General features: G+C 62.3%; 56 protein-coding genes, 2 pseudogenes and 1 riboswitch (2 of these 59 cut by a window edge). Of the genes and pseudogenes, 40 read left to right on the top strand and 18 right to left on the bottom strand.

Translation table 11 applies throughout. From position 1 onward, the window contains the following. Positions 1-352 (bottom strand): annotated as a pseudogene (locus E6B08_RS12175) (substrate binding domain-containing protein) (its annotated part extends 299 nt beyond the left edge of the window); the annotation flags it as partial. Here E6B08_RS12175 and E6B08_RS12170 point away from each other — a divergent pair. After that, complete coding sequence (locus tag E6B08_RS12170) at positions 339-1,361, top strand: alpha/beta hydrolase (protein WP_136914228.1); 1,023 nt, start codon at positions 339-341, stop codon at positions 1,359-1,361. The pseudogene E6B08_RS12175 and the gene E6B08_RS12170 sit on opposite strands and share 14 nt — an antisense overlap. 59 nt (positions 1,362-1,420) lie before the next feature. After that, positions 1,421-2,143: a pirin family protein gene (locus E6B08_RS12165; protein ID WP_136914227.1), complete on the top strand. Its 723-nt coding sequence runs from the start codon at positions 1,421-1,423 to the stop codon at positions 2,141-2,143. Between the two features lie 88 nt (positions 2,144-2,231). Here the strand turns inward: E6B08_RS12165 and E6B08_RS12160 are convergent, their stop codons facing one another. Continuing rightward, positions 2,232-2,525, bottom strand: a complete 294-nt coding sequence (locus tag E6B08_RS12160; protein WP_136914226.1) for a DUF1330 domain-containing protein — start codon at positions 2,523-2,525, stop codon at positions 2,232-2,234. 78 nt (positions 2,526-2,603) lie between these two features. Between E6B08_RS12160 and ribBA the strand changes: the two genes are divergently transcribed. The 8 genes from ribBA (at position 2,604) to E6B08_RS12120 (ending at position 12,159) form a co-directional block, all read left to right on the top strand. After that, positions 2,604-3,725 carry a bifunctional 3,4-dihydroxy-2-butanone-4-phosphate synthase/GTP cyclohydrolase II gene (gene ribBA, locus E6B08_RS12155; RefSeq protein ID WP_136914225.1) on the top strand — a complete coding sequence of 374 codons (1,122 nt, stop codon included), beginning with the start codon at positions 2,604-2,606 and terminating at the stop codon, positions 3,723-3,725. A gap of 358 nt (positions 3,726-4,083) precedes the next feature. After that, the gene (locus E6B08_RS12150) at positions 4,084-5,109 is read left to right on the top strand and encodes a polyamine ABC transporter substrate-binding protein (protein WP_136914224.1); all 1,026 of its coding nucleotides are present in this window, start codon (positions 4,084-4,086) and stop codon (positions 5,107-5,109) included. Next, entirely contained in the window at positions 5,106-6,023 is a 918-nt protein-coding gene (locus tag E6B08_RS12145; RefSeq protein ID WP_136914223.1) for an ABC transporter permease, read from the top strand. Before E6B08_RS12150 ends, E6B08_RS12145 begins: the two co-directional genes overlap by 4 nt. Positions 6,024-6,029: 6 nt before the next feature. Beyond that, positions 6,030-6,839: an ABC transporter permease gene (locus E6B08_RS12140; RefSeq protein WP_136914222.1), complete on the top strand. Its 810-nt coding sequence runs from the start codon at positions 6,030-6,032 to the stop codon at positions 6,837-6,839. A 19-nt stretch (positions 6,840-6,858) separates the two neighbouring features. Continuing rightward, positions 6,859-8,007, top strand: a complete 1,149-nt coding sequence (locus E6B08_RS12135; RefSeq protein ID WP_136914221.1) for an ABC transporter ATP-binding protein — start codon at positions 6,859-6,861, stop codon at positions 8,005-8,007. 105 nt (positions 8,008-8,112) lie between these two features. Beyond that, on the top strand, positions 8,113-9,420 hold the full coding sequence (locus E6B08_RS12130) for a substrate-binding domain-containing protein (RefSeq protein ID WP_136914220.1): 1,308 nt from the start codon (positions 8,113-8,115) through the stop codon (positions 9,418-9,420). A gap of 149 nt (positions 9,421-9,569) precedes the next feature. Beyond that, positions 9,570-10,577: a TerC family protein gene (locus tag E6B08_RS12125; protein WP_136914219.1), complete on the top strand. Its 1,008-nt coding sequence runs from the start codon at positions 9,570-9,572 to the stop codon at positions 10,575-10,577. A 229-nt stretch (positions 10,578-10,806) separates the two neighbouring features. After that, a complete protein-coding gene (locus tag E6B08_RS12120) occupies positions 10,807-12,159 on the top strand; it encodes an SPFH domain-containing protein (protein ID WP_136914218.1) in 1,353 nt (450 codons plus the stop codon). 55 nt (positions 12,160-12,214) lie between these two features. Here the strand turns inward: E6B08_RS12120 and E6B08_RS12115 are convergent. Next, positions 12,215-12,346: pseudogene (locus E6B08_RS12115) on the bottom strand (acyl-CoA dehydrogenase); the annotation flags it as partial. Positions 12,347-13,256: 910 nt separating this feature from the next. Between E6B08_RS12115 and E6B08_RS12105 the strand changes: the two are divergent. The 4 genes from E6B08_RS12105 to E6B08_RS12085 all read left to right on the top strand — a co-directional run bounded on the left by E6B08_RS12105 (position 13,257) and on the right by E6B08_RS12085 (position 17,569). Further along, the gene (locus E6B08_RS12105) at positions 13,257-14,123 is read left to right on the top strand and encodes an McbB family protein (protein WP_136914216.1); all 867 of its coding nucleotides are present in this window, start codon (positions 13,257-13,259) and stop codon (positions 14,121-14,123) included. Beyond that, on the top strand, positions 14,120-14,911 hold the full coding sequence (locus E6B08_RS12100; protein ID WP_136914215.1) for a SagB/ThcOx family dehydrogenase: 792 nt from the start codon (positions 14,120-14,122) through the stop codon (positions 14,909-14,911). The genes E6B08_RS12105 and E6B08_RS12100 overlap by 4 nt, the downstream gene beginning before the upstream one ends. Before the next feature lie 3 nt (positions 14,912-14,914). Beyond that, positions 14,915-16,114: a YcaO-like family protein gene (locus E6B08_RS12095; protein WP_136914214.1), complete on the top strand. Its 1,200-nt coding sequence runs from the start codon at positions 14,915-14,917 to the stop codon at positions 16,112-16,114. Positions 16,115-16,867: 753 nt separating this feature from the next. Next, a complete protein-coding gene (locus tag E6B08_RS12085) occupies positions 16,868-17,569 on the top strand; it encodes an ATP-binding cassette domain-containing protein (RefSeq protein WP_136914213.1) in 702 nt (233 codons plus the stop codon). Positions 17,570-17,616: 47 nt separating this feature from the next. Here the strand turns inward: E6B08_RS12085 and E6B08_RS12080 are convergent, their stop codons facing one another. Beyond that, the gene (locus tag E6B08_RS12080) at positions 17,617-18,849 is read right to left on the bottom strand and encodes an acyl-CoA dehydrogenase (RefSeq protein ID WP_136914212.1); all 1,233 of its coding nucleotides are present in this window, start codon (positions 18,847-18,849) and stop codon (positions 17,617-17,619) included. Between the two features lie 138 nt (positions 18,850-18,987). On the opposite strand from E6B08_RS12080, the gene E6B08_RS12075 reads away from it, so the two are divergent. Beyond that, a complete protein-coding gene (locus tag E6B08_RS12075) occupies positions 18,988-19,917 on the top strand; it encodes a LysR family transcriptional regulator (protein ID WP_136914211.1) in 930 nt (309 codons plus the stop codon). Positions 19,918-20,093: 176 nt separating this feature from the next. Further along, a complete protein-coding gene (locus E6B08_RS12070; protein WP_136914210.1) occupies positions 20,094-21,248 on the top strand; it encodes a cysteine desulfurase family protein in 1,155 nt (384 codons plus the stop codon). Between the two features lie 6 nt (positions 21,249-21,254). Here E6B08_RS12070 and nfsB read toward each other — a convergent pair whose 3' ends face one another. After that, positions 21,255-21,908, bottom strand: a complete 654-nt coding sequence (gene nfsB, locus E6B08_RS12065) for an oxygen-insensitive NAD(P)H nitroreductase (protein WP_136914209.1) — start codon at positions 21,906-21,908, stop codon at positions 21,255-21,257. A gap of 105 nt (positions 21,909-22,013) precedes the next feature. Here nfsB and E6B08_RS12060 point away from each other — a divergent pair, with 105 nt between their 5' ends. From E6B08_RS12060 to E6B08_RS12050, 3 genes are read left to right on the top strand one after another with little or no spacing between them, the layout of a single operon-like run. Beyond that, positions 22,014-22,913, top strand: coding sequence for a LysR family transcriptional regulator (locus tag E6B08_RS12060; protein WP_136914208.1), 900 nt, complete (start codon positions 22,014-22,016; stop codon positions 22,911-22,913). 58 nt (positions 22,914-22,971) lie between these two features. After that, positions 22,972-23,802: an AraC family transcriptional regulator gene (locus E6B08_RS12055; RefSeq protein ID WP_136914207.1), complete on the top strand. Its 831-nt coding sequence runs from the start codon at positions 22,972-22,974 to the stop codon at positions 23,800-23,802. 50 nt (positions 23,803-23,852) lie between these two features. Further along, positions 23,853-24,437, top strand: coding sequence for a LysE family translocator (locus tag E6B08_RS12050; RefSeq protein WP_136914206.1), 585 nt, complete (start codon positions 23,853-23,855; stop codon positions 24,435-24,437). A gap of 73 nt (positions 24,438-24,510) precedes the next feature. Here E6B08_RS12050 and E6B08_RS12045 read toward each other — a convergent pair whose 3' ends face one another. Together E6B08_RS12045 and calA are read right to left on the bottom strand one after the other, a co-directional pair. Then, a complete protein-coding gene (locus E6B08_RS12045; RefSeq protein WP_136914205.1) occupies positions 24,511-25,710 on the bottom strand; it encodes a sugar transporter in 1,200 nt (399 codons plus the stop codon). Positions 25,711-25,979: 269 nt separating this feature from the next. Beyond that, entirely contained in the window at positions 25,980-27,032 is a 1,053-nt protein-coding gene (gene calA, locus E6B08_RS12040; RefSeq protein WP_136914204.1) for a vanillin reductase, read from the bottom strand. A 181-nt stretch (positions 27,033-27,213) separates the two neighbouring features. Between calA and E6B08_RS12035 the strand changes: the two genes are divergently transcribed. Beyond that, positions 27,214-28,119, top strand: coding sequence for an AraC family transcriptional regulator (locus tag E6B08_RS12035; protein WP_136914203.1), 906 nt, complete (start codon positions 27,214-27,216; stop codon positions 28,117-28,119). 4 nt (positions 28,120-28,123) lie between these two features. Here E6B08_RS12035 and thpR read toward each other — a convergent pair whose 3' ends face one another. After that, positions 28,124-28,666: an RNA 2',3'-cyclic phosphodiesterase gene (gene thpR, locus E6B08_RS12030; RefSeq protein WP_136914202.1), complete on the bottom strand. Its 543-nt coding sequence runs from the start codon at positions 28,664-28,666 to the stop codon at positions 28,124-28,126. 157 nt (positions 28,667-28,823) lie between these two features. Between thpR and lpxO the strand changes: the two genes are divergently transcribed. The 3 genes from lpxO (at position 28,824) to E6B08_RS12015 (ending at position 30,794) form a co-directional block, all read left to right on the top strand. Next, on the top strand, positions 28,824-29,723 hold the full coding sequence (lpxO, locus tag E6B08_RS12025) for a lipid A hydroxylase LpxO (RefSeq protein WP_136914201.1): 900 nt from the start codon (positions 28,824-28,826) through the stop codon (positions 29,721-29,723). A 78-nt stretch (positions 29,724-29,801) separates the two neighbouring features. Next, the gene (locus tag E6B08_RS12020) at positions 29,802-30,146 is read left to right on the top strand and encodes a carboxymuconolactone decarboxylase family protein (RefSeq protein WP_136914200.1); all 345 of its coding nucleotides are present in this window, start codon (positions 29,802-29,804) and stop codon (positions 30,144-30,146) included. A gap of 78 nt (positions 30,147-30,224) precedes the next feature. Beyond that, entirely contained in the window at positions 30,225-30,794 is a 570-nt protein-coding gene (locus tag E6B08_RS12015; RefSeq protein WP_136914199.1) for a GNAT family N-acetyltransferase, read from the top strand. Positions 30,795-30,855: 61 nt separating this feature from the next. Here E6B08_RS12015 and E6B08_RS12010 read toward each other — a convergent pair whose 3' ends face one another. Continuing rightward, positions 30,856-31,602 (bottom strand): outer membrane beta-barrel protein, encoded by a 747-nt coding sequence (locus E6B08_RS12010; RefSeq protein ID WP_136914198.1) that lies wholly within the window; start codon positions 31,600-31,602, stop codon positions 30,856-30,858. Positions 31,603-31,821: 219 nt separating this feature from the next. Here E6B08_RS12010 and E6B08_RS12005 point away from each other — a divergent pair, with 219 nt between their 5' ends. The 6 genes from E6B08_RS12005 to E6B08_RS11980 all read left to right on the top strand — a co-directional run bounded on the left by E6B08_RS12005 (position 31,822) and on the right by E6B08_RS11980 (position 37,922). Beyond that, positions 31,822-32,988 carry a DUF1624 domain-containing protein gene (locus E6B08_RS12005; protein WP_136914197.1) on the top strand — a complete coding sequence of 389 codons (1,167 nt, stop codon included), beginning with the start codon at positions 31,822-31,824 and terminating at the stop codon, positions 32,986-32,988. A gap of 28 nt (positions 32,989-33,016) precedes the next feature. Further along, positions 33,017-33,215: riboswitch (cobalamin riboswitch) on the top strand. 112 nt (positions 33,216-33,327) lie between these two features. Then, positions 33,328-34,338: an ABC transporter substrate-binding protein gene (locus E6B08_RS12000; protein ID WP_136914196.1), complete on the top strand. Its 1,011-nt coding sequence runs from the start codon at positions 33,328-33,330 to the stop codon at positions 34,336-34,338. Then, positions 34,338-35,354, top strand: coding sequence for a FecCD family ABC transporter permease (locus E6B08_RS11995; RefSeq protein WP_136914195.1), 1,017 nt, complete (start codon positions 34,338-34,340; stop codon positions 35,352-35,354). The genes E6B08_RS12000 and E6B08_RS11995 overlap by 1 nt, the downstream gene beginning before the upstream one ends. Further along, entirely contained in the window at positions 35,351-36,139 is a 789-nt protein-coding gene (locus E6B08_RS11990) for an ABC transporter ATP-binding protein (protein ID WP_136914194.1), read from the top strand. Before E6B08_RS11995 ends, E6B08_RS11990 begins: the two co-directional genes overlap by 4 nt. A gap of 17 nt (positions 36,140-36,156) precedes the next feature. After that, positions 36,157-36,588, top strand: a complete 432-nt coding sequence (locus E6B08_RS11985) for a pseudoazurin (RefSeq protein WP_136914193.1) — start codon at positions 36,157-36,159, stop codon at positions 36,586-36,588. After that, on the top strand, positions 36,585-37,922 hold the full coding sequence (locus tag E6B08_RS11980) for an OprD family porin (protein WP_136914192.1): 1,338 nt from the start codon (positions 36,585-36,587) through the stop codon (positions 37,920-37,922). Before E6B08_RS11985 ends, E6B08_RS11980 begins: the two co-directional genes overlap by 4 nt. Here E6B08_RS11980 and E6B08_RS11975 read toward each other — a convergent pair. Then, complete coding sequence (locus tag E6B08_RS11975) at positions 37,905-38,264, bottom strand: hypothetical protein (RefSeq protein ID WP_192938655.1); 360 nt, start codon at positions 38,262-38,264, stop codon at positions 37,905-37,907. The two genes, E6B08_RS11980 and E6B08_RS11975, sit on opposite strands and share 18 nt — an antisense overlap. Positions 38,265-38,367: 103 nt before the next feature. After that, on the bottom strand, positions 38,368-38,865 hold the full coding sequence (locus tag E6B08_RS11970) for a GNAT family N-acetyltransferase (RefSeq protein ID WP_136914191.1): 498 nt from the start codon (positions 38,863-38,865) through the stop codon (positions 38,368-38,370). Positions 38,866-38,965: 100 nt separating this feature from the next. Between E6B08_RS11970 and E6B08_RS11965 the strand changes: the two genes are divergently transcribed. From E6B08_RS11965 to E6B08_RS11935, 7 genes are all read left to right on the top strand, one after another. Next, positions 38,966-39,445 carry a hypothetical protein gene (locus E6B08_RS11965; protein WP_136914190.1) on the top strand — a complete coding sequence of 160 codons (480 nt, stop codon included), beginning with the start codon at positions 38,966-38,968 and terminating at the stop codon, positions 39,443-39,445. Between the two features lie 91 nt (positions 39,446-39,536). Further along, a complete protein-coding gene (gene uvsE, locus E6B08_RS11960; RefSeq protein ID WP_136914189.1) occupies positions 39,537-40,553 on the top strand; it encodes a UV DNA damage repair endonuclease UvsE in 1,017 nt (338 codons plus the stop codon). Between the two features lie 85 nt (positions 40,554-40,638). Continuing rightward, positions 40,639-41,025, top strand: coding sequence for a hypothetical protein (locus E6B08_RS11955; protein WP_136914188.1), 387 nt, complete (start codon positions 40,639-40,641; stop codon positions 41,023-41,025). A gap of 172 nt (positions 41,026-41,197) precedes the next feature. Next, a complete protein-coding gene (locus E6B08_RS11950) occupies positions 41,198-41,974 on the top strand; it encodes a ParA family protein (RefSeq protein WP_136914187.1) in 777 nt (258 codons plus the stop codon). A gap of 137 nt (positions 41,975-42,111) precedes the next feature. Then, positions 42,112-42,849 carry a hypothetical protein gene (locus E6B08_RS11945; RefSeq protein WP_136914186.1) on the top strand — a complete coding sequence of 246 codons (738 nt, stop codon included), beginning with the start codon at positions 42,112-42,114 and terminating at the stop codon, positions 42,847-42,849. Between the two features lie 118 nt (positions 42,850-42,967). Next, on the top strand, positions 42,968-43,417 hold the full coding sequence (gene aroQ / locus E6B08_RS11940) for a type II 3-dehydroquinate dehydratase (RefSeq protein ID WP_136914185.1): 450 nt from the start codon (positions 42,968-42,970) through the stop codon (positions 43,415-43,417). Then, positions 43,414-44,262: a shikimate dehydrogenase gene (locus E6B08_RS11935; RefSeq protein ID WP_136914184.1), complete on the top strand. Its 849-nt coding sequence runs from the start codon at positions 43,414-43,416 to the stop codon at positions 44,260-44,262. The genes aroQ and E6B08_RS11935 overlap by 4 nt, the downstream gene beginning before the upstream one ends. 48 nt (positions 44,263-44,310) lie before the next feature. Here the strand turns inward: E6B08_RS11935 and E6B08_RS11930 are convergent, their stop codons facing one another. Both E6B08_RS11930 and E6B08_RS11925 read right to left on the bottom strand, forming a co-directional pair. Further along, the gene (locus E6B08_RS11930) at positions 44,311-44,847 is read right to left on the bottom strand and encodes a thioredoxin family protein (RefSeq protein ID WP_136914183.1); all 537 of its coding nucleotides are present in this window, start codon (positions 44,845-44,847) and stop codon (positions 44,311-44,313) included. Next, a complete protein-coding gene (locus tag E6B08_RS11925) occupies positions 44,837-45,112 on the bottom strand; it encodes a DUF2790 domain-containing protein (RefSeq protein ID WP_136914182.1) in 276 nt (91 codons plus the stop codon). Before E6B08_RS11925 ends, E6B08_RS11930 begins: the two co-directional genes overlap by 11 nt. Positions 45,113-45,331: 219 nt before the next feature. Here E6B08_RS11925 and E6B08_RS11920 point away from each other — a divergent pair, with 219 nt between their 5' ends. The 4 genes from E6B08_RS11920 (at position 45,332) to E6B08_RS11905 (ending at position 48,610) form a co-directional block, all read left to right on the top strand. Further along, entirely contained in the window at positions 45,332-46,072 is a 741-nt protein-coding gene (locus E6B08_RS11920) for a response regulator (protein ID WP_136914181.1), read from the top strand. Next, positions 46,069-47,355 carry a sensor histidine kinase gene (locus E6B08_RS11915; protein WP_136914180.1) on the top strand — a complete coding sequence of 429 codons (1,287 nt, stop codon included), beginning with the start codon at positions 46,069-46,071 and terminating at the stop codon, positions 47,353-47,355. The genes E6B08_RS11920 and E6B08_RS11915 overlap by 4 nt, the downstream gene beginning before the upstream one ends. Positions 47,356-47,482: 127 nt before the next feature. Then, positions 47,483-48,100 (top strand): ferric reductase-like transmembrane domain-containing protein, encoded by a 618-nt coding sequence (locus tag E6B08_RS11910; RefSeq protein WP_136914179.1) that lies wholly within the window; start codon positions 47,483-47,485, stop codon positions 48,098-48,100. 15 nt (positions 48,101-48,115) lie between these two features. Next, entirely contained in the window at positions 48,116-48,610 is a 495-nt protein-coding gene (locus tag E6B08_RS11905) for a DoxX family protein (protein WP_136914178.1), read from the top strand. Between the two features lie 105 nt (positions 48,611-48,715). On the opposite strand, the gene E6B08_RS11900 is transcribed toward E6B08_RS11905, so the two are convergent. From E6B08_RS11900 to E6B08_RS11880, 5 genes are all read right to left on the bottom strand, one after another. Then, complete coding sequence (locus tag E6B08_RS11900; protein ID WP_136914177.1) at positions 48,716-49,423, bottom strand: DNA-binding domain-containing protein; 708 nt, start codon at positions 49,421-49,423, stop codon at positions 48,716-48,718. Next, on the bottom strand, positions 49,416-50,249 hold the full coding sequence (locus E6B08_RS11895; RefSeq protein ID WP_136914176.1) for a DUF692 domain-containing protein: 834 nt from the start codon (positions 50,247-50,249) through the stop codon (positions 49,416-49,418). The genes E6B08_RS11900 and E6B08_RS11895 overlap by 8 nt, the downstream gene beginning before the upstream one ends. Before the next feature lie 73 nt (positions 50,250-50,322). Then, a complete protein-coding gene (locus tag E6B08_RS11890; RefSeq protein WP_136914175.1) occupies positions 50,323-50,763 on the bottom strand; it encodes an EF-hand domain-containing protein in 441 nt (146 codons plus the stop codon). Positions 50,764-50,939: 176 nt separating this feature from the next. Continuing rightward, on the bottom strand, positions 50,940-51,494 hold the full coding sequence (locus tag E6B08_RS11885; RefSeq protein WP_136914174.1) for a DUF4174 domain-containing protein: 555 nt from the start codon (positions 51,492-51,494) through the stop codon (positions 50,940-50,942). Positions 51,495-51,709: 215 nt separating this feature from the next. Continuing rightward, positions 51,710-54,758, bottom strand: partial view of an NEL-type E3 ubiquitin ligase domain-containing protein gene (locus E6B08_RS11880; RefSeq protein WP_192938654.1) — the 3' portion only. 1,526 nt of this gene lie beyond the right edge of the window; the window shows 3,049 of its 4,575 coding nt (coding positions 1,527-4,575); the start codon falls outside the window, past its right edge; it ends in the stop codon at positions 51,710-51,712.

Below are 54,758 nucleotides of genomic sequence, written 5' to 3'. Positions count from 1 at the left end.
GTGAATGCCCATAAGGCAGGCAATCGTGCTCGATCAGCTGCTCTGGGCAGCTCGGCATACCCCGCGCCTCGAGATAAGCAGGGCTTGCGCAATACACCCGCTCGACATTGGCGATGCGCCGGGCGATCAGGCTGGAGTCCTCCAGCGCTCCAATACGCAGCGCCAGGTCATAGCCCTCGCCGATCAGGTCCACGGCACGGTCGCTGAGGTCGACCTCCACATCCACCTGCGGGTGCAGCCGCAGGAACTCGGTCAGCAGGCAGCTCAGGTGCGCCATGGCGAACGACAGCGGTGCGCTCAGGCGCAAGGTGCCTCGCAAGGCCTGGGCCTGGCCGCTGATGTCATGCTCGATCCACAAAGCCCTCACCGCCAGCGTGCTCGCATTGTCCATCTCCAACGCCTTCGCCGCTGGCAGCCCTGGTGTCGAGCAGCACACCCAGGCCTTCCTCGAAGCCCTGGAGCAAGGCGGCGGCAAGCCACTGGAACAACTCAGCCCGAAAGACGCCCGCGCCGTACTGACCGGTGCCCAGGCCTCGGTGAAGGTCGACCTGTCCGGCATCGAGGTGAAGGAACGCGTCATCCAGGTCAATGGCGAGTCGATCAAGCTGCAGGTCGTACGCCCGGCCAAGGTCAAAGGCGATCTGCCGGTGTTCATGTTCTTCCACGGCGGCGGCTGGGTACTGGGCGACTTCCCGACCCACCAACGGCTGATCCGCGACCTGGTGGTCGGTTCCGGCGCGGTGGCGGTCTACGTGGACTACACGCCTTCGCCCGAAGCCCACTATCCCACCGCGATCGACCAGGCCTACGCCGCGACCCGCTGGGTGGCCGAGCACGGCAAGGAGATCGGCGTGGACGGCAAGCGCCTGGCCGTGGCCGGTAACAGCGTCGGCGGCAACATGGCAGCGGTGGTCGCGCTCAAGGCCAAGGAGGCCGGTACCCCTGCCCTGCGCTTCCAGCTGCTGCTGTGGCCGGTGACCGATGCCAGCTTCGAGACCGGCTCGTACAAGCAGTTCGCCGAAGGCCACTTCCTCACCACCGGGATGATGAAGTGGTTCTGGGACAGCTACACCACCGATGCCAACGCCCGGGCACAGATCTACGCCTCGCCGCTGCGGGCGAGCAGCGAACAGCTCAAGGGCCTGCCGCCGGCGCTGGTGCAAACGGCCGAGTTCGATGTGCTGCGCGATGAAGGCGAGGCCTATGCACGCAAGCTCGATGCAGCCGGCGTAACGGTGACCTCGGTGCGCTACAACGGGATGATTCACGACTATGGCTTGTTGAACCCGTTGAGCCAGGTGCCGGCAGTGAAGGCCGCGATGCGTCAGGCGGCTGCGGAGTTGAAGGTGCACCTGCAGTAACCATCGCCCATTCGAAAGACCCGCTTATGCGGGTCTTCACCTCATCGAGGAGACTCAACATGCTCACCGTTCGTAACGCACAAGACCGTGGCATGGCCTTCCATGGTTGGTTGAAATCGTTCCACACCTTCTCCTTCGGCCATTACCGCAACCCACAGGAACAGGGCTTCTCCGATCTGCTGGTGATCAACGATGACCGTGTCATCGCCGGCAAAGGATTTGGCGAACACCCACACCGGGATATGGAGATTTTTTCCTACGTGCTCGAAGGCGCGCTGGAACACAAAGACACGCTGGGCACCGGTTCGGTGATCCGCCCAGGCGACGTCCAACTGATGAGCGCAGGCCACGGCGTGGCGCACAGCGAGTTCAACCACAGCCAGACGCAGCCGGTGCACTTCTTGCAAATCTGGATCGTGCCAAACGTCCGCGGGGCGACTCCGCGTTACCAGCAGCAGCACTTCAGCAACGATGAAAAGCGCGGCAAATTGCGCCTGATCATTTCGCCGGACGGCAGCGACGGGTCACTGCAGGTAAGGCAGAACGCGCGCGTCTACGCCGGGCTTTTCGATGGGGCTGAACAGGCCACCCTGCGCCTGCCGGACAACCGCCATGCCTATGTGCATGTGGCGCGGGGCAGCATCGAGCTCAATGGGCAGGTGCTGAATGAAGGCGATGGGGTGCGGATGCGTGAGGAGCAGGTGCTGGAGCTTGCCAACGGCGTGGATGCCGAGGTGCTGGTGTTCGACCTGCGGCCCCATGAACTGCCTGGGATGCCGTGATTGTGGTGTGGCTCCTGATAGCTCGATCGCCAGCAAGCCGGCTCCCCTGATACTTGCAGGAGCCGGCTTGCCGGCGATCAGCGACACCTCAAGGCTTGCATCCCTCGACGATGATCACCTCAGCCTTCGCCACACCCTGGCGATGGCTGCACGCCTCCTGATACAACGCCGAGCGATAGCAATCCAGCGCCTGCTCATACGAATCGAATTCGATCACCACACTACGCTGCGGCGTTGGCCGCCCTTCCATCGCCTCGCTACGCCCGCCCCGCGCCAGGAAACGACCTCCGAATGCCTGGAAGGCCGCAGGCGCTCGTTGGGTGTACTGCAAGTACTGCTCGGGGTCGGTGACGTCGACGTGGGCGATCCAATAGGCTTTCATCCGCTGCTCTCCTGGGATTGGCATATTTGTGTATGATGGTATACCACAAAAACCACTTCACCACAGTGAGCGTGCAACCTGGCATTCAACAGCATCGAAGAACTTCTCGAGGACTACCGGCAAGGCAAGATGGTGCTGCTGGTGGACGACGAGGACCGGGAAAACGAAGGCGACCTGTTGATCGCCGCCGAGCGCTGTGACGCCCAGGCCATCAACTTCATGGCCCGCGAGGCGCGTGGCCTGATCTGCCTGACCCTGACCGACGAGCACTGTCAGCGACTGGGACTGGAGCAGATGGTGCCGGCCAATGGCAGCGCGTTCAGCACCGCCTTCACCGTGTCGATCGAAGCGGCCAGCGGCGTCACCACCGGTATTTCCGCAGCCGACCGGGCGCGTACCGTGGCCGCTGCGATGGCGCCCGACGCTCGTCCGGAAGACCTGGTGCAGCCTGGCCATATCTTCCCCCTGCGCGCCCGTGAAGGCGGCGTGCTGACCCGTGCCGGGCATACCGAGGCCGGTTGCGACCTGGCGCGCCTGGCCGGTTTCAGCCCGGCCTCGGTGATCGTCGAGGTGCTCAACGACGACGGCACCATGGCCCGTCGCCCGGACCTGGAAGTCTTCGCCGCCCAGCATGGCATCAAGATCGGCACCATCGCCGACCTGATCCACTATCGCCTGAGCAACGAGCAGACCATCAAGCGTATCGGCGAGCGCGAGCTGCCGACCGTGCACGGCACTTTCCGTCTGGTCACCTACGAGGACCGCATCGAAGGCGGCGTGCACATGGCCATGGTCATGGGCGACATCCGCCGCGAGCAGCCGACCCTGGTGCGCGTGCACGTGATCGACCCACTGCGCGACCTGGTCGGCGCCGAGTATGCCGGCCCGGCCAACTGGACGTTGTGGGCGGCCTTGCAGAAAGTGGCCGAGGAAGGCACTGGCGTGGTGGTTATCCTGGCCAACCACGAGTCGTCCCAGGCGCTGCTGGAGCGGGTGCCGCAACTGACCCAGCCAGTACGCCCCTACCAGCGCGGGCAATCGAAGGTGTATTCGGAAGTGGGCACTGGGGCGCAGATACTCCAGGACCTGGGCGTGGGCAAGCTGCGCCATCTCGGCCCACCGCTGAAATACGCAGGCCTGGCCGGGTATGAACTGCAGGTGGTGCAGAGCATTCCGTTCGAGCCGAATCTCCTGGGTTGAGGTAGCGGAACCTGTGGGAGCGGCCTTGTGTCGCGAAAGGGCCGCAGCGCGGCCCCAGCCAGCTATGCATTACTACCGAAATTGTCGGGGCCGCTTTGCGGCCCTTTCGCGACACAAGGCCGCTCCCACAGGGTTAGATCGACCCAACCTGTCGCAGAGTGATGGCCGGTCGCCTCCTGCCTCTTGCGAAAAGTTTGGAATACCATAATATGATATCCCGTAAACCTTAAAACTGCAGGCCGGCACCTACAATCACAAACGGCCAAAAACACTTTGTAAAAGCTGCTCCCCGAACACAGTTGGCGGGCGCAAGACAAATAGCCCCGCCTCGAATAACAAAAGCAACGAGGGCGTAACCATGCTGTTGAGCAAACGTGTAACCGCAGTGCTGTCCGCCAGCCTGCTGACCCTGGCATGTCAGGCCGCCCAGGCCGCCGACAGCCTCAACTTCGTCAGCTGGGGCGGTACCACCCAGGACGCCCAGAAAGAAGCATGGGCCGCTCCCTTTACCCAATCGACCAACATCAAAGTCGTCCAGGACGGCCCTACCGACTACGGCAAACTCAAAGCCATGGTCGAGAGCGGCAACGTGCAGTGGGACGTGGTCGACGTCGAAGCTGACTTCGCCCTGCGCGCCGCCAGCGAAGGCCTGCTCGAGCCCCTCGATTTCAACACCATTCAGCGCGACAAGATCGATCCGCGCTTCGTCTCCGACCACGGCGTCGGCTCGTTCTTCTTCTCCTTCGTGCTCGGCTACAACGAAGGCAAGCTCGGTGCCAACAAGCCCGGCGACTGGACCGCGCTGTTCGACACCAAGACCTACCCCGGCAAACGCGCCCTGTACAAATGGCCCAGCCCCGGCGTGCTTGAACTCGCCCTGCTGGCCGATGGCGTAGCCCCCGACAAGCTCTATCCACTGGACCTCGACCGCGCCTTCAAGAAGCTCGACACCATCAAGAAAGACATCGTCTGGTGGGGCGGCGGCGCCCAGTCGCAGCAACTGCTGGCCTCCGGTGAGGCCTCGCTCGGCCAGTTCTGGAACGGCCGCGTCTATGCCCTGCAAAAAGACGGTGCACCGGTGGGCGTGAGCTGGAAGCAGAACCTGGTCATGGCCGACTTCCTGGTCATCCCCAAAGGCGCCAAGAACAAGGACGCGGCCATGAAATTCCTGGCCAACGCCAGTGCCGCAGAAGGCCAGGCCCAGTTCGCCAACCTTACCGCCTACGCCCCGGTCAACGTCGACAGCGTGGCCAAGCTGGACAAGGACCTGGCACCGAACCTGCCGACCGCCTACGCCCAGGACCAGGTGACGCTGGACTTCGCCTACTGGGCCAAGAACGGCCAGGCCATCGCCGCGCGCTGGAATGAGTGGTTGGTCAAATGAAAGTCGCCCTCAACGCCCTGCATAACGCCCAAGGTGCCCCCACGGGCACCGGCGCCCCAGGAGCGGCCAGCCGCCGCGTAGGCCTGAGCCAGCGCTGGAAAGGCAGCCGCAACCTGCTGCCGGCGCTGCTGTTCCTCGGCCTGTTCTTCTTCGCGCCATTGATCGGTCTGTTGTTGCGCGGCGTGCTGGAGCCGGTGCCGGGGCTAGGCAACTACGAGCAGCTGTTCGCCAACTCGGCGTATGCGCGGGTGTTGTTCAACACCTTCTCGGTGGCCGGCCTGGTAACGCTGATCAGCGTGTTGCTGGGCTTCCCGCTGGCCTGGGCGATCACCCTGGTGCCCAAGGGCTGGGGCCGCTGGTTGCTGAACATCGTGCTGCTGTCGATGTGGACCAGCCTGCTCGCGCGTACCTATTCCTGGCTGGTGCTGTTGCAGGGTTCGGGCGTGATCAACAAGGCGTTGATGGCACTGGGCATCATCGATACCCCGCTGGAACTGGTGCACAACCTGACCGGCGTGGTCATCGGCATGAGCTACATCATGATCCCGTTCATCGTCCTGCCGCTGCAGGCGACCATGCACGCCATCGACCCGATGGTGCTGCAGGCCGGCTCCATCTGTGGCGCCAGTCCCTGGACCAATTTCTGGAAGGTGTTCCTGCCACTGTGCCGCTCGGGGCTGTTCTCCGGGGCATTGATGGTCTTCGTCATGTCGCTCGGTTACTACGTCACCCCGGCCTTGCTGGGCGGAGCGCAGAACATGATGCTGCCTGAATTCATCATCCAGCAGGTGCAGTCGTTCCTCAACTGGGGCCTGGCCAGCGCTGCCGCAGCACTGCTGGTGGTGATCACCCTGGTGCTCTTCTACCTGTACCTGAAGCTGCAACCGGAATCCCCGGTCGGCAACGCGAGGTAAATCGCCATGCTCCTGTCCCCCAATGCCATGGGCCGCCCGCTGCGCACGGGCTTGTACCTGACCACTGGCGTCATCGCGGCCTTCCTGCTGCTGCCGGTGGTGTTCATCGTTCTGCTGTCGTTCGGCTCCTCGCAGTGGCTGGTGTTCCCGCCACCGGGCTGGACCTTCAAATGGTACGGCCAGTTCTTTTCCAACCCCGAGTGGATGGAGGCCGCCCTGGCCAGCCTCAAGGTCGCCGTGCTGACCACCATCGCGTCCGTGCTGCTGGGCCTGCCCACCGCCTTCGCCCTGGTGCGTGGTCGCTTCCCTGGCCGCGAGATGCTCTATGGCCTGTTCACCATGCCGATGATCGTGCCGCTGGTGATCATCGCCGTGGCGGTATACGCGCTGTTCCTCAAGCTGGGCTATACCGGCACGCTGTTCGCCTTCGTGGTCAGCCATGTCATCGTCGCCCTGCCCTTCACCATCATTTCGATCATCAACTCGCTGAAGCTGTTCGACCAGTCGATCGAGGATGCCGCGGTCATCTGCGGAGCCTCGCGCTTGCAGGCGATCCGCAAGGTGACCTTCCCGGCGATTCGCCCGGGCATGATCGCCGGCGGCCTGTTCGCCTTCCTCGTCTCGTGGGACGAGGTGGTGCTCAGCGTGATGATGGCGAGCCCCGACCTGCAGACCTTGCCGGTCAAGATGTGGACCACCCTGCGCCAGGACCTGAGCCCGGTGATCGCCGTCGCCTCGACGCTGCTGATCGGCCTGTCGCTGTTGGTCATGTTCATTGCCGCCGCCCTGCGCCGGCGCACCGAAGTCAACGCCTGAGTGCCCGGAGACAACAACGATGAGTGCTGTGATCAAAGACAACGCGCACAACAAGACCCTGGTCAGCCTGCGTGGCCTGAACAAGCACTACGGCGACTTCACCGCCGTGGACAATCTCGACCTGGAAATTCAGGACGGCGAGTTCCTCACTTTCCTGGGCTCCAGCGGCTCGGGCAAGTCCACCACCCTGTCGATGCTGGCCGGTTTCGAGACGCCGAGCAGCGGCGAGATCCTGGTCGAAGGCCGCTCGCTGGTGCAGGTGCCACCGCACAAGCGTGATATCGGCATGGTGTTCCAGCGTTATTCGCTGTTCCCGCACCTGAGCGTGCGCGACAACATCGCCTTTCCTCTGGCCATCCGTAAGCTTGGCGCCGCCGAGACCAACAAGCGCGTCGATGCCATGCTCAAGCTGGTACAACTGGAGAAGTTCGCCCACCGCAAACCTTCGCAGATGTCGGGCGGCCAACAGCAACGCGTGGCGATCGCCAGGGCGCTGGTGTACGAACCACGCATCCTGCTGATGGACGAACCGCTCGGTGCGCTGGACAAGAAACTGCGCGAAGACCTCCAGGACGAACTGCGCCAGTTGCACCGCCGGCTGGGAATCACCATCGTCTACGTGACCCACGACCAGGAAGAGGCGATGCGCCTGTCCCAGCGCATCGCGATTTTCAGCCACGGCAAGATCGTCGGCCTGGGCAGCGGCTACGACCTCTACCAGAACCCGCCGAATGCCTTCGTCGCCTCGTTCCTGGGCAACTCCAACTTCCTGCGAATCAAGGCCAACGGTCATGGCGCCGGGAGTTTCGAAGGTCAGCCGGTGGCCATTCGCCTGACACCGGGCCTTTCGCCAGAGCAGGATGCATTGATCATGGTACGGCCGGAAAAAGCCCTCGCCCTGAGTGCCGAGCAAGCCGCGCGCGAGCCACTGCCGGCGGGCTGGAACGAAGTCAGCGCCAAGGTCGCGGAGGTGCTGTTCCTCGGTGAAAGCCAGACCTGCCATGTTGTCACGGCCGGCGGCACCGAACTGACGGTCAAGGCGCTGTCCGCTGCCGGCATGCCGATGCAGCCGGGGGATACCGTGAAGGTCCGCTGGGCCGTGGCCGATGCCTGTATCTACACCGAATGGGCGGAAAGTGACCTGAGCAAATCGGCGGGTGCGCATTGAGCCGCAGCGGTGCAGTCACATTCTCGTCCAAAAGGTAGCTGTCACATTTCGGTCACGCCATCGTCGTAATCTGCCGGGCAACGCTATGTCACAAGGTTGCCCGGCATGCCTCGCGTGCTTTTCCTGCTGATTGCCCTGTTGCCCGGCCTGGCCGTGGCCGAACCCACGCAACTGCGTGTGCAGGGCTCCAATACCATCGGCGCGGCCCTGCTCCCCGCCCTCGCCAAGGGTCTGCTGCGGGCGCAGCACGCCCAAGGCATCGCCCAGCAGCCTGGCGCGCAAGCCAACGAGACCATGGTCACGGCGCAAGATGCCAAGGGCCAGACACTACGTATCGACATCGCCGCCCATGGCTCGAGCACAGGCTTCACCGCGCTCGGCCGCGGCGCGGCCGACCTCGCCGCAGCCTCGCGGCCAATCAACGACGCCGAGCTGCAGCAACTGCGTGCACTCGGTGACCTGCGCGCAGCCACGTCCGAGCAGATCATCGGCCTGGATGGCGTGGCGGTGATCGTGCACCCGGACAACCCGCTACCGCAGCTGACCACTGCCCAGCTGGCGCTGATTTTTTCAGGGCAAATAGACCGCTGGGAGCAACTGGGCGCCTCCAGCGGGCCCATCCACCTGTATGCCCGCGACGACCGCTCCGGCACCTTCGAAACCTTCAAGGCCCTGGTGCTGGAGCCGCAGCATGCCGAGCTCGCGTCCCAGGCGCAGCGCTTCGAGTCCAGCGACGAGCTGGCCACGCGGGTCGGCGCCGATCGCCAGGCCATTGGCTTCAGTAGCCTGGCTTCGGTGCACGGGGCCAAGGTGCTGGCTGTGGCCGAGGGCGATGCCCCGGCGATGCTCCCAGCGCGCAGCCTGGTCGCCAGCGAAGACTACCCCTTGTCACGGCGGCTGTACTTCTACCTGCCGGCCAATGCCAAGCCCCAGGCCAGGGCCTTGGTGGAATTCGCCCAGAGCCCGGCCGGGCAGGCGATCGTCGCCGAGCAGGGCTTCGTCTCGCAGCAGATCAACGCCCAACCGGTACCGGCCCAGGCCGACATGCCGCCACGCTATCGCAGCCTGGCACAACAGGCGCAACGCTTGAGCGTCAACTTCCGCTTCCAGGAAGGCAGCGCCAGCCTCGACAACAAGGCCCTGCGCGACGTGCAGCGAGTAGTCGATTACCTGCGCCAGGCCGGCAAGTTGCAGAGCAAGGCGGTGTTGGTCGGCTTTGGCGACCCCAAGGAAACGCCTGGGCGCGCCGCCCTGCTGTCGCGCCTGCGGGCGCTGGCGGTGCGCCGCGAGCTGGCCCGCGACGGCGTCGAGGTGCTGGAGGTGGCGGGCATGGGGGACGAATTGCCAGTAGCCGGTAACGATCTGGAGCAAGGCCGGCTGCGTAATCGCCGGGTGGAAGTATGGGTGTACTGAAAGCAAAAACTTGTAACACCCCTCCATTCGGCGTCATCGGCAAAAGGGTCTAGGCTCAATGTCATGTGATACCGGGCCCCTCTGACGGCTGCCAAGCCGTGATGTCGGATCACTGTTGCCATGCAACGTCGACCATCAAGGAGGGGCTCATGACGGCTCTACAGACATTCCTCACCACCCCATTTCTCGGTACCAGCACCTGGCTTTGGCTGGTATTCATGGCCATCGTCATCGGGCTGCTGGTGCTCGACCTCGGCGTGCTGCACCGCGAAGACCGTGAAATCGAAATGCGCGAAAGCCTGCTCTTGTACACGGGCTATTTCAGCGTGGGCGTACTCTTTGGCGCCTGGGTCTGGCATGAACTGGGCGCGCAGTCGGCACTGGAGTTCTACACCGGTTTCCTGGTGGAGCAATCGCTGTCGATGGACAACGTGTTCGTCATGGCGATGATCTTCGGCTACTTCTCCATCCCCCGTCGCTACCAGCACAGGGTGCTGTTCTGGGGCATCCTCGGCGTCGTGCTGCTGCGCGCGATCATGATCGGGGTGGGCGCTGCGCTGGTGCAGCACTTTACCTGGGTACTGTACATCTTCGGGGCCTTCCTGCTGTTCACCGGGGTGAAGATGGCCCTGTCCAAGGAAGACAGCCACCCGGACCTGGCCAACAACCCGGTGATCCGCTTCGTCCGCCGGCACATGCGCGTGACCGACGACATCCACGGTTCGCATTTCTTCGTGCGCCTGACACCACCCGGCGAGAGCAAGGCGATCCGCTACGCAACGCCCTTGTTCCTGGCCCTGGTACTGATCGAGCTCGCCGACCTGGTATTCGCCGTCGACAGCGTACCGGCGATCTTCGCCATAACCCAGGACCCGTTCATCGTCTACACCTCGAACATCTTCGCCATCCTCGGCCTGCGCTCGTTGTACTTCGCCCTCTCGGCACTGATGCACCGGTTCGTCTACCTCAAGTACGCGCTGGCGATGGTGCTGATCTTCATCGGTTGCAAGATCTTCTACCACGGCATGATCGGCAAGGTGCCTGCGCTGCTATCGCTGGGTGTGACGTTCGGGTTGCTGTTGGGTGGGGTGGTGGTTTCGTTGGTCAAGACGCGAGGAGAAAAAGCGGCGGCAACGAAAGCCACGAACGAGCTGTAAGAATGACCGCAAACACACCTTGTCGGTGCGGCTTCAGCCGCGAACACCGACGCAGCCGGTGGTTTTTCGTAGCGCTACCGGGGCCGGCGATGATCGCATTCATAACCTTTGAGATAACGAAACGTCTGTATTTGCTTGATATCACCGTCCTACATCGTCAGCTGATCAATCCGATTGCAGATGCGTTCTCCAGATAGCGAGCATAGGTACCCCACACAAGGAGTGCCCTATGCAAGAACTATCCAAGCCGGATTTCAGCAAACTGCGCGTCAGCAGGAAGCTGGTGATGATGATCGCTCTACCACTCGTAATCGGCGGAGGCTCTGCCTTGCTGTTCGATGAGGTCTTCTTCTACAACGAAGCGGGGCAAATGGCCCACGTACGGACAATTTTCGGGGAAGAGAAGGTGGTAGAGGATGTAGGTTACGCCACCAAATGGTTCGGTCGCAGCACTGCCTGGCGACGGACAATAGGCGTTCAATCATCACTGCAGACGGATGACCAGCAAGGCGCACCAGGATTACTACACTCCGCCGTGCTGGACAACCTACCGATCGTATTTCTCGGCAATGTGGATGCAAAGGCTGAATTCAGCACACAGTTTCGTCTACCGTCAAACGAAGCGTTCCTGAAAATTGCGCAGGAATACCGAACGCCGGAAAACTTCTTGCAACGAGCATTGCTCCCTGCCGTGAAGGAAACCCTGCAAGCAACCGCCTCGCTGATGAGCGCCGATGATTACTATTCGGGCAACCGTAGTCACTTTGGGGCGGAATTCGAAAATCAATTGCGCAACGGGCTTTACCTGACCAGTCGCAAAGAAATTCGCATCAGCCGAGACCACCTGCCGTCCCAAACCGCCATCCTACAGTCCGGCACCAACCAAGGTAGCTTCGGTGACAATACCGCAACCCGCTTCGTGATCGAGAAGCGGCTAGACAAAAATGGCCAGGAGCTGCGCAAACCGCAGCAATTCCGCCTGTTCGGTGTGGAAGTCGTTGATGCTCGCGTTACCCATATCAACCCTAATCCGCAGTTTCAGGAGCGTATGGTACGCGTGCAACAAGCCCAGGCGGAACTGGCGGTGGCTCGTCAAAATCGGTTAAAGGAAGAAGAGGAGAAAGAACTCGTTTCCGCTCGCGGCGCAAAAGATGTCGAAGCTAAACGACAGGAAAGCCTACGCCAGCAGATTGAGCGTACCACCGAGGCTGAAACGGAGAAGCAGCTTACCTTGATCAACGCGGAGCGGGAAAATCGCCGAGCCGAGATCGATAAGCAAACCGCCGAGTTACTGCGCGATACCGCGCGAGTCAACGCCGAAGCCACCAAGATCTCCGCCGATGCCGAAGCGTATGCTCGTGAAGCGCAACTCAAGGCCGATGGCGCGCTGCAGACCAAGCTAGAGGCGCTCGTCGAGATAAACCGGGCATGGGCCGATGCCGCTGCCCGGGCGCCTGTGCCGAACGTGATGATGGGCAGTGCCGACACGGGCGTTGGACGCCAGGACGAAATGAGCAAACTGATGAGCGTGTTGGCCACCAAGGCAGCCCAGGATTTGGTGGTGGACCTGAAAACACAATGACTCCGCCGCGACCTCTTCGCCGGTTAGCTCACGAAGAGGTCGAGACGGCTTGCGCTTATCTGCCGCTGCGCAACATCTCCACCGGCACATACTTGCCGATCTCAAACTTGCCAATCGCCGCCCGGTGCACCTCGTCCGGTCCATCGGCCAGCCGCAGGGTGCGCTGCATCGCATACGCTAGCGGGAAGTAGGCTCGGCGCCCCGACGAAGTTCGCAATGCACCGTGCAGGCGGCGCTCGCTTTCAACGGCACTGCGACTTTCACATGGAAGCTTCGCTCAGGCGTTGCTCTACCTCTGTACCGACGCCGTCTCCACGACGGGCACGGATATTGTCCGGCTTCTGTCGCTGACACTTTCTTAATGCGCCACTTTCCAAAGAACCCCTGGCACCGCTAACTCCCCCCGACCCATCCCAATGCGCAAACCGCATGCCGTTCCTTGACGTGGTCCATCTCAACGCTACGGAATCGCTTTGATAGCGATAGGCGGCACCTTAGTTATCCGCGCCACTCCCTCTGCTTTACATTTAGAAACATTGTTTATCTTTAACCGAAAAGTCTTACAAAATCTAACCACTCCATAAAATGAAAAATCTTCCTACAGACAGCTAGGACAATTCCCTCAAAACAACCAGGTCAATCCAACTAATACGCACGCGCCAAAAACATTTCTTAGGCCTCTTCTGACAGCGCCACGAAATATATAAACACCCGAACCTTACCCAAACTAACTTAGCCATAAAAAGCAGTGTTGACCGAGGACAGATCTCCACCTAAACCTGTACTACCTCTCTGCACCGGAGAGGAATTACATAATTGGAGAGCTACTATGGACAAGCAGTTTGGTGTCAGCATCTTGGAACTTCCAATAGACAACACCACTGTACTCGAAGCGGGATTCTTTGGGGGATCCGGAGGCCAAGGCGGCTGCGGCGGAAGTGGTGGTTGCGGTGGCGGTGGAGGCTGCAGTGGGGGAAGTGGGGGAAGTGGTGGTAGCGGCGGAAATGCCGTAGAGAACAATGAGCAACCCCACTGTTAAGTTGTAACAGAGTGCCGTCAGCACCTAGACGGCACTCACTTGAACGCAGGCAATCATCATGAAAACACTTAAGATTTACAATTACGAAATACTTAATTTTGAATCGGACCCCATCCTATACACAAGCGCGGGACTCACTAAAATTACAAATAAACAAATGAGCAACGTCCTCAAACGCATCAAAGGAAGTAGCCCAGAGCATCTGCAACAGGATGAGCTAGAACAAATACTTAAAAACGAAAAACTGGAACCCAATACCGCGATCGACTTCCTTAAATCAATATGCGTCATTGGCGAGGAGATACAAAGACCGCATTTTAACGACACAACCATTTATACCGACCTTAATATTCCCGAATCGCACAGAGAATTTTTAACAAATAAATATGATGGCAAACTGAAAATCAGCCCAGTGCTGCCGAGAGAACCCATTGCTACAGCTCACCCGACGCTAACGATTTTTGCCTATATGAAAATCAGCCCGGAAGCACTTAGGGAGGCTTATACAAAAATCTTGGATAATAACCCCGAGAATGGCGCAAGCATTGGGTTTGTTAGCGGAAATGACTTCCATCTTACTGAAGTACATATTCCTGCCATTGGTAACCCTTGCGCATACTGCACGCTGGACCGTATCGCTTACTACGAAACGATTCGGGGCAGCAACCATCACTGGAGCAAAGTCTGGTCATTCTGCCGATCAGCAAAACTCGACCTGCCGAAAGCCGATATTGATGAACTACAATGCCTATTGATTCTGGGGGCAATAATCTCTTTCACCAATAAGCTCACAAAGCCTGCCAAGCGCCTGTCAACTCAGGATCAAGTACTGGCGTCTAGAACCCTTAATCTAGCCAATGGTGCACTCACTGAAGACAGCAGTGTTCACTGGCCATTTTGCAAGTGTCTCGGAGCGAAAATATGAGTATTATTCATGACCAATATCTCTATTTCACGCCCCACGATGTCATTGATGAAACCTTAGCTTTTCACGCCAAGGGAAACTATACCATCCATCGGGCGACTCAGCATTGCAGTACGCTGCACAACATCCCAACAGAGGCACTCGAAAGCCTGACAGGCCAAGAACTAAAACTAGATATATTCAGCAACCCACACGACCAAGCCGCCGCCAGACTTGAGCAACTTCAACTCAACCATCATTTAAACAGAAACAACTCGTGCACCTCCTTCACGCACAGACCATTGCACTTCAGCACCGTCCAGGAATTGCTATCTCCGCTTCTTAGAAAAGAAGACTCCAACTATAGAAGAGGCTATCCCAGCGGAGGGGCCATCTACCCGATAGAAGTCTTTTGCATAAACATAGAAAAGAAGGTTAAAAACTGGCCCGCGTCATCCGACGCACTCCATCTACTCCCCGGATCTCGAAAACTCGAGGCCCACAGCCCAAATATCAACACCCATAAACTATCGCAGTCAATCACTCCAGAAAATGAAAACATCGGAAGTCCAACGTTAGCGCTCGTGTACTGCCTATACCTACCGAAAGCAGTTTTCAAATATCGCTACAGAGGGTACCGCCTCGCCTTGTTAGAAGCCGGCTCAATGTACATGCTCATGGACTTACGATGCAAAGAACTAAACCTAAACAGCAGGATCTGGTCGGGCTTCACGGATCACCAGTTGATAAAAAATCTGGACCTAAACCCGACACTCTTTCTACCCGCATGCGTCCAACTGATAGGGTGAATCATGAATACATACAATGAAATACATACACCTGCATTCAGTGATTTCGAGTTTCTGCGACCCAGCGCAGTATCCTATCTCCCTCATAGCATGGAGTGCGGAAGTCGGTGGGAAACTTATGGTTCCAGTAGTGGTTGGACATCTGACCTAACGAGGTCGGCAGGAGGTGAGTACTTTGAGAGGAAACACTTCTATCTGGACGTCCCGGTGCACGCAACGGGCACTTTGAGCAGCACATTAAATTCCGAAGAAACCACTGCTTTTGTCAACGCACTAGTACAAACCTCCAGCCACCTCCCCTCTGAAGAAATTCATTCGCACGCATTCGACCTCACTAATGCATATAGAATTAGTGACTTTACCCCTTGCAAAATACCAACAGCCTGCGTCTCAATCTCCCCATGCCGAAACCCAATCGATAACCAGATCTACCCTATGCGGGACACTTGCGGATGTAGCGCTCACACTCATTTAGAAAGCGCGATCCTCGGCGCACTTAAGGAAGCCTTGGAGCGACAATTTTTACTTCGCTTTTGGCTCACTAGCAAACACGCAACAATCACTGAATATAACAGTGCCTGCCAAATACTATCAAAAAGCAAAGCCCTGCCATTACTCCAGAAACTTCATGACTCAGGCAAATTGTGCATGATAGATATTTCAGACTCCAGATTCCCTGGCACCTGCCTCTTAGTTTGCTATGGCAATCCATACGACTCAGCTGCCAAAGTAAAGTATTGCGCAGGCATGGCATACACGAGCAATTTTTGCATGGCTTTGGAAAAATCCATAATCGAACTCTGGCAGACTTTTCGCTTCATGCTTTCACTGGGTGCCACCTATCCCAATCAAATAAAAGACCCCTACCTAAAGCACTTTATTGAGTGCAATCACTACAAGACCTATGAAACCATCACAACCAACCTCCTCCCCCCTAGCACTGCATCAATCCGCTCAGAAAACGAACAACTGACTGCACGAACACTTATTGATGACATACGAGCAACCAAGCTTGATGGTTTTCTGTACCTCACCTCCATGCCGACAAAACAGTCCACTCTCTATTTTTGCAAGTACGTCTCCCCAAACACATTTCTCCATATGAATAATTCTTTCGCCTTAAATACCGACAACCTCTACTCCGGACATTTTTCTAGAGAAATCATCCCTAGCCGGCTAGCTACAATGGTGCCATTCCCATGAACTCAAGTATCTTCAAACCACCTCACGCGCTGACCAAAGCATTCATCATTAGCAAGATTTTACTAACAGAACATTTCAGAGATCCAATAGCCATTTTATGGGCGGGGGTAGCCCCCTGCATCATGTTTACCGTTCTCATCCAGAGCAATTGGATGCAAGCCCCCAAACGTTGAACTACGCTTCATCCTCCGCATGGTTTTACTCGTATATCGCAGCAAACTCAGCCCTCTATGGCTTCAGTTTCTACCTCATCGGCAGAAGAGAAAGCGGATTTGTACGGTCCTTCATTTACAAACCCATGGCAATCAAGATTTTCCTTCACGCTCATACTGTTTGTTACTCACTAATAAGCCTATCCTACTCTACGCTGTTCTACCTCGTCACCAAGCCATTCTACGGCGCTTATTCAGCGTTGGAGTTCCTGCAAGTTACAGCGTCCTTTTACACATGTTATTTGTTGTTTTCGTGTGCCGGCCTAGTCATTGTAGCAATGCCCTTGAAGTTCAACACTGCGAACACACTCTTTTCCCTACTTTCATTCTGGATGCTTCTGTCTGGCTATATGGGATCACTGCAAAACTCAAGCCCTATTAAATATTTGTCTACCATCAACCCGATTTATTTGACCACAATGATTTTCAGTGGGGACATCCCCCTGACCTTCAGCTTCCCAATTGCAGTAGCCGGGGCATCCACAGGGCTATTTTTGACGTGGAAATATTTCAGAATCCAGCCCATCTGGAGCAGATACTAATGAGCCTACTACAATTGCGCGACGTCACATTCTCCTATGATCGGACCCCGCTAATGAACGAGGTAAACCTACATTTGGCCAAGGGCGAAATCGTAGGAGTTCTTGGTATAAACGGCGCAGGAAAAACCACACTATTCGATCTTATCTGCGGAACCAAGAAAGTTTGCCATGGTGCAATCAACAACGCAGCGCGCTGCCCAACCTATCTGACACAGATTTTAACCCCGCCCCCCCTATTACGCATGAACGAGGCCGCCGAACTCATTCTGCAATTAAACGCCCACACCGCCCTTGACCCACTGGACTTCCCAGCACGACTTTCAACGTGGTCTCCGGACCTTGCAAAAAGATACACCCAACTATCAACCAAAAAAGCATCCACTTGCAGCTATGGTGAAATCCGAAGCTTCTTCACCTTGACGCTTCTATTGATGGATAGCGACTTAGTGCTTCTTGACGAACCCACCGCAGGCGTAGATCCCGAGCTCCGCCATTACATATGGCTAGGCATAAAACACGCGTGCAGGGAGGGCGCAAGCGTGTTGGTGTCCTCGCATTACACCCAAGAAATCGCCAGCAACTGCAATCGCTTTTACATGCTTGCAAAAACACGACTGGAGGAGTTCAAAAGCACAGAAGCATTTTTAGCTCGACATCAAGCTGCTTCGCTTGATGAAGCCTTTGTCCATGCTTCGACCTAGGCCCCAACGAGCAATTAACTTTGGCAATCCTCTGATTACCGTTGAACTCAACCTCTGCCGCCGCGCAACATCTCCACCGGCACATACTTGCCGATCTCAAATTTGCCAATCGCCGCCCGGTGCACCTCGTCCGGTCCATCGGCCAGGCGCAGGGTGCGCTGCATCGCATACATGTAGGCCAGCGGGAAATCCCCGCTCACCCCTGCTCCACCATGCAGCTGGATAGCCCGATCGATCACCTTCAATGCCACGTTCGGCGCCACCACCTTGATCTGCGCGATCTCGCTGCGTGCCACCTTGTTGCCGACGGTATCCATCATGTACGCGGCCTTCAACGTCAACAGCCGGGCCATGTCGATCTCCATGCGCGAGTCGGCGATCTTGTCGACGTTGCCGCCCAGTCGTGCCAGTGGCCGGCCAAACGCGGTACGTGCCACCGCCCTTTTGCACATCAACTCCAACGCCCGCTCGGCCATGCCGATCGACCGCATGCAATGGTGGATACGCCCTGGCCCGAGGCGCCCCTGGGCGATCTCGAATCCACGGCCTTCGCCGAGAATCACGTTCTCGTAGGGCACGCGCACGTTCTCGAACAGCACCTCGGCATGCCCATGGGGCGCGTCGTCGTAGCCGAATACCGGCAACGGCCGGACAATCTTCACGCCCGGCGCATCGGTCGGCACCAGCACCATGGAGTGCTGCTGATGACGAGGTGCCTGCGGGTCGGACAGGCCCATGAAGATCATGACCTTGCAGCGCGGATCGCACGCGCCGGAGGTCCACCACTTGCGCCCGTTGATCACCCACTCGTCGCCATCGCGCAGCGCGGTGGCAGCCATGTTGGTGGCATCGGACGAGGCCACATCCGGCTCGGTCATGGCGAATGCCGAGCGAATCTCGCCGCGCAGCAATGGCTCCAGCCACTGGCGCTTTTGCGCCTCGCTGCCGTAGCGCACCAGCACCTCCATGTTGCCAGTATCCGGCGCCGAGCAGTTGAAAGGCTCCGGCCCCAGCAACGAACGGCCCATGATCTCTGCCAGTGGTGCGTATTCCAGATTGCTCAGGCCGGCGCCGTACTCCGAGTCAGGCAGGAACAGGTTCCACAGGCCTTCAGCCTGCGCCTTGGCCTTGAGCGTCTCCATGATCGCGGTGGGCTGCCAGCGGTCACCCTCGGCGACCTGGCGTTCGAACACCGGCTCGGCGGGGTACACATGGGCATCCATGAACGCACTGACACGCTCGCGCAATGCCTGGACCTTGGGCGAATAGGCGAAATCCATCGGGGCTACCTTCACGATTCGAGAGACATGGGCAGAGCCTAGAGCACCGGCCAGTCATCCACCTAGTCTATTTTCCACGTGTATAAACATTCATAACCGATATATGATCGACCGATAATTCCAATAAGAGCGGCGCCCATGAACCTCAGCAAGGTCGACCTGAACCTTTTCATCGTCTTCGACGCGATTTACACAGAAGCCAACCTGACCCGCGCCGGGCAGATCGTCGGCATTACCCAGCCGGCGGTGTCCAACGCCCTCTCACGGCTGCGGGAAACCTTCAACGACCCGTTGTTCGTGCGCACGGCCCAGGGCATGGTGCCCACACCCATGGCGCAGAACATCATCGGCCCGGTGCGTAACGCCCTGGCGCTGTTGCGCACCTCGGTGCAGGAAAGCCGCATCTTCAACCCGCAGCAGGCCAGCAAGACCTTCCGCATCAGCATGACCGACCTCACCGAGGCGGTGGTGCTGCCGCCGTTGTTCCAGCGCCTGCGCCGCCTGGCTCCTGCAGTGATGATCGAGAGCTTCCTGTGCAAACGCCGGGAAACCACCAAGGAACTCGCCGCCGGACGCCTGGACTTCGCCGTGGACGCGCCGCTCAACACCGATCCGCAGGTACGCCACGTCAAGCTGATGCAGGATCGATTCGTCTGCGCCTTGCGCCAGGGCCATCCGCTGGCCGATTCCCGGCTGACGCTGGAGCATTACCTAGGCATGACCCACATCCACATCTCCAGCCGCCGCAACGGGCTGGGCTATGTGGACCTGGCCTTGGGCAAGATGGGTGTGCAACGCAAGATCGCCCTGCGTTCGCAACACTACCTGATGGCTTCCCAGGTGCTGCAGCAGACCGACATGGTGATGACCGTGCCGGAACGCTTCGCCCGTCGCCACCAATTGCGCTACCAGCCGCTACCGGTGGAGGTCGCCCCCCTGGAAACCCACCTGTACTGGCATGAAAGCACCGATCAGGACCCGGCCAATCGCTGGATGCGCGAGCAGATCATCGAATTGTGTGAACGGGTCGTAATGGAGGAAGAGCAAAAGGTCCCCCAACTCGCCTGATCGTACCGTTTGCAGCATGGGATTCGAAAAAAAATTCTCCGAACAAGGCCGTGGAGGAGAATTCTTTCTCACCTGAACTGGGTTCCTAGGGTAATTGGAAAAAAGCATCTCCAAGGCAGCGTTACGCTATCTGCATCGATCGCCGATTCCACGACGACACTGCACGGAACAGCCCCATGCCAAGCGCCCCGCTCTATTTCGATTACGCCGCCACAACCCCGGTCGACGACCGGGTCATCGAGACCATGCTCGCCTGCCTCGGACGCCACGCCAACTTCGGCAATCCGGCCTCCAGCGGTCACGCCTACGGCCAGGCCGCGCGGGAACTCGTGGAGCAGGCTCGGCGGCAGGTGGCCGAATGTGTCGGCGCCGCGGCGAACGCGCTGATCTGGACGTCCGGGGCGACCGAATCGAACAACCTTGCGCTCAAGGGCATCGCTCAAGGCATCGGTGAGCCGGGGCACCTGATCACCAGCCAACTGGAGCACAAGGCGGTGCTCGATACCGTGGCCGAACTGGAGCGCCAGGGCTGGAAAGTGACCCGTCTGGCCCCCGACGCAGCGGGCCTGATACAACCGCACATGGTCCAAGCGGCGCTGCGCGCCGATACCCGCCTGGTGTCGCTGATGGCCGTCAACAACGAGTTGGGCACCGTGACCGACTTCACCGCCATCGGTGAGCGGGTGCGCGCCCATGGCGGCCTGTTCCACGTCGATGCCGCCCAGGCTGTCGGTAAATTGCCGATCGATCTCGGCGTGGCCGCAGTGGACCTGATGTCGTTCTCGGCGCACAAGGTCTACGGCCCCAAGGGCATCGGCGCGTTGTACGTGGGCCCGCGTGCGCATGCGCTGATGCGCGCGCAGATCCACGGCGGCGGCCATGAACAGGGGCTGCGCTCTGGCACCCTGGCCACTCATCAGATCGTCGGCATGGGCACTGCCTTCGCGCTGGCCGGGCAGCCGGGTGACAGCGACTACCAGCACACCGAACGGCTTGCCCGCCGGCTGCGCGAGGGGCTGCTGGCCCTGCCCGGCGTGACGCTCAATGGCTGCCCGGCGCAACGCATTGCACACACCTTGAACCTGTGCATCGAGGCCCAGGGCTTCAACAGTGCGGCACTGGCGAGCGAGCTGGCCCTGTCGACCACCTCGGCCTGCAATTCCGCGGCCAATGCTGCTTCCCACGTGCTGTTGGCGCTGGGCCTGGATGAAGCACGCGCACGCCGTAGCGTGCGCGTGAGCATCGGGCGATTCACTACCGAGACCGAAGTCGACCAAGCGATCGAGGTCTTCCGTCGGGTGCTGGCGGCAGCATCGACTGCCCTCTGGTAGTGGTGGTCAGAGGAAGGTGAACACCGTCGAAGCTGGCAGACGCGACTTGCTCAGCCCGGCGTTGAAGTCCGACTCGCTGCGGTAGCCCAGGCTCAGCAACACCACGCTGGTGTAGCCCTGCTCGCGCAGGCCCAGTTCGGCGTCGAGGACCTTGCTGTCGAAACCTTCGATCGGCGTGGCGTCCAGATCATGGGCGGCGGCGCCGAGCAATGCGGTGCCCAGGGCCAGGTAGGTTTGTTTTTCCATCCAGTGCTGCAGGTCCTTGAGATCGAAGCGATGCAGGTCGGCGTAGCCACGGCGGGTCAGGTCCTGGCCGGCGCGGGCCTGCTCATCGCGGAAGCGCCCGTCGCGCTGCTCCTGGTCGAGTACTGCATCGAGGTGCGCTTCGGTCATGTCGGTGCGGGTGCAGAAGGCGATGACGTGCGAGGCATCGAGGATTTTCGGCGTGTTGTAGGCGAAGCGCCCCTCGGTTGCCTTGGCCAGGCGGGCCTTGCCTTCGGCGCTGTCGGCGACGATGAAGTGCCAGGGCTGCGAATTGACCGAGGACGGGCTGTGGCGCAACTGCTCGAGCAGGGCATCGATGGTCGCCTGGGGGATCTTGCGGGCGGCATCGTAGGCCTTGGTGGTGTAGCGGCGCTTGGCCAGGAAGACGGTATCCATGCTGCAACTCCAATTAAGCGGGACGGGATTCGTAGCACATCTTATCTTTCCTTCTGCGAAGAAAAACCAGCAGAATGCAGCAACACTTTCACCTTTGGAGTGAAAATGCTCCGTCTGGATGACCTCGAACTGTTCGTGCGCAGCAGCGCATTGGGCAGTTTCACCGCTGCCGCCCGTGAGGCCGACCTGCTGCCCGGCCAGGTCGCGGCTGCGATCAAGCGTCTGGAGCGCGACCTCGACGTGCGCCTGTTCGCCCGCACCACGCGCAGCCTGCGCCTGACTGCCGAAGGCGAGTTGTATTTGCCCACCGCCCTGAACGTGCTGGAAAACCTGCGCCAAGGCCGTGACAACCTGCATGGCGCCCATAGCGGCTTGCGCGGCGTGCTGCAGGTGTCGGCCCCATCGGACCTGGGGCGCAATATCCTGCTGCCCTGGCTGAGTGATTTCCGCCGCGACCACCCCGATCTGAGCCTGCGTCTGTTTCTCTCCGACCAGATCGCCGACCTGTTCCGCGATCCGGTAGATGTCGCCATTCGCTATGGCATCAACCAGGAAGCCAACTACATCGCCCTGCCCCTGGCCCCCTGGAATCGCCGCGTGCTGGTGGCTTCGCCCGGCTACCTGGCCCGCCATGGCCGGCCACAGAGCGTCGATGACCTGCAACAGCATGCCTGCCTGCTCTACCTGCAGTTGGGGCGCATCTATGACAAGTGGCGTCTGGGAAACCGCATGGTCCAGGTCACCGGCCCGTTGTTCAGCGACGACGCCGACGTGGTAAGGCGTTGGGCGCTGCTCGGTGAAGGCATTGCCTACAAATCGTGGCTGGATGTCAGCGCCGACGTGGCGAGCGGTGAGCTGGAAGTGCTGTTGCCCGAGCACCCCGGCGAACTCACCCCGGTGACCTTGGCCTGCCCGCACCGCAAGCAGTTGTCGCCTGCCGTGTCGCGCCTGCACCTGTGGCTGCGCGAGCGCTTTGCGGCGCTGGAGCCTGCACAATTGTTCTAAACCACGGCTGGGCTTGTGCGTTAAGGTGAACAGCCCTTACCCAGCCGCAGCCCCCCTCATGACCAACTGGATCGACCTCAAGCAGGACGCCGACACCGGCATCGAGTCGGTCCGCGCGCATTTCATCGGCCATGCCTATGACCCGCACTGGCATGACAGCTTTCTGGTCGGTATCACCGAACAGGGCGTGCAGCAATTCAACTGCCGGCGGGTGCGCCACAACAGCACGCCGGGCCAGGTGTTCCTGCTCGAGCCTGGCGATATCCACGACGGCCATGCGCCAACCGCAGACGGTTTCACCTACTCCACGCTGTATCTGCAGCCCAACTGGCTCGAAGCCGAACTGCGCTCGGTGTTCGAACAGGCCCCCAGCGGCAACCTGCCCAGCTTCGCCGATACCCTGTGCCGCGACGCCCAACTGGCCAGTGCCACGGCCCTGGCCTTTCGCGCCGTGCATGACCAGGAACTGCGCATCGTGCGGCAAACCGCGATGGACCAGTTGCTTGGCTGCCTGACCCGCCACCTGCACTGGCGCAAGCGCCTGAACCCCGACCCGCGACTGCCCCTGACCGCGCAGCGCGCGCGCGACTACCTGCACGCGAACCTGGAACGCGACATCAGCCTGGAAGAAGTCGCTTTGGCCTGCGGTGTCGACCGATTCCGCCTGACCCGCGCGTTCAAGGCCGCCTTCGGCCTGGCTCCACACGCCTATCTGATTCAGCTTCGACTGGCGCGAGCTCGGCGCCTGCTGGCCCAGGGCCAGACACCTGCCGAAGTCGCCGTCGCCCTGGGTTTTGCCGACCAAAGCCACCTCGGACGCTGGTTCCGCCGGGCTTATCGCCTGACCCCGGCCGATTACCGCAGGCGCTGCTCAAACCTTCCAGACTAGGCGCCGACCGGCGGCGAACATGGCACTCTGATCAACCGGAGTCGTTCGCCATGTCGCAATCGTTAATGCCCTTCATCCTCTTCGCGCTCGTCGCCAGCATCAGCCCGGGGCCAACCAACCTGCTGATCCTCGCCCATGGCGCCCGCCAAGGCCTGCGCGCAAGCCTGGCGCCGATACTGGCGGCCTGTGGCGCGGCGGCGGCGATCGTGCTGGCTGTCGGGCTGGGGCTTGGTGAGGTGCTGGTGCGCCATCCACTGGCGCAGCAACTGATGAGTTGGGCCGGTGTGCTGTGGTTGAGCTGGCTGGCCCTGGGCATGCTGCGAGGTGCAGGCGAGCCGCTGGATAACCCGGGCGCGGGGCACTTCGGGGTGGTCAGCGCGGCATCGCTGCAACTGGTCAACCCCAAGGTCTGGCTGATGGCGGTGGCCGTGATCGGCGTGTTCGCCGGACCGTCGTTACCGGTATGGCACTTGGCGTTGGTGTTCTTGCTGATCGCGCTGCCGTGCATGGCGGTGTGGGCGGCATTGGGTGTGGGCAGTACGCGTTGGTTGCAGGCTCCGGGGCGGTTGTTGTGGTTCAACCGCGCCCTGGCGGGGTTGTTGCTGGTGTCGGCGTGGGCGTCGATGGTGAGGTGATTGCGCGGTGATGCGCAGCGGCTCCATCGCCGGCAAGCCGGCTCCTACAAGCGCGTAGGAGCCGGCCTGTCAATCAGCCCTGCACGGCCTCACGAAAGCGCCGGCTGCTGGCTACCGCGATAGCCAAGCCGACTACCGCGACAACGCCACCCACCAGGCCGATATGGGCAACGCCCAGCTGGCTGCTGACGATACTGCCCAGCAACGCGCCACCGCCAATCCCGATGTTGTAGATACCCGAGAACAGGGCCATGGCCACGTCCGTGGCGTCGGAGGCCAGCTTGAGGGTCTTGGACTGCAGCGACAGGCTGAAACTGAGAATTGCCACCCCCCAGAACATGCTCAGCCCGGCGAACACATAGAAGTTGCCCGACAACGGCAACAGCAACAGCAGGCAAGCCGCCAGCATACCGATCGACCCCACCAGGAAACCCTGGGGGAATCGCTCGCTGTAGCGGCTGAACAGCACCGAGCCAACCACGCCAGCACCGCCGAACAGCAACAGCAGCAATGTGGTGCGCTCGCCACCGATCTGCGCCACGTGCAGGGCAAATGGCTCGATGTAGCTGTAGGCGGTGAACTGGGCGGTGATCACCAGCGTCACCAGCAGATAGGTGATCACCAGCGCACGGCGCTTGAACAGAATCGGCAGGCTGCGCAACGAACCGGAATTCTGGCTTGGCAACAGCGGCAGCGACTTCATCAGGCAAAGCATGGTGGCCAGGGCCACACCGGCGATGCTGAGGAAGGTCACGCGCCAGCCAAGCGCCTCACCCACCACGCGCCCCAGGGGAATGCCCAGCACCATCGCCAGGGTGGTACCGGTGGCCAGCAGCCCGAGCGCCTTGGCCTGCTGGCCAGGGGGTGCCACACGCACCGCCAGCGAGGCGGTGATCGACCAGAACACCGCGTGGGACAAGGCTATGCCGATGCGGCTGACCAACAGCATGGCAAAGCTCTGCGACAGCCACGACAGCAGATGGCTGACGATGAACACCAGAAACACCAGCAGCAGCAGGCGGCGGCGTTCGATATTGCGGGTCAGCAGCATCATCGGCAGCGAGGCCAGGGCCACGACCCAGGCGTAGATGGTCAGCATCAGGCCGACCTGGGCGGTGCTCATGTCGAAGCTGCGGCCGATATCGCTGAGCAGCGCCACCGGCACGAACTCGGTGGTGTTGAAGATGAAGGCAGCCAGGGCCAGCGCGATCACGCTCAACCAGCTACCGCTGCCCACGGTCGGGGGCATGTTGAGGGGGGTGGGTCCATTCATTGAGGAAACTCGCTGTTGCGCGGACAAGGCGATAGAGCGCACGACCCACGCCGAGGTTCGACGGGGTTGATGCGTGATGGGTTATTGGAGGAATGCCCGGCATGGTACGCGCCGCGGCGAGGTGCCACAACCGTTGCCGGCGTTGGCGCGCGAGGATTTTGTAAGATCGACTGTCGTAACTCGCCGCCCTGGTGGAAGCGGGCTTGCCCGCGCCCACAGGGTCGACGTTTTCACTGCGACACACTACTGCCCTCGAAAGGGCGGAGGACTCAGCCCTTGAGCGTGGCCATGTCGATCACGAAGCGGTACTTCACATCACCGGCGATCATGCGCTCGTACGCCTGGTTGATGTTGCGGATATCCAGCATTTCGATATCACAACGGATATCGTGCTCGGCGCAGAAATCCAGCACTTCCTGAGTCTCGGCGATACCGCCAATCAACGAGCCGGCCAGTACCCTGCGCTTGAGCACCAGGTTCGCCGCATGCACCGCCGGGTCGATCGGTTCGATCAGGCCGACCAGAATGTGCACGCCGTCGAACTTGAGGGTTTCGAGGTACGGATTGAGGTCGTGCTGAACCGGAATGGTGTCGAGCAGGAAGTCGAAGCGACCGGCTGCGGCCTGCATCTGCTCGGGGTCGGTGGACACGATCACGTGGTCGGCGCCCTGGCGGCGGGCTTCCTCGGCCTTGGCCTGGGAACGGGTGAACAGCGTCACTTCGGCGCCCAGCGCCTTGGCCAGCTTGATGCCCATGTGGCCCAGGCCACCCATGCCAAGGATGCCCACCTTGTGGCCGGGGCCCACGCCGTGGTGCTTGAGCGGCGAGTACGTGGTGATGCCGGCGCAGAGGATCGGCGCGGCGCTTGGCAGGTCCATGCCGGCCGGGATGCGCACCACGAAGTGTTCGTTGACCACGATGCTGCTGGAATAGCCGCCCATGGTGTTGCTGCCATCGACCCGGTCGGGGGTCGCGTAGGTCATGGTAGGGCCTTCCAGGCAGTACTGCTCGAGGTCCTTGGCACAGGCCTCGCAATGGCGGCAGGAGTCGACCATGCAGCCGATGCCGACCAGGTCGCCGACCTTGTGCGCCGACACCTTGTCGCCGACGGCGGTGACCCGCCCGATGATCTCGTGGCCAGGCATCAGCGGGTACACGGCAATGCCCCATTCATTGCGCGCCTGATGGATGTCGGAGTGGCAGACGCCGCAATACAGGATCTCGATGGCGACGTCGTCCGGGCGCGGGCTGCGGCGCTCGAAGGTCATGGGGGCGAGCGGGCTGGTCGAAGTTTGGGCGGCGTAGCCGATGGCGGTGTACATGCAGGACCTCGCAATGAGTGAAACGATTCAGTCCGACACATTTTGCGCGCCCAAACCCCGCAGCGCCTACCGCTGATTCTCCGGCATGCATGCCTGATCCTCCGAAGTTGCCCGCTCACCCCTGGCGCCTGACCTCCGATCTGCGATGATTGTAGTGTCTGATCCTCCGCCCTGGTCCATCATGCAACTGACTCGTCACGTCGATGCCAATGCCCCGCTCTGCGGGCTCATCCGCAACCTGGCCACACGCCCTGGGTTCGTGCCCACCCACCTGCCGCAGGTCCAGGTACTTAGCTGGGGCCACTACGTGGCCAGCAGCCCGCAGATCTACGAACCCAGTCTGATGATCCTGGCCCAAGGCAGCAAGCTGGCGCGCCTGGGCCCGCGCACGCTGGAATACGGCGCCGGGCATTATCTGGTGCAGGCACTGTCGGTGCCCTTCATGTGCGAGACCTTCGCCACCGAAGAGGTGCCCCTGCTCGGCGTGGCGGTCGACATCGACCGCGCCGTGCTGGGCGAACTGGTGCAGAACATGGCCCTCCCCCCCGACCCGGCGGTGCAGGCGCAAACGCCGCAATCGATGACCTCCGCGGCGCTGGATGCGCCCATGCGCGAGAGCGTCGAGCGTCTGTTGCAGTGCCTGCAGGACCCGCTGGACGCCAAGGTGCTGGGCCCGGCGCGCGTACGCGAGGTGCTGTATACCGCCTTGCGAGGGCCGCAAGCCGGGGTGTTGCGGGCATTGGTGGAACAACAGGGGCACTTTGCCCGAATCGGCGCCGCCCTCGCCCATCTGCGCGAGCATTACACCGCCCCCCTCAGCGTCGAGGACCTGGCGGCCCGCGCCAACATGAGCGTGTCGACCTTCCACGAGCATTTCAAACGCTGCACCGACCTTGCACCGATGCAGTACCTGAAACGCCTGCGCCTGCTCAAGGCGCAGCAGATGCTGATCGGCGAAGGTCTGGGCGTGGCGCAGACCGCGCACCGGGTCGGCTACCAGAGCACCTCGCAGTTCAGCCGCGAATACAAGCGCCAATTCGCCCGCAGCCCGGGCGACGAACTGCCTTACCAGAGCCTGCCGGTCTAGCCGCTCAGGCCAACGGCCACTCGGCCAATGGCCAGTAACGCCCTTTGCGTGATTCGTACAAGGTGAAGTGGCGGGCGGCGATGAAGAACTCCGGCGCCACCGATGCCTCCGGCGCCTGGCCACGGTAGCCCCGCGACAGCGTCAGGTGCGGTCGGTAATCGCGGCTTTGTTGGCCAATGCCCAGCGGCAGCAGTGCCTGCTCCAGGGCATACACCAACTGACGCAGCGGCGCCGCCGTGGACTGCGGCTCGAGCACCAGTGCGCCAGGGCGCGGCCATACGCTCAGGCGATCGAGCCGCAGGCGCAACGGCGCATCGGGGCGCGCCAGGGCATCGACCGCCGCTTGAATCGCCGGTACTTGCACGGCATCCACATCGCCCAGAAAAAGCAGGGTCAGGTGAAAGTTCTCGCGCGGCACCGGTTTGCCGCTGCGCAGGCCCAGCGCGCCGCGCCACTGACCGATGGCACGGCGCTGCGCGTCGGTGACCGGCAAGGCGAAGAACAACCGTTTGAAGGGGCTGCCAGTGGGGCGTGTATCCTCGGCCATGTCCACTCCTTGTAGGTGAATCGTTTGCGTCTGATCTGGCACGTTACACCTAAGTCGACAGGAGCAGGGCCAACAATCAGTACAAACCCGCCCCATGATTGTTTATGCTGGCGGGCTCAAGCCATGTCAGATGGCCATTCTCGACAAGTAAACGTCCATGAAAATTGCACTCGTACTTCTTTTCGTCGCTTCGATCGCCTATGTCCACCTGCGCGGTCGGGTACGTCACAAGCTGACGCGCCAGCTCGGCGACCACTCCAGTTTCCTCGCCCCGATCAACAGCTTCCTCTATCTGTTCTCCCGGCATCCGGCCAAGCCGTACCTGCCGGTCGAGGCTTTCCCCGAGCTGCAACCGCTCAAGGACCACTGGCAGGAGATCCGTGAAGAAGCCCAGCAATTGCTGCACGTGGGCGAAATCAAGAAGTCCGACAACTATGACGACGTGGGCTTCAATTCGTTCTTCAAGACCGGCTGGAAGCGCTTCTACCTGAAATGGTACGGCGAGAGCCACCCTTCGGCGATGAACCTGTGCCCACGCACCACCGAGCTGCTGCAAGGCATTGGCACGGTCAAGGCGGCGATGTTTGCCACCCTGCCCCCGGGTGCCAAACTGGTCCGCCACCGCGACCCCTACGCCGGCTCCTACCGCTATCACCTGGGCCTGGACACGCCTAACGACGACGGTTGCTACATCGATGTGGACGGCGAGAAGTATTCCTGGCGTGACGGTGAGGCGGTGATCTTCGACGAGACGTATATCCACTACGCCGCCAACACCACCGAGCACAACCGTATCATCCTGTTCTGCGACGTCGAGCGCCCGCTCAAGTACCACTGGGCCACCGCCTTCAACCGCTGGTTCAGCCGCAACGTGATGGCCGCGGCAGCCGCACCCAACGATGCCAACGACAAGACTGGCGGCATCAACCGCCTGTTCACCCGCATCTACAAGATCCGCGAACGCGGCAAGGCCCTGAAAAAGCGCAACCGCACCCGCTACTACCTGGAAAAGTGGGCCGTGGTCGCCGCACTGGTCCTGGTCTTCATCTACATCTGAGTGCTGCCCGGGCGGCTGCGCCGCCCGCTATCGTCTAGCCTGAAAGCTCACCCTCCCCAACCTCGTAAGGTGAAGACAATGAGCATGATGGACTGGGACGCCTACCGTAAGCAGTTGATGGCCGGCATCGGCGATCTCAAGCAGTTGTCCCCCGATACCGTCGCCGGCTACATGACCGCCAGCGGCGCCGGCGCCAAGACCAACAACCTGGACGCCAAGACCCGCGAACTGATCTCCCTGGCCGTGGCAGTGACCACCCGCTGCGACGGCTGCATCGCCGTGCATTCGCAGCAGGCCGTCAGGCACGGCGCCACCCGTGAAGAAATCGCCGAAGCCCTCGGCGTGGCCGTGGCGATGAACGCTGGCGCCGCGCTTGTGTATTCGGCGCGCGCCCTAGACGCGGTGGGCAAGGCCGACGGTTGAGCCTGATTGGCGTCGCCGCCCTTGCGCGGCGGCGCCAGCCCACCCAGACTTGGCGGCCCAGCCATTGCAGGTAACGCCATGACCCTTCTGCGCCCCATGACCCCAGACGACTTCGAGCGGTTCTGGCCGACCTTCCAGGCCGTGATTCAGGCCCGTGAAACCTACGCGCTCGCCCCGGACATGAGCATCGAACAGGCTCGCCGGCTGTGGCTCGAACTGCCGCTGCACAGCTGGGTGGCCGAACAGGACGGCGAACTGCTGGGCGCCTATTACCTCAAGGCCAACGCCGCAGGCCCCGGTGGGCATGTCGGCAACTGCGGCTACGTGGTCTGCGAAGCCGCCCGTGGGCGCGGCGTGGCACGGCTGATGTGCGAGCACTCGCAAAAGCAGGCGCGCCAGGAGGGCTTCCTGGCCTTGCAGTTCAATTCGGTGGTGGCCAGCAACGAAGTGGCCGTGGCGCTGTGGCACAAGCTCGGCTTCGAGACGGTCGGGCGCTTGCCCAAGGCGTTTCGCCATGCCCGGCTGGGACTGGTGGATTGCCTGGTGATGTACAAGTGGCTGGCCGATGAGCCCGTGGTGGAAAAGCCGCCGCTGCTGATCGGACGCAAGAACATCGAGGCGCGGGTGTCGCGCCGCCGCGGGCGCTGATCGCAGCACCGGCCTCTTCGCGGGTCTACCCTCGGAGGCCGGCGCTGTCAGTCAATCAACCTCAGAACGCCAAGCCGACCTTGAAGCCGAACTCGTCACGCTTGAGCTTGGTGTTGTCGGCGGCCTCCGAGTCTTCATCGAGCTTGTACTCGGTCCGGGTGTAGTACACCCCGGCCTGCACCGGCATGCCGCCCTGCTGGTTCATCAGCAAGGTGACCTCGGCGTATGGGTTGGTGCGGTCCTTCATGTCCACGCTGTCGCTGCCAAAATCATCCACCTTGAGCCGGGCACGGCCATCGATGCTGCGGCGCGCACCGACTTCCACGCGCAGGGTCGAGGCATCGAACTGGTGGTTGTAACCCAATGCGGCCTTGGCGAATGGCGACTTGTAGGTAAGCTTGGTGTCCAGGTCGTTGATCTCAGGCTCGAAGCGCGACCAGCTATAGCCACCCCCGACGATCACATCGACGAAGTTGCGCGCATCCAGCGCCGCACGCCAGCCGAGGTCGAGGTCGGCCTGGGCCTCCTTGAGCTTGTTGTCGTTCTTCTTGCCGTACTTGGCTTCGGCACCGACCTGGTAGATGAAGCCGGATTCGGCGGTCAGCTTGTTACCAAAGGTCGCGAATACCCCCCCTTCGCCCATGTGATCCTTCTCGGACTCGCTCCCCCCTTCGAACTTGAACTTGTCGTATGCGCCGAGCAGGCCGACGCTGAACAGCGGGTCGGTGCTGGGGGCGGCGGTGGCCAGCAGGGGGCTGCCGAGCAGGGCGAACAGGCAGGTGTGGCGCAGCAGGTTACGAGCGGACATTACGTGCAGTCTCCTTGACAGAAATACGAATGACGAACGAGCGCTTCGAGACAGCCGCCGAAGCGAAAGTTCGAAAAAAACTCACTAACAACGCAGAACGATGTGATTTGACTCACATTTTTAGACGTGCAAACGGTACAAATTGCGCTACCACATCGCCTAAAAATAGTTATAAGATAACGTTTCATTTGAAATTCATTCCTGCCTGCGACCCCATCCATGACAAGCGCCTCAGCCACGCCTACCTTGCTCACCCAACGCCTGCAGAGCATCGATGCCCTGCGCGGCCTGGTCATCCTGTTCATGCTGCTGGACCACGTCCGCGAAACCTTTTTCCTGCATCGCCAGGTCAGCGATCCGATGACCATCGACGTCACCGAGCCTTCGCTGTTCTTCAGTCGCACCCTGGCGCACTTGTGCGCGCCGGTATTCGTCCTGCTCACCGGGCTGTCGGCGTGGCTGTATGGCGAGAAACACCAGGGACGCAGCGATGTCTCGGCCTTCCTGTTCAAGCGCGGGCTGTTCCTGGTGGTGCTGGAGTTCACCTTGGTCAACTTCGCCTGGACGTTCCAGCTACCGCCCAGCGTGATCTACCTGCAGGTGATCTGGGCCATCGGCATCAGCATGATCGCCCTGTCGCTGCTGGTGTGGCTGCCGCGCCCCGTGCTTGTGGCAATCGGCGCCCTGATCGTGGCCGGCCACAATTTGCTCGATGGCCTGCACTTCGGCCCTGAGTCGGCCCTGCACGTGCCATGGGCGATCCTGCATGACCGTGGCTGGCTCGAGGTATCCGAAGCGATGCGCCTGCGCACGTCCTACCCCGTACTGCCCTGGATCGGCGTGATCGCCCTGGGCTATGGCCTGGGCCCCTGGTTCGCCCGTGGCAGCGCGGCCGACCAGCGCCAGCACCGGCTGCTGGTCGCCGGCCTGGTGGCCCTGCTCGGCTTCCTCGTGCTGCGCCTGCTGAACGGTTACGGCGAGGCGCCCTGGAGCGTCCAGCCCGACTTCACCCTGACCGCGATGAGCTTCTTGAACATCACCAAGTACCCGCCATCACTGTTGTTCCTGGCCCTGACACTGAGCTGCGGGCTGTTGCTGCTGCGCGCCTTCGAACGTGCAGGCGCCACGCGCTGGATCGGCATGCTGGCGGTATTCGGTGCGGCGCCGATGTTCTTCTACCTGCTGCACCTGTACGTGTTGAAGCTGCTGTATCTGGCCTGCGTGGCCCTGTTCGGGCTGAACCATGGCGAGTACTTCGGCTTCGATGGCATCGCCTCGGTATGGCTGGTCGCGGTGCTGCTGGCGACGGCGCTGTACCTGCCGATACGCGCTTTCGCGCGGCTCAAGGCACGCCGCCGCGATATCCGCTGGCTCAAGTACTTCTGAAAATGCGTTTCACCTGGCGGCCGGATGGTCTACCATGCGGCCCGCCGGTTTCCACCACGGAATTAATAGGGAATCCCCGGCTCGCCCAGGCGAGCCAAACGGAACTGCCCCCGCAACTGTAGGTGCCGAGCCCGCTCCATCGATGCCACTGGATCTGCGATCCGGGAAGGCTGGAGCCGGGCCATGACGCACCAGTCAGGAGACCTGCCGGCCTACATTCACCAACCGGCGGGGTGTCCGGGATGGCCATCTGTACCGGTGCCGTTCGCCTTCGCGCGGGCGCTGGCGATGCCTGTCCGTGGGTTCCTCCGAGAACTGTCCGATAGGAGATCGACCAGCATGCTGCCCCGTTTCGCCACCCTGCTCGCCGGCCTGAGCCTGACCGGCCTGGCCCAGGCGGCCGCCACCCACTATCCGCTGAGCGTGCAGAACTGCACCACTACGCAGGTCTTCACCCAGGCCCCCGAACGCGTGGTCACCATCGGCCAGGCCGGCACCGAAATGCTGTATGCGCTGGGCCTGGGCGACAAGCTTGTCGGCACCTCGCTGTGGTTCAACAACGTGTTGCCCGAGTACCAGGCACTGAACGACAAGGTCGAGCGCCTGGCCGACAACGACCCGAGCTTCGAGGCTGTGGTCGGCAAGCGCCCGCAGCTGGTGACGGTGCAGTTCGAGTGGATGGTCGGGGCCCAGGGCGTAGTCGCCACCCGCGAGCAGTTCGACGAGTTGCACATCCCCACCTACCTGCTGCCCTCGGACTGCGAAGGCAAGGACAACCTGGTCGGCGCAGACGGCACCCGCCTGCAGGCATTCCAGGTCGACAGCATCTACAAGAGCGTCAGCCAACTGGCCGAGATCTTCGATGTGCAAGCACGTGGCGCGGCGCTCAACGCCGACCTGCAAGGCCGCCTGGCCAGCGCTCGTCAGCAGCTGGCCGGCAAGGACCTGAGCGACACCTCGGCGCTGTTCTGGTTCTCCAGTGCCGACCTCGACATCGATCCCTACGTAGCCGGCCGCCAGGGCGTGGCCGATTTCATGCTACGCACCCTTGGCGTACGCAACGTCGTCGAGTCGACCGAGGAATGGCCGACCGTGAGCTGGGAAACCCTGGCCAAGGCCAATCCGACGTGGTTGATCATCGCGCGCATGGACCGCCGTCGCTTCCCTGCCGACGACTACCAGAAGAAGCTCGAATTCCTTCGCAGCGACCCGGTCACCCGCAACATGGATGCGGTGAAGAACGACCGCATCATCATCCTCGACGCCGATGCCATGCAGGCGGGCATTCGCCTGTTCCGTGGCTTGCAGACACTCGCCTCGGCCTTCGCCAGCGGTAAAGCGACGCAGTGATGAGTCGCCCGCTGACCACCGGCTTCCTGGCATTGCTGGCACTGCTCGGCGCGCTTCTGGCCGGCACTGCCATCGGCGAGAGCAACCTTTCGTTCGACGTGGTGTACCGCGTGCTGGCCAACCACTTGTGGCAGGCCGGGTACCCGGTCGACCCGATCGACGCCGGCATCGTCTGGAACTACCGCCTCACCCGCACCCTGGTCGCGGCGGCCTGCGGCGCTGGCCTTGCCACCTGCGGGGTGATTCTCCAGGCACTGCTGCGCAACCCGTTGGCCGAGCCGTACCTGCTGGGCCTCTCGGCTGGCGCCTCGACCGGTGCGGTGCTGGTCGGCCTGCTGGGCTGGGGCAGCATCGCCCTGAGCTTGTCCGGGGGCGCCTTCATCGGCGCACTGGCGGCCTTCATCCTGGTGCTGGTACTGGCACGCGCCGCCGGCCCCAGCAGCAACAATGCCCAGGTGATCCTCGCTGGTATTGCCGGCTCGCAGTTGTTCAACGCATTGACCGCGTTCCTTATCACCAAGTCGGCGACCGCCGAGCAGGCCCGGGGCATTCTGTTCTGGTTGCTGGGTAACCTCAGCGGGGTGCGCTGGCCGTCGGTATGGCTGGCCTTGCCAGTGGCGCTGGGTGGCTTGCTGGTGTGCCTGTGGCACCGCCGCGCCTTGGACGCCTTCACCTTCGGCGCCGATTCGGCCGCCTCGCTCGGCATTCCCGTGCGCCGCACGCAACTGCTGCTGATCAGTTGTGCGGCACTGGTCACTGCGGTGATGGTGTCGATCGTCGGCGCCATCGGCTTCGTCGGCCTGGTCATCCCGCATGCCCTGCGCCTGTTGCTGGGGCCCGGCCACAGCCGCCTGCTTCCGGCAAGCGCGCTGGGCGGTGCGTTGTTCCTGATTGCCGCCGACGTGCTGTCGCGCACGTTGATCCCCGGCCAGGTGATCCCGGTTGGCGTAGTCACCGCATTGATAGGCGCACCGGTATTCGCCCTGATCCTGGTCAGTCGAAGGAGGCAGCCATGACCCTCATGCCCACCCTCGGCGTCGCTCCCCTGGCCTGCGCCAGTCTTGGCCTGCAGCTGGGCGGCCGAGCGGTACTGAGCGACATCGACCTGACGCTGTTCCCCGGCGAAACCCTGGGTATCGTCGGCCCCAACGGCTCGGGCAAGTCCTCACTGCTCAAGCTTCTGGCAGGCTTGCGCACGCCCACCAGCGGCAATGTGCAGTTGCTCGGCGAACCGCTGGCCAGCCTGCCCCGGCGCCGCATCGCCCAGGCCCTGGCGTTGGTCGAGCAGCAGGCAGACACCCTCGATGCCATCAGCGTGTACGACGCCGTCGCTCTTGGCCGCACACCATGGCTGTCGGCGCTGGCGCCGTTCGCCAGGGAGGACCGCGCCATCGTCGAACAGGCCCTGGTCGATGCCAATGCCCTGCACCTGCGTGCACGCCTCTGGGGCTCGTTGTCCGGCGGCGAGCGCCAGCGCGTGCATATCGCCCGCGCCCTGGCCCAGCGCCCCCAGGTGCTGTTGCTGGACGAGCCGACCAACCATCTCGACATCCAGCATCAACTGGGCCTGCTTCGTCAGGTACAGGCGCTGCCGGTGACTACGCTGGTGGCCCTGCACGATCTCAACCAGGCCCTGACCTGCGACCGTCTCGCGGTGCTCGACCAAGGCCGCCTGGTGGCCCTGGGCAAACCACTGGACGTGCTCACCCCCGAGCGCCTGCTGAGCACCTTCGGCGTGCATGCCCACTATCTCACCGACCCTTTTGACGGCGCGCGCATCCTGCGTTTTCGCGCCCCTTGAAACAGGAAGTTGCCACGATGTTGCGCCCCATCGCCCTGCTGCTCGCCAGCGCCCTTTTCGCCCCTGCCGCGCTGGCCGAGGTGCATGAAGTGAAAATGCTCAATCGCGGGGTGGCAGGCGCCATGGTGTACGAGCCGGATCACCTGCGCATTGCCCCAGGCGACACGGTGCGCTTCCTGCCGACCATGAGCGGGCACAACGCCGCCAGCCTGCCAGGGCTACTGCCCGAGGGCGCCGAGGCGTTCAAGAGCAAGCTCAACCAACCGTTCGAGCAGACCTTCTCGGTGCCGGGACTGTATGGCATCCAGTGCATCCCGCACCTGGCCATGGGCATGGTGATGTTGATCCAGGTAGGCGACATGGCTGCGGTACAACTGCCAGGCAGCCTGCCTGAACGCGCCAAGGTTCGCCTGGCCAGCCAGTTGAGCCAGTTGGAGGCCGGCCAATGAGCCGCTGGTTGCTGGCGCTGCCGTTTCTGGGTGCCGTGCCCCTGGCCTGTGCCGATTCGGCGCAAAGCCTGAGCAACGGCCTGATCGAAGACAGCACCTGGAACCTGCTCAACCGCAGCGTGTACGACCAGCGCGACTACAAGCATGGCGCACGCAACAGCGGTGCACGTAACGCCTACAAGCCCCGCGAGCAACGCAACGGCCTGGCCGAGGAATGGGCCTACGGCTTGATGGGCACCTTCAGCTCCGGTTTCACCCAGGGCGTGATCGGTGTCGGCGTCGATGCCCATGCCTATCTTGGCGTGCAACTCGACAGCGGCGGCGGTCGCGCCGGCAAGGCGCGGCTACTCGGGCTGGACAACGACGGGCACCCCAAGAACGAGTACAGCCGCGCCGGCGCCGCGCTCAAGTTGCGCCTGTCCAACACGGTGCTGTCCTATGGCGAACAGCGGGTGAAGACGCCGGTGTTCAGCTCCTCGGACAGCCGCCTGCTACCAGAAACGGCGACCGGCTTTTTCCTCACCAGCAACGAGTTCGATACGCTCAAGTTCGTCGCCGGCCATTTCAACGAGAGCACCGACCGCAATGCCTCGAGCCACGACCAGGGCTTCGTGGTCAACTACTCCGATGGCCGCCAGGGCAACAGCTTCGACCTCGCCGGGGTAGTTTGGAACCCCGCGGCCGAATTCGGCGCCAGCCTGTACACCTCGCGCTATGAGGACAACTGGAACCAGCATTACCTGGGCAGTACGCTGACCCATGCGCTGGACGACCACCGCAGCCTCAGCCTGGACCTCAACCTGTACCGCACCACCGACACCGGCAAGGCCTATTCCGGACAGATCGACAACACCACCTGGAGCCTGGTTTCGCGCTATGCCCAGGGCCCGCACGGGTTCAGCCTCGGCTGGCAGCAGGTCGACGGCAATACCCCGTTCGACTATGTCACCCGCGGGGCCATTTTCATCGCCAACGCAGTGCAGATGTCCGACTTCAACGCGCCCAACGAGAAGTCCTGGCAGGCGCGCTACGACCTCGACATGGGCGCTTTCGGGGTGCCTGGGTTGAATCTCTCGGCGCTGTATGTGCGCGGCTTCGACATCGACGGCACCCATGTCGACCCCAATGGTGGCTACGCCTATCTGGGCTACGGCAAAGGCGGCAAGCATTGGGAGCGCGACCTCGAGGCGCGTTACGTGGTGCAGAGCGGCAAGGCCAAGGGAACGGCATTTTCCCTGCGACACAACGTGCACCGGGGCAACACCGCCCAGGCGGAACTGGACGGCAACCAGATTCGCCTGGCGGTGGAATGGCCGCTATCGGGCGGGCTCTGAGCGTTGCGTCAGCATGAGAAGTGGGTTGGCGGCCTCACCGCAGTCCACCCCCCAAGCACTTCGCTCGAGCGGAGTCATGCGCGCCACCACCTCTTCGAAAACCTTGTTCAACTCAGCACTGAAACCACCCTGCAGGTGGTAACAGGTCAGCAGAAAACGCTTCACCGCCTGCGGCCAGGCGCCATCCTTGTGCGCCGTGACGATGACCGCCTTGGCATCTTGTCCCTGGGGCGTGGGCCGTACTTGTTCGAGCCGACGTTCGAAGTCGGCATAGGTCCAGGCATCGTGCCGGTCCTCGAATTCGTCCAGCAGCTTGAGCTTGTACAGGGCAATGTGCGGCATCGGCAGACTCCGGTAGGGATGGTTTACCCGGACGGTAAGCCAACCGGAGCGTCAGCAAAATGAACGCGTTGATCACTGAATCGACGGTTGTGTCGGAGTTTTCCTACACCAGCCGCCTGTCCATGTGCGTGGTCTGCCAGAGCGGATCCGCCTCGACATCGACTATCCGGAATCCTTGCCGCTCCCAGAAGCGGATCGCGCCAGGCAGAAAGGGGTGGGTATGCAGGTACAGGCACTCGACGCCGGCAGCGACGGCACGTTGGCCCAACGCCTCGACCAAGGCAGCGGCCAAGCCATGGCGCCGATAGCCTGGCAGCACGAACAGACGCACCACCTCGACCACGCGTTGCCCCTGGTAGTCCAATTGGCCGAAGCGATGGTCGTACGGCAGGTAGCCGATGGCCGCGATCAAACGGCCCTGATCGCGCGCCACCAGAAAGTGCCCAGCGCCATCCAGGTAGGTCTCGGCGAAATGCACCAGGTCCCTGGGCAGCGGGCTTTCGGCCAGCAAGGGAAACAGCTCGCGTCGGGCCGTGTCGACGAACGCGACGGTTTCGGCGATCTCGTCGCGGGTAGGCGGTTGGATGATCCAGTCAGGCATGGCAGCACGCACACAGTGAAGTCGGCCACGTTCTACCCCAGGCAACGCCTCGGTGCAAATCGGTATAATCGCCCCATTCACTCCCATCCCAGGCCATCCCATGCCCCGCTTGCCGAAGTTGCTGCTGCCCCTGCTGCTTGTCACCACCCTCGCCGCCTGCGACCAGAAACCCACCCGCGAGGAGCAGATCCTGGAAAAGCTGCCGTTGCAGGATGCCTACGCGCACAACATTGGACGCATGGCCGCCCTGCTGACCCGCACCCACCCGCAGCTTGACCAGGCACAGATCGAGACCGTGCTGCGCAAGCACCTCACCGTCGAGGATCAGCGCCAGGACCTGTTCAAGCTCTACAGCGAAAAGAACTTCAGCGATGCCGAGTTCGCCACCATCGTCGAAGCCACCCAGGACCCGGCCAAGGCCAAGGCCCTGGAGGAAACCGACGAAGGCAAGCGCCTGAGCGAGAAGCTGACCACGCTGATGCGCGAAACAGCCAACGATGCCAGCGTACAGGCGCTGGCCGAGCAACGCATGCAGCAGGTCGAAGACGAGCTGACCGCACTGGAGAAGGCCGGCTCCTGAGCCCTTCCTGCCGTCGGCAAGGGCGGGCCAAAGTGATCGTTCGGTGTTCGCCGGGGTCCATTGAGCATCCCCCCTTGCCCGGAGTCCAAACATGCCCCGCCTGGGCTTTGCCTGCCAGTATCGCCACCCCCATCGCAGCGACTCGATAAAGGCCCTGGAAGCCATCGAGCGCACCTTCAACCCGCGCACCACCACCCTGCGCTGGCTGTCCACGGCCTCGCCACAGGCCGCGCGGGCCAAGCTGCTGGAGCTGGTGCGGCATAACCTCGACGCGCAATTGCGCCTGCTGGCCTACGTCGGCGAGTTGCCGCCGATCCTGCGCATGCTGCGCCTGAGTAGCGACCTGCTGCCGCTTTACAGCCACCCCAGCATCGCCGCGATCTACCAGGAGAGCGACTTTCAGGCGCTGATGCGCGAGCGCTTCGCCGCCATCGGCGCCGTGGCCCGGGAAGCCGACATTCGCTTGTCGTTCCACCCTGGGCAGTATTGCGTGCTGGGCTCGGACCGACCGGAGGTGGTGGAGAACAGCCTGGCCGAGTTCGAGTATCACGCCGACATGATCCGCATGATGGGCTACGGCGTGCGCTTTCAGGACTTCAAATGCAACATCCACATCGCCGGCCGTCTCGGCGCGGCGGGCATGCGCGCCGTGTGGCCGCGACTGTCGGCAGTAGCGCGAAATGTCATCACCCTGGAAAACGACGAAAAGACCTACGGTGTAGACGATTGCCTGGCCCTGGCCGACCTGGCACCCGTTGTGCTGGACATCCACCATTGCTGGATACACGAAGGCGACTACATTGCCCCGCAGGATGCCCGCATCCCGCGCATCATCGACAGTTGGCGGGGCGTACGGCCGGTGATGCATTACTCGCAGCCGCCCGAGTCGCTACAGGCGCTGGGCTTCGACGCCGAATGCAAACTGACCATCCCGGCCCTGCTGGAGCGCCTGAACAAGCGTGACCTGTATGCCCACAGCGCGCAAATGTGGAACCACTGGACCAACCGCTACGCCCTGCAGTTTCTCGACCGCTTCGACATCATGTTCGAGGCCAAGGACAAGAACCTGGCCACGCTCGCGTTTTACCAACAGTACCTCGCCGAATGAACATCTGCCCGTCCGTCGCCGCCATCGCACCGCTGCCGCTTGCCCTCGGCCGAACGGAAGTAATCCCCCATAAAGGAGATTGACCATGAAGCAGATGACGCCTTACGCGCTATTGCTGGCCCTGTGCCTGGGCGCAAGCGCACCGATCGCCCTGGCGGCGACCGACATGAACGACCCTGGCAACGCCACCCACGGCATGGGCACCGGCACCATGAACGGCGGCACTGACGGTGCGACCGGATCGGGAACCCCAGGCGATGCCACAGGGAGTGGCAACGGAACCGATCGCAATGACACCGACAACACGGGCGGTGACGGCACGACCCACGATTCCGGAACGAAGGACGGGAACATGGGGCCAGGCGGTGTCGGCAATGGTACCGGCAGCGGAACGGGCAGTGGTAATGGCACGGGAACTGGGACTGGCACCGGCAGCGGATCCGGTGCAATGGGCGGTTCTGGCGGCAGCTGAAGCGCCCCTGCAAGGACCTAATCGCCGGCTTGTCGGCGATAAGGCCCGCAACCCAAACGACGACACTCGAACGTGGACTACGCTAGTTGTAACAACCCTTGTCATAAAACTGTCGTCTTATGGTCATAGGATTGCCAGCAACCTGACATTTCCCATTCACGGAAGAAGCCCCATGCGTCGTGTCGTGTTCAACCAGAAAGGTGGCGTAGGAAAATCGAGTATCGCCTGTAACCTTGCGGCGGCCAGCGCCGCGGAAGGCTACCGGACGTTGTTGCTCGACCTCGATCCGCAAGCCAACGCCACCTACTACCTCACCGGCCTCACTGACGACCGAATCCCCTCGGGCATCGCCGACTTCTTTCGCCAGACGCTGTCGCCAGTGACCGCCGCCGGCAAGAAACACCGCGCTCACATCACCGAGACACGCTATGACAACCTTCACCTGATCACCGCCAGCCCCGACCTCAGCGACCTGCAGAGCAAGCTGGAGAGCAAGTTCAAGATCAACAAACTGCGCAAGCTGCTGGTGGAGCTGGGCGAGGATTACGAGCGCATCTATATCGACACACCACCCGCGCTCAATTTCTATACCTTCAGCGCCCTGGTGGCCGCCGAACGCCTGCTGATTCCATTCGACTGCGACAGCTTCTCGCGCCAGGCACTGCTCAGCGTCATGGCCGAAGTCGAGGAACTGCGCCAGGACCATAACCCGAACCTGCAGGTCGAGGGCGTGGTGGTCAACCAGTTCGCCGGTCGCACCGCGCTGCACCAGACCCTGGTCGACCAGTTACGCGGCGAAGGCATGCCGGTATTGCCGGTGTACCTGAGCAGCTCGATCAAGATGCGCGAGTCGCACCAGGTTTCGGTGCCGCTGGTGCATATGGCGCCACGGCACAAGTTATCCCAGGAGTTCGTCGACTTGCTGGATGCGCTCGAACGCGCGGCTTGAACGGGCCACGCATTAGCCCTACGAGTGCAGTTAGCTTTTCCTACCTGAGAAACACATAAGTCTTAAAACGAGTGCATGGATACTGTGCGCCCCGCCAGCACATGAAGCGCTGGCGCCTGCCTTATCAAGGAAGCCACGTGCTCAAGTCGATCCCTACCTTATGTCTGGTGGCCGCCCTCGCCGGCTGCCACACTCGAACAGCCCACCCCGTGGATGAACAAGCCCGGCACGCCTTCACCCATGACATGATGCAGGCCCTGCACCAGGGCATTCGCCATGCCGACACCGGTGCGCAGGTCGGAGCCGTCTCGCTCAAGATCACGCTCGACCGGCAATCGGCCCCCATCGGTTGCGAGGCCACCAGGGCGCGCGCCAAGCATCGTCTCCTGTTACCAAGCGACGTCCCGACCACCGACTTCCAGGCGCTCGCCCGACTGGTAGAGGCGCAGTGCTGGAAGAACATCTATCCACTCGTGCCGCCCACCATGGTTGACGACGACGGCATGACGGAGATCGTCGCGCCCATGATTCTCATGCTGCCAAAGGAATTGCAAGCACCCGACACGCCACGTCGCCAAGCCAATGCACAGCGCGACTATTTCTGGCAGCACCTGCTGCGTGACCAGCAGGTGAACAGCATTGGCAGGGCCTCGGTGTACTACCAGGCGGATGCCCAAGGCAAGGTCGAGGGTTGCCTGGTGCGACTTTACCCGCACCCCATGCGCATGGCCGAGTTCCGACTGGATGGCGAACTGCAGGCCCGTCTCAACAATCGCTGCATGGCGCTCGATCTGAGGGACCTTCCGGGTTTCATCGCAGATCAACAAGGCTACACCGCACTGGATTATGCCCCCTGGCGAGTGGGGCAACCGTAACCGAGGCACGGTTCGATAATCGCCCACTTTCCGGCAAGCGCCGATTCGCCCAATTGACGAAACTAACCAGGTAGTACAAAGATAATGGCAACCAACAACAACAAAGGCGATGTCTGCCATGAAGCCCCTCATCCTTGTCCTCAACGGCCCCAACCTCAACATGCTGGGCACCCGTGAACCCGGCCAGTACGGCCACGAAACCCTCGCTGACCTTGGCCAACGCTGCGCCGTCGCCGCCCAGACCCATGGCCTGGAAATCGAGTTCCGCCAGACCAACCACGAAGGCGAGCTGATCGACTGGATCCACGCCGCACGGGCACGCTGCGCCGGTATCCTGATCAACCCCGGCGCCTGGACCCACACCTCGGTGGCCATCCGCGACGCCCTGGTCGCCAGCGAGCTGCCAGTGATCGAAGTGCACCTGTCGAACGTGCACAAGCGCGAGCCGTTCCGCCATGTATCGTTCGTCTCGAGCATTGCCGTGGGCGTGATCTGCGGCCTCGGCAGCCAGGGTTACCGCATGGCCCTGAGCTACTTCGGCGAACTGTTCAAGGAGCAGGCCGCATGAGCCAACCTGCCGTTCTCGCCGGCCTGATTGGCCGTGGCATCCAGCTTTCCCGTACCCCGGCGCTGCACGAGCACGAAGGCGATGCCCAAGCCCTGCGTTACCTGTACCGGCTGATCGACGCCGACCAACTGGGTGTCGACGACAACGCCCTGCCGCGTCTGCTCGACGCCGCGCAGCACACAGGCTTCACTGGGCTCAATATCACCTATCCGTTCAAGCAGGCGATCCTGCCATTGCTCGATGACCTTTCGGACGAAGCACGCGGAATCGGCGCGGTGAATACCGTGGTGTTCAAGGAAGGCAAGCGGATCGGCCACAACACCGACTGCCTTGGCTTTGCCGAAGGTCTGCGTCGCGGCCTGCCGGACGTAACACGGCGACAGGTGGTACAGATGGGCGCAGGCGGCGCAGGCGCGGCGGTGGCGCATGCCCTGCTCAGCGATGGGGTTGAGCGGCTGGTGCTGTTCGAGGTCGATGCGGCGCGCGCGCTGGCCCTGGTCGACAACCTCAATGCACACTTCGGGCCTGGCCGTGCGGTTGCCGGTACCGACTTGGCAAGCGCGCTGGCCGAAGCCGATGGGCTGGTCAACACCACGCCTGTGGGCATGGCCAAGCTGCCGGGCACGCCATTGCCGGTCGAGTTGCTGCATGCCAGGTTGTGGGTGGCCGAGATCATCTACTTCCCGCTCGAGACCGAACTGCTGCGTGCAGCGCGGGCCCTGGGCTGCCGTACCCTGGACGGCGGCAGCATGGCGGTGTTCCAGGCAGTGAAGGCGTTCGAGCTGTTCAGTGGGCGTCCTGCCGATGCGCAACGCATGCAGGCCCATTTCGCCAGCCTCGGCTGAATCCACGCCCCCGGTTCGCGGACGCACTGCGTTTCGGGGGACGCCTGATCACCCTCGCTCATCGAGCAAGGCCTTGATCACCTTCTCCTGCCCGGCGTAGTCGCCTTCGCCGAAGTGCACATGGCGAACCTGCCCCTGCCGATCGACGAAGTAATGGGCAGGCCAGAACTGATTGCCCCAGGCATTCCACACCTGATGATCGTTATCCACCGCCACCGGATAGCCGATGCCGAGGTTCGCCACCTTGCTCTTCAGGGTGCCGACATCGCGCTCGTAGTCGTACTCCGGCGTATGCACACCGACCACTACCAGGCCCTGATCGGCATAGCGCCGTGCCCACTCATTGACGTGCGGCAGGCTGCGCTGGCAATTGATGCAGTCCCAGGTCCAGAAATCCACCAGCACCACCTTGCCCTTGAGCTGCGCAGCGTCCAGTGCAGGCGAATTGAGCCAAGCGCTGGCCCCGGACAGCGATGGCATGGGGCCGTAGCTGTCACGTGCCATCAGTTGGCTGGCCAGGCCCAGGCCCAACAGGGCCAGGGCCACGCCACCCGCCGCGAGCAACCGCCGTCGCTCAACTCTCATGGCAACCCCCGGTGGCATAGGTGCGGTATTCGACACTCTGCGCATGGCCCTTGGAGTCGATGTAGTCCATGCGCGTGTTGACCAGGCCACAGGCATTGCTCTGCTGGTCCTGGACCGAGAGCACTTTCTGCACATCCAGCCTGTCGCCATAGCGGTACTGCATCACTGCGGCCTCTGGCGAAGGGGCAGTGGCCGCCTGGGCGGTGACGGCGGCAACGCTCAGCATGGCAAGCAGGCTGGCGCTGGCAAGGGTCTTGAAGTTCATGGCATCTCTCCTGTGCAACGTTGGGGTGTGGGGAGGTTCACTCCCCGGTCGAGAGCCATTTCACGCCTGCCAGGTATCGCGTATGTGTCGTGCAGCCCTGTGATGTGCTTCCTGCTGTATCTGTACGCCAGCCAGATACACTGCAATACAAACCCACGCAGGCACGGACGCGAACGCTCGGTACACTGCGCCCAACCCACCCATACAGGAAGGCAACGAATGGACCACGTCGATCACATCCTGATCGTCGACGACGACCGCGAAATCCGCGAGCTGGTCGGCAACTACCTGAAGAAGAACGGCCTGCGCACCAGCATCGTCGCCGACGGCCGGCAGATGCGCGCGTTCCTCGAGGCCAACAGTGTCGACCTGATCGTCCTCGACATCATGATGCCCGGCGACGACGGCCTGCTCCTGTGCCGTGAGCTGCGCGCCGGCAAGCACCGCAACACCCCCGTGCTGATGCTGACTGCGCGCAACGACGAGACCGACCGCATCATCGGCCTGGAGATGGGCGCCGACGACTACCTGACCAAGCCCTTCTCGGCCCGCGAGCTGCTGGCACGTATCAATGCCGTACTGCGCCGCACACGCATGCTGCCGCCCAACCTGACCATCAGCGAAAGCAGCCGCCTGCTCGGCTTCGGCCAGTGGCGCCTGGACACCACCGCCCGCCACCTGCTCGACAGCGAAGGCACCCTGGTGGCGCTCAGCGGCGCCGAATACCGATTGCTGCGGGTGTTCCTCGATCACCCGCAGCGGGTGCTCAGCCGCGAGCAACTGCTCAACCTCACCCAAGGGCGCGAGGCGGACATCTTCGACCGCTCCATCGACCTGCTGGTCAGCCGCCTGCGCCAACGCCTGGGTGATGATGCCCGGGAACCTGCCTGCATCAAGACGGTTCGCAGCGAGGGCTATGTGTTCTCGCTGCCCGTGCAATTGCTCGAGTCGCCATCATGAAGTGGCCCTCCACCCTGGCTTCGCGCCTGGCGCTGATCTTCTTCACCGGACTGGTGCTGGCCTACGGCCTGTCGTTCAGCCTGCAGGCCTACGAGCGCTATATCAGCAGCCGTTCGATGATGCTCAGCAACCTGGAGCTGGACGTGGCCACCTCGGTGGCGATCCTCGATCGCCTGCCGGCCGCCGAGCGCGCAGCGTGGTTGCCGCGCCTGGAGCGGCGCAACTACCGTTACCGGCTCGACGATGGCTTGCCGGGCGATGCGATGCCCAGTACCAATCCACCCATGGCCGCCGAATCCATCGTCAGGGCGATCGGCGATGACTACCGCCTGACGTTCCAGGACATTCCCGGCCCCAATGCGCATTTCCAGGCGCACCTGCGCCTGGCCGACGGTGCGCCGCTGACCATCGACGTGACCCCGAACCCGGTGCCCACGGCACGCTGGCTGCCGCTGGTGCTGCTGATCCAGCTCGTCGTACTGCTGTTGTGCACCTGGCTGGCGGTACGCCTGGCGATCCGCCCGTTGACCCGCCTGGCGCAGGCGGTCGACGACCTCGACCCGGACAAGCCCGGGGTGCAGCTGGATGAAAGCGGCCCGCGCGAGGTGCGCTACGCGGCGGTCGCCTTCAACGCCCTGCAGGCTCGCATCGCGGCCTATCTCAAGGAACGCATGCAATTGCTGGCAGCGATCTCCCATGACCTGCAAACCCCGATCACGCGCATGAAACTGCGCGTCGAGGTCATGGATGAAGGGCCGGAGAAGGACAAACTGTGCAACGATCTGGATGCCATGGAGCATCTGGTGCGTGAAGGCGTGGCCTACGCCCGCAGCATGGACATCAACACCGAGGCGCCCTGTCGCATCAATCTCGACGCGTTTCTCGACAGCCTGGTATTCGACTACCAGGACAGTGGTGCCAAGGTCGAGCGCCACGGCAGCAGCGCCAGCTTGCTGGAAACACGCCCGCACGCCCTGCGCCGGGTGCTGGTGAACCTGCTCGACAACGCCCTGAAGTTCGCAGGCTCCGCGCAGCTGGAGGTGGCAAACGAACAAGGCCGCACGGTGATCCGCATCCTCGACGAAGGCCCGGGCATCCCCGGCGCCGAGTTGGCTGACGTGGTCAAGCCGTTCTACCGGGTGGAGAGTTCACGCAACCGCAGTACCGGTGGCACCGGGCTGGGCCTGGCCATCGCCCAGCAGTTGACCCAGGCGCTGGGCGGCCGCCTGACACTGAGCAACCGTGCCACAGGCGGGTTGTGCGCCCAGATAGAGTTGCCCTAGACCCACCTGGACCGCCGCGCTCGCGGCGGACCTACAAATCGATACACAACCCCTGGCGCACCGACACACTGCAGATACGCCAGCCCACCACACTCCCGGTCACACCACCACTACCGGGAGACCCACCATGAAACCCATCACCCTGCCCTCGGGCTGGAAGCTGTTCGCCGCCCTCGCCGGCCTGACCCTGCTCATGACCGCCGTGGTCCTGGCCGCCCACCCGCTGGGTGCCGATGGCCTGCGCAGTGCCATCCGGGCCACCGCCCGCAGTTCTTTCGCCTTGTTCCTGTTGGCCTTCCTCGCTTCGTCGCTGACCTCCTTGTTGCCTGGCGCCGGCAGCCGCCGCCTGCTCCGCGAACGGCGTTACCTGGGCCTGGCCTTCGCCTTCTCGCACACGGTGCACGGGTTGCTGATCTATCGCTACGCACAGCAGTTTCCAGAGCTGTTCTGGGCCGGCCGCACCGCCACCGCCAATCTACCCGGGAGCGTCGGCTACCTGTTCCTGCTACTGCTCACACTGACCTCCTTCAAGCCCACCATGCGCCTGCTCGGCGGGCGGGCCTGGAAGGTGCTGCACAGCACCGGCATGTGGGTATTGGCCGGGGTGTTCTGCCTGTCGTTCTACAAACGCATTCCCATGGGCGGCTGGTACCCGCTGGCCTTCGCCCTGATGTTCGCCGCCATCGCCCTCAAGCTCATCGCCAAGCAGGCCCAGCGCCGCCTGGCTACCGCCCCGCAGTACTGAAAGGAGATCACCGACATGCACGCACTGACCCGCACATTGAACACTTTCGACCGCCTGGGCACCTGGAGTGCCGACCTGCCTCTGCGGCTGTTCCTGGCCTGGGAATTCTTCGAGTCCGGCTGGGAGAAGTTCAACGGCAGCAACTGGTTCAGCGATATCCAGGCCAACTTCCCCTTCCCATTCGATGCGCTGCCGGCAGAGCTGAACTGGCAGTTGTCGATGTGGGCCGAACTGCTGCTGCCTCTGCTGCTGTTGCTGGGGCTGGGTACACGCCTGGCCGCAGCCGGGTTGATGGTGGTGACGGTGGTAGCGATTGCTGCTGTGCATTGGCCGGCGCATTGGTCGAGCCTGGCAGAGCTGGCCCGGGGGTATTCGATCAGCGACCAGGGGTTCGGTAATTTCAAGCTGCCGGTGATTTACCTGGTGGCGCTGTTGCCGTTGTTGCTCAGGGGGGCGGGTAGGCTGAGCCTTGATCGTTGGCTGGAAAGGCGGATTGCTGGGAGGGGGTGAGAGCGGCGTTTCGCGAAGCGTTCGCTGTAGCGTTGCAGTGCCGCACACATCGAGCGCCGCGCGGGCGGCGCTCGATGTGTGCGGCATCAATGGCGTGGCGAGCCCCTAGCAGCCCAACCGGGTTCCGATAATGACCCCCTGCCCCCGCAAGCTCTCCAACACGGCCACCCCCGCTTCGATATCCGCCCCAAGCGCCAACAGCCGCTCGCGTCCAGTTCCGTGCACCTCGGCCAACAACCGATAGGCCAACGGCGCCAGGCGAGCAAAGCGCACCTGAAAGTCTGCGTCGCGGTAAACCAACAGCAAGGTCGGCACCTCAGGCGGGGTCGACGCCTCGAACCCCGGCCCGATGCTCTCCACCGGCCATCGATAGGCCAAGACCTGGGCAGTGCACGACAACAACGGCTCGCCTTCGAGCAGATCACCCCCAGGGTCATGCGCCGGATCCTCGGCATCGCTCAAGTACACCTGCGCCTCGATCCACTCGTAATGCGCCAGCTCGAGTTGCCACGGTTCATCGAGCTCGATCCCTTGCAGGTAATCGATGAACGCCCCCGCCACTTGACTGAACAACGGTGTCTGGCTGCGGTAATTGGCGTAGAAATCATGCACCCGTGCCTGCCACCGCGACTGGCCCAGCGTTTCGCGCAACACTGGAAAACTACCCGCCAGCAACCCTTCGATGCTGCCGAAGAACAACTCGCGATAGACCTTCAGCCGCCGCGGCTCGATACCCGGCGGTGGCGCATGCCGCGCTGGGTCACGCAAGTGACGGGCCAGGGAAAACTGCTGGTCGCGCAATGTTTCACTCATGGTGGCGCCCTCCTGCGGCCTGCTGTACAGCCCGTATCCGTGCAGTCTCGTCGAGCAGCTCGGCCAGCGGTGGATAGTTGAAATCGCGCTCGAGTACGGTCGGCTGGGCGCCAAAGCGTTCACAGGCCAAGGCGAACAAGCCCCACACGTCCTCGCGCACCGGCGCCCCGTGGGTATCGACCTTGAGGTCGGGCGCCTCGTCGTAATGCCCCGCGACATGCATGCCGGTGACACGCCCCAGCGGCAGATCCCGAATGAAGGCCTGGGCGTCGTAGCCATGGTTGCAGGCGTTGACGAAGACGTTGTTGACGTCCAGCAGCAGGTCGCAGTCGGCCTCGTCGAGTACCGCACGGATGAACGCCAACTCGCTCATCGCCTGGTACGGCGCGGCGTAGTAGCTGATGTTTTCCACGGCGATGCGCCGCTGCAACTGGTCCTGGACCTGACGGATCCTGCCCGCTACATGACGCACGGCCTCATCGGTGAAGGGGATCGGCATCAGATCGTAAAGATGGCCATCGTCGCTGCAGTAACTGAGGTGTTCGCTGTAGAGGCGCACCTGGTGAAGGTCGAGAAACCGCCGCGTCTGCTCCAGCAGCGCGACATCCAGCGCGGCGGTACCGCCCAGTGACAGCGACAAGCCATGGCATGCCAGCTCAAAGCGCTCGGCCAGGCGGGCCAAGCCCTTGCCATAGGCGCCACCAACGCCGATCCAGTTCTCGGGCGCACATTCGAGAAAGTCCACGGCGCCCGTTTCCATGCCCAGCAGTTCGACCATCAAGCCCCGGCGCAGGCCGAGGCCGGTAAACAAGGGTGTTGTATTCATCACAAAGCCTCCAACAAGCACGACGCCCCGCCTGGACTACAGGCGGGGCGTCGTGTGGATTCATACGCCAGGGTCAGGACTGGTCGGCCAGGTGGCTGAAGAGATCCTTGGGCATCGGTTTGCCGTTGGCCTGGTAGATGGCCTTGAGATGATCGTAGGCTTCCTGCTCGGAGATGAAGCCATCGTGGTTGCTGTCGATCTTGTCGAAATCGGCCGCACGATCCTTGGCCACCGCCAGGAATTCCTCGCGCGACACCTTGCCGTCGTGGTTGCTGTCGGTTCGGGCGAACGAGGCATCTCCACACTTGCCCTCGCCGCATTTGCCTTCGGCCTGGGTAGCCTTGGCGCCACCACCGCACTTGCCTTCGCCACACTTGCCCTCGCCCGCTGCCTTGGCCGAAGCCAGTTGATAACCCTGCGAGAGTGGCTCGACAGCGAACGCGTTGCTGCCTATGGCCATGCTGCCGATCAGCGCCGCGCCCAGCAGGCCCAGGGTGTTCCGTGCGTTTTTCATGGTGTTGCTCCACTGTGGTTGGGAAGTGGAGCCATTAGGCCGCGACGATGTATCGCGGATGTATCGCCAACGACGGCGTTTTGTGTGGCACTGCATCATCCCAGTGCCTGGATACACAACGATACAGACCCTGTCGGCAAAGACAGGGTCTGATCGAGTTTTCGTCTGCGAACGGATCAGTCTTCGAGCGGCTTGGGTGGCGCAGCCGGTTTGGCGGGTTTGCCCGGCTTGCTTTCCTTGGCCTTGGGTTCCGGCGTGGCCGCTGCCACGGGCTCGGCCGCGGTCGTGGCCTTTTCGCTGGCGGGCAGCTCGTCGACCGCCTTGAAGATCACCTGTGGATCGATCTTCTCGCCGCTGTCGTCATCCTTGAGCACGTGCCGCTCGCCATCCTTGCCCACGAGAATGACCTTCGTACCCTTGCTGGCACCCAGCTTGAGCTCTCGGATCAAGGCCATGGTGGTCTGCTGCTCGAGGTTTTTGTCCTCACGCTTGCCGACCATTTTCGCCACGCTGTAAAGCACCAGATTGCGCTCCTTGAAACCGGCCTGGGTGGCTGGATCTTTCAGAGCCTCTTCCAGCCCGCGCAGGGTCGGGTCGGCACTGCTGGGCGCGATCACCACCAATGGCCTGGCCTTCCCCACTTCCTTGGCCAGCGGTGCATCGCTGTCGGCGGCCAACAACGGCCCGGCGATTACGAACAAAGTGGCGAGGGTCAGTGACCGAACGAGCATGCGCATCTCCTTGTTTTCTCGATAAACCAAAGACTGCGGATCAGGGAGAAAGATCCGGGTTGCGAGCCTAAACTACAGCGCCATTCTGTGCTCGCACCAACAGTAACAGGCGATTTCTACAGTCTTTTCAGATAACGCCCATAGCATTTTTGGAAAGGTCCATCACTTGCCTCAGCATAGCCGATGCCTGGGCGACAAGGCCTTGACCTATCGAGTCAAGCCGCCGACTCCCCAGCCGACTCACCGATCGCCTGCTGCGTCAGGCGCAGCATCAAGGCCCGCCGGGCCACTTCACGCTCGCTGCCCACCTGGTTCATTTCCTTCAGGTAGTCGCCTTCGGGCATACGCTCGACCGCTTCCATCAAGCGTTCGACACGGTTATGAAACGCGATATCCAACGATTCGAAACGGTCGCCGTGGGCATGCAACAAGTGCTCTTGCCAGAAATCCCGATCGATCATTGCCTGGCTGATGCGCTCAGGCGTTTCCAACAAACGCACTTCGTCGCGGGCAGCGTCGATGTCGGACTGGGCCAAGCCGGCCGTTTCGGCGAAAAGCATGTCGGAAGGTTGTGCCGGCAGGTCCAGTACATCACGCAAACCCACCCGATAGGCCAAGATCACTTCGATCTGGTCTGGATCGGCACCGGTCGCTCGTCTTGCCTCGTAATCGCGCTGGGCGATGCGGTCCACCTCTTCAAGCCGCCACAGTTGCCGCCCCAGATGGAGCAGCGCATCTTGTTCGGCTCCAGCTGCGGCTGCAGACCGGGCTCGCCACACCAGCATGCGTAGCTCCAAGCCGCTGAATGCCAGGGCTGCGCTGTCCTGGCAGGTCACCGGCAGGCTGGCCTGGGCGAACAGCTCTTCACGCAATGCGTCTCTATCGCACATCGCCTCGAGCATGCAAAACACCCGCCTCGCCAGAGGCACGGGGCGCTGCTGGAATTCAGCAGTCTGCAACAGGCGGGCCAGCAACTGGAAAAAGTCCATGCAGTCGTTATAAACCTCCAGCTCGTCCCACATCGTCGAAAGTTGTGTGCGGTCCCTGCTATCGGCGGCATCCTGCCAACGCTGACGGACGCCACTCTGGCTCATGGGCTCTGCCTCGGTTTCCGTGGACCAGCCATGAAACTGCATGAACACTTGCAGGCGTTGGGCATCGGCCTCAGCCAGTGGATTGCCATCCAGCCGGATGCTGGCACTGACCCAGGCAGGTGCGAGATAGAAGCGTTGCGGTATCCGGCGGATGCGGTTGTCGCGCAGATCCGCAACGGTGAGATCGAGTCGGGTCAGCAAGCCGATCGGCAGTTCATCCACTCCGGCCGCACGCAGGTGCAACCGCCGCAATCGCGGCATCCCGCTGACCGAAAAACTACGCCCCAGTGGGTTGTGCGAGAGGTTGAGATACTCCAAGTGCTGACAACGCGAAAGCCTCCTGATTTGCAGGCTGTCGAGCACGATCTGGTTGTCGAACAGGTCCAGCTCACGAAGTTGAGTGAGTTGCCCAAGCCCGGAGGGTAATTGGGTCAGGCGGTTGCCTCCAAGTTCCAGCGTGCGCACAGAAGGGAAGGCGCGCAGGAAGCCAGCGGGAACGTCGCCGATGCCCACATTCAGCAACGAGAGTTCGCGCACATGCTCGAACCTGGTCGGGTCCGGCAGGTCTGGCAGGCTGTCCAGGGCCAGGTGGCGAATGGTCAGGCGATAGGCGCCGGGCAGACCGGCACTGGCCCTGATGGCACGGCGTTGCCAGCAAGCCATCAAACCGGCGGCGAACTCATTCCGATCCGCCCGCTGCCGGCGATTGCTGGCCATCCGGCACCAGCTCTGCAGATGTCCATCGAGTGCCTCCAGCTCCGCGCCCAGGCGGGCAAGTTCGGTTTCGACGTTCCGCCCTGCCTGGCGCACCTGGGTCAACCAGGTCTGCACCTGTTGGTCATCGAAGGCGGGATAAAGCGCACGTACCATTGCCGACAGCGCTCTCGACCCACCACGCCAGCGGCCACGGCCACTGAGCGGATAGCCCAGACGCCCGTCCGGCAAGCGCTGCGGTGCACGGAACCAGGAACTCGCACGCGTTTCACCAAACAGCTGCGCCAATGCCTCGCGGCGTTGTCCTGCCAATGCTCCGAGCAGTACCCGCAGGTTGGCGGCAGGGAGCACAGCCAAGCCCATGGCCTGGCGCTGATCGGAGTCCAGGGCGGTGATCAACACCTCGAACAATTCGCCAGACCCAGCCAACGAACGCTGCGCGTCCAATAGCTGGAACTGACCGCGTTCGTGGACGAGGTCGAACACCCGCCCAGCCTCGGCGTCCCCGACAGTCATCAGCAAGGGGCCTTGCCGCGAGCCTTCCCACAGCCGCCAGCCGACCCCGGCAGGCGCACCCGGACAATCGCTCAGCAAGCTCAGGGTAATCCGCGCCAGGTCGGCATTCTGAGGCGCGTCCAGATACAGACCTTCCAGGCCCCTTGCCAGGCGGATCGTTCGCACGCAGGCGCGCGCGGCCTCGGCCAGACGCAACGGTATCCGCCCCTGCTCGGTGAGTACCAGCCGTTCACCGCCTTCGCTCTCCTGCAGCAGGGCCCTGGCCGCCAACGGGTGCAGGCCGGTGAAGATACGCTGCAAGGTCACGGCCTCAGGCCCCTGGTCGACCTGCGTCGCATCATACAGTGCCTGGAACAGTGCCTTGCGACGCAGGCTGGCGACTTCGGCGAGCGCCTCGTCGCCCTGCAACGTCCCACCCGCCAAGGCCTGCAGTTGCTGCATGACCTGACGATCGGTGGCCATGCTGCCGTGCTGCAATGCATCGATGACCCGCCCGACGCGGCGATCGATGGCAAAGCGAACGACGCTGTCGGTCAGCTCGGCGCTTGGCGCCAGGCCTTGCACATGCAAGGCACGCAACTGCGCGGCGTCGAGGTCATGGATGAACATCACCAGGTCGATCTGGCGGTCGTCCAGCTCCGCGAAGTCGCCACCCAAGCGTCGGAACAGTTGCGGCGTTTCGGCCCATTCTCCTGGATGTTCCGCCCACAGCCGCCAGGCCCCGGCACCGTTGTGGCAAACCCTTGGCGCATAGCCTGCTCTACTTGGCAGTTGCCATTGCCCATCGACTGCTCGTTGTTCCACGGCGTAGTAATGACCGTCCATGCGCACCCACTTCTGATCGCCGAGCCGGTACACACCGGCTTGGTCGCGCCTCGCTTCGGCGGGTGGTGCCTCCACACGCCAGGCGCCAGGGTCCGCGCGCCAGAGCTTGGGCGGC

The organism is Pseudomonas putida (genome assembly GCF_005080685.1).
Taxonomy (GTDB): Bacteria; Pseudomonadota; Gammaproteobacteria; order Pseudomonadales; family Pseudomonadaceae; genus Aquipseudomonas; species Aquipseudomonas putida_V.
Note: the sequence above shows the minus strand (reverse complement) of the source record. Positions and strands in the feature narration are given on the sequence as shown.

What these genes read in the sequence shown, in the direction of transcription:
- E6B08_RS11970 (WP_136914191.1), bottom strand. Translation starts at nt 38,865, where the DNA reads ATGCCTGACTGGATCATCCAACCGCCTACCCGCGACGAGATCGCCGAA.
- E6B08_RS12085 (WP_136914213.1), top strand. Translation starts at nt 16,868, where the DNA reads ATGAGCCTACTACAATTGCGCGACGTCACATTCTCCTATGATCGGACC.
- E6B08_RS11975 (WP_192938655.1), bottom strand. Translation starts at nt 38,264, where the DNA reads ATGCCGCACATTGCCCTGTACAAGCTCAAGCTGCTGGACGAATTCGAG.
- calA (WP_136914204.1), bottom strand. Translation starts at nt 27,032, where the DNA reads ATGTACACCGCCATCGGCTACGCCGCCCAAACTTCGACCAGCCCGCTC.
- E6B08_RS12060 (WP_136914208.1), top strand. Translation starts at nt 22,014, where the DNA reads ATGCTCCGTCTGGATGACCTCGAACTGTTCGTGCGCAGCAGCGCATTG.
- E6B08_RS12100 (WP_136914215.1), top strand. Translation starts at nt 14,120, where the DNA reads ATGAGTATTATTCATGACCAATATCTCTATTTCACGCCCCACGATGTC.
- E6B08_RS12075 (WP_136914211.1), top strand. Translation starts at nt 18,988, where the DNA reads ATGAACCTCAGCAAGGTCGACCTGAACCTTTTCATCGTCTTCGACGCG.
- E6B08_RS11980 (WP_136914192.1), top strand. Translation starts at nt 36,585, where the DNA reads ATGAGCCGCTGGTTGCTGGCGCTGCCGTTTCTGGGTGCCGTGCCCCTG.
- E6B08_RS12135 (WP_136914221.1), top strand. Translation starts at nt 6,859, where the DNA reads ATGAGTGCTGTGATCAAAGACAACGCGCACAACAAGACCCTGGTCAGC.
- E6B08_RS12150 (WP_136914224.1), top strand. Translation starts at nt 4,084, where the DNA reads ATGCTGTTGAGCAAACGTGTAACCGCAGTGCTGTCCGCCAGCCTGCTG.
- E6B08_RS11995 (WP_136914195.1), top strand. Translation starts at nt 34,338, where the DNA reads ATGAGTCGCCCGCTGACCACCGGCTTCCTGGCATTGCTGGCACTGCTC.
- E6B08_RS11890 (WP_136914175.1), bottom strand. Translation starts at nt 50,763, where the DNA reads ATGAAAAACGCACGGAACACCCTGGGCCTGCTGGGCGCGGCGCTGATC.
- E6B08_RS12015 (WP_136914199.1), top strand. Translation starts at nt 30,225, where the DNA reads ATGACCCTTCTGCGCCCCATGACCCCAGACGACTTCGAGCGGTTCTGG.
- E6B08_RS12120 (WP_136914218.1), top strand. Translation starts at nt 10,807, where the DNA reads ATGCAAGAACTATCCAAGCCGGATTTCAGCAAACTGCGCGTCAGCAGG.
- lpxO (WP_136914201.1), top strand. Translation starts at nt 28,824, where the DNA reads ATGAAAATTGCACTCGTACTTCTTTTCGTCGCTTCGATCGCCTATGTC.
- E6B08_RS12070 (WP_136914210.1), top strand. Translation starts at nt 20,094, where the DNA reads ATGCCAAGCGCCCCGCTCTATTTCGATTACGCCGCCACAACCCCGGTC.
- E6B08_RS11950 (WP_136914187.1), top strand. Translation starts at nt 41,198, where the DNA reads ATGCGTCGTGTCGTGTTCAACCAGAAAGGTGGCGTAGGAAAATCGAGT.
- E6B08_RS12105 (WP_136914216.1), top strand. Translation starts at nt 13,257, where the DNA reads ATGAAAACACTTAAGATTTACAATTACGAAATACTTAATTTTGAATCG.
- E6B08_RS11905 (WP_136914178.1), top strand. Translation starts at nt 48,116, where the DNA reads ATGCACGCACTGACCCGCACATTGAACACTTTCGACCGCCTGGGCACC.
- E6B08_RS11900 (WP_136914177.1), bottom strand. Translation starts at nt 49,423, where the DNA reads ATGAGTGAAACATTGCGCGACCAGCAGTTTTCCCTGGCCCGTCACTTG.
- E6B08_RS12035 (WP_136914203.1), top strand. Translation starts at nt 27,214, where the DNA reads ATGCAACTGACTCGTCACGTCGATGCCAATGCCCCGCTCTGCGGGCTC.
- E6B08_RS11930 (WP_136914183.1), bottom strand. Translation starts at nt 44,847, where the DNA reads ATGAGAGTTGAGCGACGGCGGTTGCTCGCGGCGGGTGGCGTGGCCCTG.
- nfsB (WP_136914209.1), bottom strand. Translation starts at nt 21,908, where the DNA reads ATGGATACCGTCTTCCTGGCCAAGCGCCGCTACACCACCAAGGCCTAC.
- E6B08_RS11990 (WP_136914194.1), top strand. Translation starts at nt 35,351, where the DNA reads ATGACCCTCATGCCCACCCTCGGCGTCGCTCCCCTGGCCTGCGCCAGT.
- E6B08_RS12050 (WP_136914206.1), top strand. Translation starts at nt 23,853, where the DNA reads ATGTCGCAATCGTTAATGCCCTTCATCCTCTTCGCGCTCGTCGCCAGC.
- E6B08_RS11910 (WP_136914179.1), top strand. Translation starts at nt 47,483, where the DNA reads ATGAAACCCATCACCCTGCCCTCGGGCTGGAAGCTGTTCGCCGCCCTC.
- E6B08_RS11965 (WP_136914190.1), top strand. Translation starts at nt 38,966, where the DNA reads ATGCCCCGCTTGCCGAAGTTGCTGCTGCCCCTGCTGCTTGTCACCACC.
- E6B08_RS12125 (WP_136914219.1), top strand. Translation starts at nt 9,570, where the DNA reads ATGACGGCTCTACAGACATTCCTCACCACCCCATTTCTCGGTACCAGC.
- E6B08_RS12165 (WP_136914227.1), top strand. Translation starts at nt 1,421, where the DNA reads ATGCTCACCGTTCGTAACGCACAAGACCGTGGCATGGCCTTCCATGGT.
- E6B08_RS11920 (WP_136914181.1), top strand. Translation starts at nt 45,332, where the DNA reads ATGGACCACGTCGATCACATCCTGATCGTCGACGACGACCGCGAAATC.
- E6B08_RS12055 (WP_136914207.1), top strand. Translation starts at nt 22,972, where the DNA reads ATGACCAACTGGATCGACCTCAAGCAGGACGCCGACACCGGCATCGAG.
- E6B08_RS12145 (WP_136914223.1), top strand. Translation starts at nt 5,106, where the DNA reads ATGAAAGTCGCCCTCAACGCCCTGCATAACGCCCAAGGTGCCCCCACG.
- E6B08_RS12000 (WP_136914196.1), top strand. Translation starts at nt 33,328, where the DNA reads ATGCTGCCCCGTTTCGCCACCCTGCTCGCCGGCCTGAGCCTGACCGGC.
- E6B08_RS12080 (WP_136914212.1), bottom strand. Translation starts at nt 18,849, where the DNA reads ATGGATTTCGCCTATTCGCCCAAGGTCCAGGCATTGCGCGAGCGTGTC.
- E6B08_RS12020 (WP_136914200.1), top strand. Translation starts at nt 29,802, where the DNA reads ATGAGCATGATGGACTGGGACGCCTACCGTAAGCAGTTGATGGCCGGC.
- E6B08_RS11895 (WP_136914176.1), bottom strand. Translation starts at nt 50,249, where the DNA reads ATGAATACAACACCCTTGTTTACCGGCCTCGGCCTGCGCCGGGGCTTG.
- E6B08_RS12130 (WP_136914220.1), top strand. Translation starts at nt 8,113, where the DNA reads ATGCCTCGCGTGCTTTTCCTGCTGATTGCCCTGTTGCCCGGCCTGGCC.
- E6B08_RS11885 (WP_136914174.1), bottom strand. Translation starts at nt 51,494, where the DNA reads ATGCTCGTTCGGTCACTGACCCTCGCCACTTTGTTCGTAATCGCCGGG.
- thpR (WP_136914202.1), bottom strand. Translation starts at nt 28,666, where the DNA reads ATGGCCGAGGATACACGCCCCACTGGCAGCCCCTTCAAACGGTTGTTC.
- uvsE (WP_136914189.1), top strand. Translation starts at nt 39,537, where the DNA reads ATGCCCCGCCTGGGCTTTGCCTGCCAGTATCGCCACCCCCATCGCAGC.
- E6B08_RS11955 (WP_136914188.1), top strand. Translation starts at nt 40,639, where the DNA reads ATGAAGCAGATGACGCCTTACGCGCTATTGCTGGCCCTGTGCCTGGGC.
- E6B08_RS12010 (WP_136914198.1), bottom strand. Translation starts at nt 31,602, where the DNA reads ATGTCCGCTCGTAACCTGCTGCGCCACACCTGCCTGTTCGCCCTGCTC.
- E6B08_RS11985 (WP_136914193.1), top strand. Translation starts at nt 36,157, where the DNA reads ATGTTGCGCCCCATCGCCCTGCTGCTCGCCAGCGCCCTTTTCGCCCCT.
- E6B08_RS12160 (WP_136914226.1), bottom strand. Translation starts at nt 2,525, where the DNA reads ATGAAAGCCTATTGGATCGCCCACGTCGACGTCACCGACCCCGAGCAG.
- aroQ (WP_136914185.1), top strand. Translation starts at nt 42,968, where the DNA reads ATGAAGCCCCTCATCCTTGTCCTCAACGGCCCCAACCTCAACATGCTG.
- E6B08_RS12140 (WP_136914222.1), top strand. Translation starts at nt 6,030, where the DNA reads ATGCTCCTGTCCCCCAATGCCATGGGCCGCCCGCTGCGCACGGGCTTG.
- E6B08_RS11915 (WP_136914180.1), top strand. Translation starts at nt 46,069, where the DNA reads ATGAAGTGGCCCTCCACCCTGGCTTCGCGCCTGGCGCTGATCTTCTTC.
- E6B08_RS12095 (WP_136914214.1), top strand. Translation starts at nt 14,915, where the DNA reads ATGAATACATACAATGAAATACATACACCTGCATTCAGTGATTTCGAG.
- E6B08_RS12045 (WP_136914205.1), bottom strand. Translation starts at nt 25,710, where the DNA reads ATGAATGGACCCACCCCCCTCAACATGCCCCCGACCGTGGGCAGCGGT.
- E6B08_RS11925 (WP_136914182.1), bottom strand. Translation starts at nt 45,112, where the DNA reads ATGAACTTCAAGACCCTTGCCAGCGCCAGCCTGCTTGCCATGCTGAGC.
- E6B08_RS12005 (WP_136914197.1), top strand. Translation starts at nt 31,822, where the DNA reads ATGACAAGCGCCTCAGCCACGCCTACCTTGCTCACCCAACGCCTGCAG.
- E6B08_RS11935 (WP_136914184.1), top strand. Translation starts at nt 43,414, where the DNA reads ATGAGCCAACCTGCCGTTCTCGCCGGCCTGATTGGCCGTGGCATCCAG.
- E6B08_RS12170 (WP_136914228.1), top strand. Translation starts at nt 339, where the DNA reads ATGTCATGCTCGATCCACAAAGCCCTCACCGCCAGCGTGCTCGCATTG.